The following is a 57,671-nucleotide window of genomic DNA, read 5'->3' on the forward strand; positions in this document are numbered from 1 at the left end:
GGTAAAGTCTTTGGTGCCAGATACACCGCCGAGATCTCGAGTTAGTGAATCTCCTTTTTTAAGGGTTTCACGGATGGCGTTACGTAAGCGAGCTGATTTATCTTTTAAGCCCAAATAATCTAACATTTGTGCCCCGGCCAGCATGGCTGAGGTTGGATTGGCGAGATCTTTACCTGTTAAGTCAGGGGCGCTACCGTGTAGAGTTTCAAATATTGCGCAGTCGTTACCTAAGTTTGCACCTGATGCAAGCCCTAATCCGCCGACTAAACCAGCGCAAAGATCTGAGATAATGTCGCCAAATAAATTCGTTGTGACAATCACATCAAAAATTTCAGGCTGCATGACAAGGTGCATACAGGTATGATCAATAATTAGCTCGTTGCTTTGAATATCTGGATATTCAGCAGCCACTGCCTGAGCTGTTTTTAAAAATAGACCAGAAGTGGATTTTAGGATATTGGCTTTATGAACTATTGTTACCCGCTTACGATTTTCTTTGCGTGCAAATTCAAACGCAAATCGCACGATTTTTTCACAGCCTGCACGGGTAATTTGACTGGTCACTTGTGCGGTTTCACCATCGTCTGAAATAAATTGGTTAATGCCAGAATACAAACCTTCAGTATTTTCTCGGATGGTCACTATATCAATATTTTGAAAACGTGAGCGAGTGCCTGGAAACGAAATCGCAGGCCTCTGGTTAGCATAAAGTTTAAAGTGTTTTCGGAGCGTTACGTTAATTGATGTATGGCCACAACCAACAGGGGTAGCCAGTGGACCTTTGATAACAACGCGATTTTTTTCAATTAGATCTAACGTACGTTGAGGCAAAATATTGCCCGTCTTTTTAAACGCTGTTTGCCCGGCATCGGCATAATCAAATTCAAAACCACAGTTTAATTTAGTTAAAACTTGTATAACGGATTCGATTACGCTGGGGCCTATGCCATCGCCAGGGATCACGGTTATATGTTGTTGTGCCATTAAGTCACCTTAAACAGATTAATGTGGTGTTTACCAATTTATCGGTTGATTGTCATAACTTAAAAATTGACCACTATTTTTTAATGACAAGTTCTGAATAATTTTTTTCATCCCAGAGACTGACTGATTCGTAGTGATAAGTGCATTTGGACCACCCATGTCCGTTTGAACCCAACCAGGATGTAATATAACCACTTTGATACCATCAGGTTTAAGGTCAATGCTTAGGCTCTTGCAGGCTGCGTTTAGTGCTGCTTTACTAGAACGGTAGATATAAGAGCCACCGGAAGTATTATCATCCAAACTGCCCATTTTACTGCTCAAAACAGCAATTTTTTTATCTTTTCCTAACATCAAATTGTTTGTTAATATCTCTAGCAGTTTTAGCTGTGCAATACAATTTATGGTCAATGTTTTTTGCCATTCTACCGCGTCTAATGAAGCAAACTGACTGCGCTCATCTTTGGGACCATAATATCCGGCGTTGCAAATAACGATGTCGATAGCCGTGTCTTTTAATAAACTTTTTAAGCCAATGATTTGCATTTCGTCACTGATATCTAGCGAAATGAGTTGCAGCTTCTGAGGATACTTAGTTAATAAAGCTTGTAATTCGGTCGCTTGCAAGGGATTTCGGGCACAAGCGATAACAAAGGCACCTTCGGATAAGTATTGTTTGGTAAATTCTAAACCTATCCCTCGGTTAGCACCGCTAATAAAAATTGTTTTCATCTGCTTATTCCACAATTTATTTTTCTTTAATTATATAACAAGGTGTGTATACAGAGCCGGGTAATTTCATTCGGCCTTGTTCTACAAATGCACTCAGCAAATTGTCTATCATTTGCATCAAGCTTGCATCTCCGTATATTTCGAACGGCCCATGTTTTTTAATTTCGTTAATACCTTGTTCTTTAACATTACCAGCCACGATAGCTGAAAAAGCTCGGCGTAAATTTGCTGCTAGACTCCGAGTCTCTTGATGCAAACTTAAATCAAGCTCAGCGATATTTTTATGAGTAGTCTCAAACGGCTTTTGAAAATCATGCGGGATTTTTAGTGACCAGTTAAAGTGATAGGCATCGCCAGTATTCCTGCGACAATTTTTAACTTCGCCCATATATGATTTTATGTGGTGAGCGACTGCAGCCGGCTCATCAATGATAATTTTATATAAGTTCGCCGCTTCATCACCTAAGGTGGCACGGACAAATTTATCCAATTCATCAAAGTAAGGAGCACTTTCGCTCGGGCCTGTTAAAACAATAGGCAGGCATTGAGTCTGGTTATCTGGATGCAGCATAATACCTAGCAGGTATAAAAGTTCTTCGGCAGTACCAGGCCCACCTGGGAAGATCACAACACCATGAGCAACTCGTAAAAAGGCTTCTAAACGTTTTTCAATATCGGGCAAAATCACTAATTCGTTTACAATCGGGTTAGGTGGCTCTGCTGCAATAATTGATGGTTCGGTTAATCCTAAATAGCGTGGTGCGTCACTGCGCTGTTTTAAATGGCCAATCGTAGCGCCTTTCATTGGACCTTTCATCGCGCCTGGGCCACAGCCTGTGCAGATGTTGAGACCGCGTAAACCCATTTGATAACCGACATCCTTGGTGTATTGATATTCGTGCTCACGAATGGAGTGCCCCCCCCAACAAACAATCATATTGGGATCTTTACGGGTGTGGAGAGCGCCCGCGTTGCGCAATATATCAAACACATAGTTGGTGATATGACTCGGATCATCTAAGTCGATTTTGCACTGAGTTTCAAGTCGCACACCAGTGAATAAAATATCGCGTAAAACATCAAATAAAAGCTCTTGAATACCTCGAATAAGCTCACCGTCAACTAATGCATGACATGGCGGATTGATTAAGCGCAGTTTAACACCACGCTCACGACGGATTACATCAACTTCAAAGTCACGGTACTGGTTATATATTTCAGCACTACTGTCGGTATGACTGCCAACATTTAAAACGGCTAACGTGCAATTGCGATACAAGCGATAAAGTGGACTGGTCGAAGATTGTTTTAATTTGTCGACTTCTAATTGGGATAACAGGTCCATACTGCCAAGCGGGTTAACTTCAACGATCATGTTAGGCTCCTTTTTATTTGCAAGGGGTTAGGTTTTGGCAATAACTTGATTTCGCCCCTGCTTTTTTGCTTGATAGAGCGCAGCATCAGCTCGATCAAAAGCGGTTTTTACGTCATCAACTGCTTTAAACTGGGTAATGCCAGCTGAAACTGTCACTGTCAGTTGCTCGTTTTTAATTTTGAATGGGATCTGGCTTATTTTTACTCGAATGTGATTCAGTCTACGTTCAATCTCAGCTATCTGACTTTCAGGAAATATTAAAACAAACTCTTCACCACCATAACGGGCGACAAAGTCTGTATCTCTTAACAGCTTAGCCAAAGTTTTTGCAATTACAGTCAGCACTTTATCACCGATTGAATGGCCATATTGATCGTTTACCTGCTTAAAGTGATCTATATCTAACATGGCTATGCATAAATGATGACTGTAACGAACCCAGCGTTTATATTCTAAATCAAGCCTTGCGTCTAATGACGCCCGGTTAGGCAACTGGGTCAATGCATCTTGCAAAGATTTGTATTTTTGCTCAGCTAATCTTTGTTGAAAAACTTGGCTCTCTTTTTCTAATTCCTCGATTCGTGAATCTAGTGAAATGAGCTGATCAGCCAAAAATTTATGCTCTAAGCGCTCTAATATTTCTTTTTCATTGAGTACATTAACCAACTCATTGATGCGAGCATTAATTTGGCTTTTTAGATTTGAAAGTGATTGAGCGGACGTTATATCTGCATTCATTTGATCTAGATTATTGTGCATTTTTTTATTTAGTTGCTCGCGTTCGTTGGACGTACGTTGGTGATTTTCAAGTGAGCAACTTATGGCGGTGTGCACAGTAGAAAGCGCGTCATTTAAATTGAATAAAAACTTTTCAGCAGAGGTGCGTTCTTCACCTATTCCTTCAACAATTATACGAATCACTTCAATGCAGCTAGTGACAAGACTCTGACTGTCATTTTGTGAAATCAGATCCTGCTGAATACTTTTTATCTTTTGGCTGGTTTTTTCAGGTAAATCAAGATGGCTCAAAATGGTTTCAAGTTCTTGACAGACAAGTGCACAGGTATCTCCATTATTTTGCATTGGTGTGGCACCGTCTTTGATTTTAGTATTGTCAGCGAGCGCAACACTGTATAAAGCCACTAATCGCTCTAAAGCTGGGACAAAATATCGTACAGACGGGCTGGCATCTGACAATTCCTGAATAAAGGAACGAAGATCGCGCCGAAGTTCGGCCGGCAGATTGCGAGCTTGCTGTAATTGTTTACTGGCATTGAGTAAGGTATCTTGAGTATTTTTTAAGTTTTGATTCAGGCGAGCTGATTGCTGATTAAGTAAGTTTTCTATCTCTTTTATTAACGGGAGGATCTTTTCAAGATCTGAATTATCAACTAATAATGCCCGCAAGCGCGCCAATCGGTTATCTAACTCAGTGTCTATGCCTGTACACAAATGACTTAGGCGAATAATAAACCTTGATAGCAGATTAAATTGGTTTTGATATGTTTTTTCCAAATTTTGTCTAGCTTGCACCGAGACAAATAACTTTTTTTTAAGCGCTTCTATTGCTTGCTCAGACACACTCAACCTCTAAAATCAGCCATCAAATTTATGTTAGATGTTATCTATAATAGCGTACATTGTGCCAATTAACTGTTTTTATTACTAAGTTTTTAAAATTTATTGTCTTGGCGTGCGCTCTGTTAATCTTTCACTAATGAGTGCTTGATGGGAGGCCCTGATTGGGTTTATGTCTAGCCCACCACGGCGGGTAAAACGAGCATAAACCCGAAGCTTTTGCGGTTTTAAGCGACTTTTAATATCACAGTATATTCGCTCAACACAATGTTCGTGGAATTCATTATGGCCACGAAAACTAATTAAATAACGTAATAACGCAGCGTGATCAATCGCTTTGCCTTGGTAATATATTTGCACACTTGCCCAATCTGGTTGTCCTGTCACTAAGCAGTTTGATTTTAATAAATCAGAGCTTAGCGTTTCTTCCACTAGCTCGTCGTCATGTATATCAGCTTGGTGTTTTAGCAGCTCGGGGGCATAATTGTATTCGCTTACATTGATGTCTAAATCATCAATACAAGTGCCAGCTAACGCGGACAGAGGGCGTTTGCCAAACTCAGCTAATGAGTACAAAATAACAGAGACCTCGCCACCACTGGCTTTTTTCAAGTCTCGCTGCATGATCTTTTGTAATTCATCCTGGTTAGCCAGTTTGGTTTGATTAAAGCTATTCAAATATAGTTTAAACGACTTAGACTCCACTAAATTGGGCGAATTTACTGCAAAATAAAATTCAGCAATTGCCACCTGAGGTTTGCCTTTTTTTGTCAACCAAGAGAGTTCAAAGGCGGTCCAAATGTCGTGGCCAACAAATGCATCATCCGAAAGTGATAGAGTATCTCGCATTAAACTTCTTGGCACTGACTGCAATAGACTTGCGTCATATTGGTCATTATACTCGGTTGCCTGACCTAGCTTTAACTGGCTCAACAGAACATCTGATTGTTTGGCTGACGTCATACACTTAAATTCTCTTGGTTTAAAAGGTTATTCTACAACATGCAAGAAACAATAAAAGACGCTTTAAAAGAATTTTTCAACCGCGCTCGGCAAACAAATCAACGCCAAATAGACATTGATCCGGACTGGTTGAGCCCTTGTTTAATCGATTTAGATAAAGGCACATGGCAGCCTGTGTGGCGGGATGCAGATCTGTCAAATATAGAAACAGCGTTAGCACTAACGTTAAATGACACAGTAAAACAATTTTACACTTCATGTTATGCCCCGTCATTAGATGCTTCGTTTAAAGAACATCAACTCACTTTACTGCAAGTTTGGAATGACGAGGATTTTGAGATTTTGCAGGAAAATATCATTGGCCATCTAATGATGAAAAAGCGGCTGAAACAGACGGCAACAATTTTTATTGCCAGTACATCAGATGATAATTTTTTAATTTCTGTTAAAAATACAAGTGGCGAAGTTGTCCTTGAGCCTGTGGGCAAAGAACCTGTCGTCGTTTTGGCTGATTCTTTGCCCGAGTTTATTAATCGTTTAACGCCAAGCGCTGAATAATTGCTTCTAACTCACCAATGCGAGTTTCTAATTTAGCGACCCTTTGCTCAAGTGTTTTTTCATTTTTTGCGTTTGGGGGTGATTGTTTGGGTTCTGTTTGGGATTTATTTGCTTCATGTTTGAGCCAGCTTTGATAATACTTGTCTGGCTCAGCTTTAAAGGCACTCACCGCTCGGGTTAATGCAGGTAATGGTGGAACAATCTCCATGCGATGTTTTACATTAGCAATTGAAATAGTTTTGCCTTCATGATGTAACTCACACAAATGATGCAAGACATGTTGAATGGCTTGTTCTTGTTTTGACATCAAATCATTCTTAGCTGAAAAAAGGTGGCAAAATATTAAGCAAACTGCGATGTCTGTCAATAGGTCATGCGACTTTTATTTGGTTTTTTCCAGCAAATTTTGCCGCATATAAAGCATTATCAACGCGCCTAAATATTTCTTCTGAAGTGTCTTGTTGCCACTTAGCACAGCCTATCGACACTGAAATATTTGCGGCTTTTAATCGCTCAGATTGCCTGATGTAAGAGTGGATTCGCTGAGCAATAATTTCTGTGGTTTTTAAATTTTCCTGGTCTATTAAGATAGCAAACTCATCCCCGCCAAAGCGAAATAAAAAATCTGTCTTGCGAGTCGCATGACCTAAAATTTCTGCGAAATTTTTCAGTACCTGATCACCAACTGCATGCCCATATTGATCATTTGCAAATTTAAAGTTGTCTAAATCAAAAAGCATGACGGCGAAGCTACTTTGATGGCGCCGACTCTGTTCTATCATGCGTGTCAACTGCTCATCAAAAAATGCTCTATTGCCTAATCCAGTGAGGTAGTCGGTGCGGTTGTTTTTTTCTAACTTGTATACTTTTACTGAGTTCAATATAGGTTGATACAATTTTTTCTGAAGGGCCAACAAAGTCGCCGTTTGACTTGCAGTTAAAGATTGCGAGCAACTGTAGCTTAATTGAGCAACAGAAGAATGCTGGCTGTCTAACGGCAAGCTAAGTGTTTTTTCATCGTCGACAAAGTTACTTGTATTAAGCGTTACCTCGGGATGCAAAAAGCGCACTCCTGTTATCGGTAAACGATACTGGACTTCGTTAATATAAAAAGCCAGTACTTGATTAATGTCAAGAGTGCTATGGAGACGATCACTTAGGTACTGATAGTCGGCAGGCTCAGTGCGCTTTAAAAAAAAGTGCTTTTTTAATCGGCTAAAAATATCCGACGATAAAGTATGTGTGTTTAAGATATCCATGGCAACCCAACAATAAAATACTCATATAGAGTATCCCTAGCTATTTTTGTGCCATGATGTTTTTTATCTTATAAGTCATAAATTTAGGACATTAACGCTGAACTATTGACAGCCATTGAGGCAATTCTAAAGAGCAGCGTCAAAGTTTTTACTCATCTGTCCCTTGAGCTTCTGCACGCAGAGGATCAAAACGTCTAACCTGCAAAATAATACCCATATCAGGGTGATCAAAATAATGGATCTCGGTCGAACGGATACGTCTATTTTGTTTAAATTTATATGGGTATAAAAAAGTTTGCTCGTGAGTTAAACCAGCAATTGAATCTCGTTGGTTGAGTTGTGTTTGAGTCGCTAAGTATTCTGGATGAGGGCCAGGCTTTCGAATTTGAAATTCACTTTGAATATATAAATAGTGCTCAAGATAAATTTTAAAAAGTCCATCTAGCAGCCAAACATCTGCTGATGTTTCACTGGTTTTATGATCTGTTTGGCGTTCACGTAAGTTTTGGTTTTTTATTGCCGCCGATAAATCAATTTCGCCCTGCGTAATTTGTTGCGTTAATTGTGTGACTTGTTGCATCATTTTTTCATGTTCTGATTCAGCAGTCAGTGTTTCGGCATTATTATCAATAACGCTTGAAGCTTGCATTTTATTATCATTTTTTATCGGTTGGCCTGCGGGTGTATATAAGCGCTGGTAGTTTCTACCTGCCAATATCCGCCAAGGTAACTCCGCTTTTTCGGCACCAATCGGCTGACGCCACGCAATGTGTAACAGGGGTTGCATATCTTTTCGCCAGCGTAGTTTGGCATACATATCTTTTAGTTCTAAATGTTCTGGATCTAGTAAATAGGCACCATTTTCTAAAACTAAACCTTTTTGATATGGATGGGTGGGTATTTTATCTATAAAAATCGATTGCTCTAATGCCAGCCAGTTTTCACGTTCAGGATTAAACATACTTGGTTCTGGCATCTGGCAAAAAGTTGCATAACTCCACGCAGGTTGGTCGCTATAAAATAAAATAGATTGCCAATAAAAGTCGTTTTCTGATTCGCTGTTTGTATTGCAAGCGGGCAAGAGCTTTCGGGTCTGCGCCGGATCTAAAACAATGGCTGGTGTAATAAGATCATTAAAAGCTTGTTTGGTGAAGTCGCTGGCCGTGACAGCAAAAAGCTCTTGCTGAGCTTCTTGTTGGGCTGTGTGTTTGAATATAAGCAATTCTATTTCGAACCAGCGCTGATCGCTGATCACCTCAGCAGACAGAGATAAAAGTATAACAGTTACAAAAGCTTGCAAAGTTTTTTTCATAATGATCCTAAGCGGACTGTTTTTGTTCAAATTGGCTGATCATAGATTCTACCAGTTTGAAACGCTCTCTGGTATCTTCCACTGACAGGTTAAACCTTAGTTTATCAGCACCACCCATGCTGTAGACCCTAGGTTGACTCTGAATCAAACCGATAATAAAAGCGGGATCAACTTTAGTTGCTGGCGAAAATTCTATATACCCACCTTTTGGACCAGCTTCGATTTTATTAATTCCGAGTCTAGCGGCTTTTAGCTTAAGTGATGCTATTTTTATTAAATTTTTTGCAGCATCTGGCAATAAACCAAAACGGTCTATCAATTCCACTTGAAAATCATCCAGCTCATTTTCATTTTTGCAACTCGCTAATTTTTTGTAGAGAGATAAACGGGTATTTACATCAAATATATAATCGTCTGGAAATAGGGCTGGAGCTCTCAGCTCAATATCCGTTTGTTTCTGTAACATACTATCTAAAGATGGTTCTTTTCCTTGTTTTAATGACTCAACTGCTTGCTCGAGCATTTCCATATATAAACTAAAGCCGATTGAGCTAATTTGTCCACTTTGATCTTCGCCCAACAATTCACCGGCCCCCCTTATCTCCAGATCGTGAGTAGCCAGCGTAAAACCTGCACCTAAATCTTCTAACTGAGCAATAGCGTCTAATCGTTTTACGGCATCTTTAGTCATGCGTTTAGGGTGTGGTGTCATTAAATAAGCATATGCTTGGTGATGGGAGCGTCCAACTCGGCCACGTAACTGGTGGAGCTGAGCCAGACCAAAATTATCAGCCCTGTCTATAATGATAGTATTTGCGCTTGGTACATCAATACCTGTTTCTATAATTGTGGTGCAAACAAGCACGTTAAATCTTTGATGATAAAAATCGCCCATCACACGTTCCAGTTCTCGCTCTCGCATTTGTCCATGGGCAACAATAACATTGGCTTCTGGCACTATCGCCTGAATTTCCGCTGCCGTTTTATCTATGGTTTCAACCGAGTTATGTAAAAAATAAACTTGGCCACCCCGCATGATCTCACGAGTAACAGCTTCTTTGATTAATTCATCATCTTTTTGACGGACAAAAGTTTTAACCGCCAATCGCTTTTTCGGTGGCGTCGCAATAATAGATAAATCTCTCATTCCGCTCATAGCCATATTTAAAGTACGCGGTATCGGCGTTGCTGTGAGGGTTAAAATATCAACATCGGCACGACGTGATTTAATAAGCTCTTTTTGTTTAACACCAAATCTATGCTCTTCGTCTACAATCAGAAGACCGAGGTCGTTAAATTTGATGTTTTTTGATAAGAGTTTGTGGGTGCCAATGACTAAGTCCACTTGTCCGGCCGCGAGTGCTTCTAAAACCTTGTTTTCTTGCTTGCTGCTATTAAAACGAGACAGAACTTCGACTCGAACAGGCCAATCGGCAAACCTGTCTTTAAAGTTTTCAAAATGTTGTTGAGCAAGCAGAGTGGTGGGAACCAATACAGCCACCTGTTTGCCTGAGTTAATCGCAATAAAAGCTGCCCGCATGGCGACTTCTGTTTTACCAAAACCCACATCACCACATACTAATCTGTCCATAGCGTTATCCGATTGCATATCAGCAATCACATTGGTAATGGCGTCTTTTTGATCCTGAGTTTCTTCAAAAGGAAAGCCGGCACAAAATTGCTGGTAGTCTTTTTTATCTAAGGAAAATTTAAAACCGGGTTTTGCACTGCGACGCGCATAAACATCCAACAGGTCTGCTGCCACATCACGAACTTTTTCTAAAGCTTTGCGTTTTGCTTTATCCCAACTATCACTGCTGAGTTTATGTAAAGGTGCATGTTCGGCATCACCACCAGAGTAGCGAGAAATTAAATGCAATGAGGCAACAGGTACATATAGTTTAGAATCAGCATATGCTATGGTGACAAATTCGGTTTTAAGGCCACCGGCATCTAAGCTTTGCAATCCGATGTAGCGCCCAACACCATGATCTATATGAACTACAGGTTGATTCTCTTTTAACTCCGCGAGGTTCTTTATCACGGATTCGCTTGAGGCACTTTGACTGCGACTGCTCGAACGCCTGCGTCTTTGACTAATTTGTTGGCCTAATAATTCCGCTTCACATATGACTGCAATCGTTTTGTCGTGGCTGCGGCATACAAAACTATGCTCTAGTTCACTGACCGTTATCGCTGGCTTGCTGGTGGGCTTACGTAAAAAAGATAATAGATCTGGGCTGGCTGTCACTTTGATCTTGGCTTGTTTTAATAGCTCAATCACACTTTCTCGGCGACCTTGTGACTCGCAACTAAAAATCACTGAATCCGCGGATTTTAAAAAATCTTGCAGCTTTTTATAGGGGGTCGAAAGTTGTGCTTGAACCGCAATGTCTGGTATCGCTTGACAGGCAAATTTAACCCCGTGGTTGGTGTTTTCGTTCGAAGTAGTTATGTTAAGCTCTATGCGGGCAAATTTTTTTAACTCTGCAAAAGCTTCTTCTACACGTAAAAATAAATCATGTACTGGCAGGATAGGGCGCTGTTTATCATAGCGTCGGCTTTCGTATCGTTTGCGCACATCGTCAATAAAACGTTCGACTGAATCATGCAATTGATGGTTAAACAAGATTTGGCAGTTCGCTGGCAAATAATCAAATAAGCTGGACGTCTTCGTAAAAAATAGCGGTTGGTAATATTCTATGCCTGCGGGCATAATTTTTTTACTGACCTGATAATATATAGAGTCTTTATCTGTGCTAGGTTCAAACTTAGCACGCCAATTCACTCGAAAGGTTTCAATACCAGCATTATCCGTTGGAAATTCGTGGGCTGGTAATAGATTGATTGCTGTGATAGGTGCTGAACTGCGTTGGGTATCTGGGTCAAATGTCCTAATTGAATCAATTTCGTCATCGAATAAATCTATTCGATATGGTTGTTGACTACCCATAGGATATAAATCTAATAAACTACCTCGAACACTAAATTCACCATGCTCCATCACTTGATCAACTAAGCGGTAGCCGGCTTGAACAAGGCGTTCGCGCATTTTTTCCAGCGCAATTGAGTCGCCTTGATTTAACAATAAACTGTGCTGATTAATAAAATCAACGGGTGCCATGCGCATCATAAGCGTATTGGCCGATACAATAAAAATACCTTTTTTTTGAGTCAGTTTATGTAGAGCTTGCAGGCGTTGTGAAATAATATCTTGATGGGGCGAAAAGTTGTCGTAAGGGAGTGTTTCCCAATCAGGAAAATAATGCGCGTTTAGCTGGTGAGGTTTTAATAAGCTATTAATTTCTGCAGCCAAACGTAACGCGCTAGCGGTATCTTTTTCAACCACCAAAATAGGTGCATCTGCGGTTAAACTCAACTCGCTGATTGCAACAGCCAAACTGCTGCCAGGAAAATTTTGCCAATTGCTTAATTGGCCTGATTTTAACGTCGGTTGTGGTTCAAGAATGCTAGTTAATTTCATGCACAGATCTAATTGTTAAATAGTATTCGCAAGTTTAATCAAGTTTTTAGTGAAACCCAAGTCTAGGTTTTAACTGCGCTAGCGAAAGAGTCAGCTCAGGGATCAAAATACAGTTTTGCGAGGGCAGCTTATGGTTTATATTACTCACTCATGGTTTTCCCTAATAGCAAAGGAGATAGGCATTTATGTCTGATATATATGAAGTAAATCGAGAGACTTTTGATGAAGTCATGTTACCTAATTATGCCCCATTGGCAGAGATTCCTGTACGTGGCGATGGCTCACGTGTTTGGGATCAGCATGGGCGCGAATATATCGACTTTGCTGGTGGTATTGCTGTGAACTGTTTAGGTCATTGTCATCCAGCGCTGAATAAAGCGTTAAGAGAACAAAGCGAGCGCCTTTGGCATGTAAGTAACATATGGACGAATGAACCCGCACTGCGTTTAGCTAAAAAGCTGGTGGAGGCAACATTTGCCGATAAAGTTTTTTTCTGTAATTCAGGCGCCGAGGCGAATGAAGCCGCACTGAAACTTGCACGCCGCTATGCGTTTGAAAAGTTTTCGGCGGATAAAGATCAAATTATTGCATTTAAAAAATCCTTTCATGGACGTACTTTTTTTACGGTTACCGCTGGCGGTCAGCCTGCATACTCTGATGGTTTTGGTCCAAAACCAAGCGGCATTGAGCATGCAGAGTACAATGATTTAGCTTCGTTAGCAGCCCTTATTTCGGATAAAACCTGTGCAGTGATTTTAGAGCCCATGTTAGGCGAGGGTGGAGTGTTACCCGCTGAAAAAGCGTTTTTAGAGGGCGTGCAAGCTTTATGTAAAAAACATCAAGCCTTGTTAATATTTGACGAGGTGCAAACAGGGTTTGGCCGTACTGGTGATCTCTATATGTACCAAGGCTTAGGGGTAACACCTGATATTTTATCAACGGCAAAATCGTTAGGTGGTGGGTTTCCAATCGGCGCTATTTTAACCTCAGACGAGGTCGGGAAGTATTTAAAATTTGGTAGTCATGGCACTACATACGGTGGTAATCCACTTGCTTGTGCGGTTGCCGAAGCGGCATTTGATATCGTTAACCAAGCAGATGTTTTAGCGGGTGTTAAAACGCGCGAGTTAGAATTTCGTCAAGCGCTGGACGAAATCAACCAAAAACACCAAGTATTTTCCGAAATAAGGGGTGCAGGATTGTTATTAGGGGCTGTGCTTAAAGAAAAATATCAAGGGCAGGCACGAGAGTTTGTTATGGCAGCCGGTGAGCAGGGATTAATGTGTTTAGTTGCTGGCGCGAATGTGGTGCGCTTTGCGCCTTCGTTGATAGTGGAATCACAGGATATTGCTGAAGGTATGAAACGCTTTGAAAAAGCAGTGGCAAGAGTATTAGCCGCTGATAAAGTTTGATTAACCATAGGTAAAGCTGGTTAAGCGGCTCGCTAACCAGCTTGTTTAACTGTAGGGCTTAATCTTTACTAACGCCTAACAGTTCATGATATTCTTTACGTATCTGGCCCAGCTCTTTTAACTGAGGTTTGATATTATCCACATTACCTTGTGATAACTGTAGTTTAATTGCTGTGATTGCAACTTTCAGTTTTTCCATACCTTTATCGAAGTTTTCTTGATCTTCAGGGGCAACCTTTTGCTGAGCAGCAACATTGATATGTTTCTCTAGCTCTGCCAGCAACATCTTTTTATCTTCGATGCTTTCAGCTTTACGCAATTCTTTAAAAGCACCACCCATGCCCTCCATTGCGTGATGTAACGGATCTGGTTCACTACAAGCAGTAGCTAATGCAGCAATCAGTGCAGCGCTAAATAACATTTTTAATTTCATAATTTCCCTCTCTCGTGGATATAACTTATGGTTATTGAGTTAATTTTGTTAGTTGACTTCAGTTTCACAGATTTTTAAGTACAGGGTCAAGCATCAATATATAAAAATCACATTTTATTTTACATAGGTGTCAAACAGCAGCTAAAATTTGCCAACTTTTATTTTTGAGATAGACACATGCCTGTTAATTTACCTGCAATTGAAAGTTTGACCTTACATCCGGTTAAAGGTGTCCGCTTAGGTTGGGCCGAAGCTGGCATTAAAAAAGCAAATCGTAAAGATATTGTTGTTATGGAGCTCGCTGCTGGCAGCCAAGTTGCTGGCATATTCACACTTAATCGTTTTTGTGCTGCGCCTGTAACCATATGCCGCCAGCATTTAGCCGCGACATCAAATATGCGTGCTCTAGTAATAAATACAGGTAACGCAAACGCTGGGACAGGTGAACAGGGCATGCAAGACGCCATACGAACCTGTCATGCGGTCGCTGAATTATTAGAGATTGATGCTGAACAAGTATTACCTTTTTCAACTGGTGTTATTTTAGAACATCTACCAATGGACAAGCTGTTAGCCGGTTTACCACAAGCAGTCAAACAGTTAGATGAGGCTAACTGGCTTGCTGCTGCATACGGGATTATGACAACAGATACTGCCGCCAAAGCTTATTCAACTCAGCTCAAGTTTGACAGCCAAACAGTTAATATCACAGGTATATCTAAAGGTTCAGGCATGATACATCCCAATATGGCGACCATGCTAAGTTATTTAGCGACCGATGCTGAACTCTCAACGGAGTTATTAAACGAAATAACCAAAGAAATAGGTGACCGATCATTTAATTGTATTAGTGTCGATGGGGATACATCGACCAATGACTCTTTCATCATAATGGCGACAGGCCAATCAGGTGTTCGTTTTGAGTCGCGCTCGGATGCTGGTTTTGAGCGCTTTTATCAAACACTGCTAACAGCCGCCCAAGTTTTAGCACAAGCCATAGTGCGTGATGGAGAAGGCGCTAGCAAATTTATTGAAGTTTCGGTTCATGGAGCAAAAAGTCTAGCCGAAGCTAAAGCAGTAGGTTTTGCTATTAGCAAAAGCCCGCTGGTAAAAACGGCATTTTTTGCTTCTGACCCCAATTTAGGCCGTATTTTAGCGGCGATTGGTTACGCTGGACGAGAGTGTTCCAGTTTAGACGACTTACAAACGGAGGCAATAAAACTTTATTTAGGCGATGTATTGGTCTCGGAAAATGGCGGCAGGGCTGTCTCTTACCAAGAAGCTGATGGCCAGGCCGTAATGGATCAGGACGAAATTAAGATCAGAGTTGAATTAAATCGAGGCCAAGTGCAAACGTCAGTTTGGAGCTGTGATTTAAGTTACGAGTATGTTCGTATTAACGCTGATTATCGAACATAAGTTTTGCTTATTTCGTTGAATCAGAACATCGGCAAATGGGGCGCTAATAAATCCCCATTTCCGGTGGGCACACAATATTAAAAATGCTAAATGCGCCTATGCTGGCCCAATCTCTAGCATCATCTATATCGTCGGCTTGTATACGGGCTTCTTGAACCGTTTGCATTGGGGCCAATTCATCTGCTGTATATAAATGGGCGTAGCCATTTAATAAAGATAAACGGCATGATATAAACATTAATTTTTGCAATTGGCTGTCACCGGGCCTGTGCTGACTTGCGACCAGTTGTGTCATATACGACGGTAATTGCCAATGTCTAAATAGTGCGGCCGTTAGGTCAGCATAAGTAAAACCTAAAACTTCAAGTTGACGCTCGTAAGGTAAAACATTTTCTTCTAATTGATCGCAGGCGATCGCTTTATCAGGGCTTACTTGAGCAACAACTAGCTCACCTATATTATGCAATAATCCGCAGACGAATAAGCCCTCGCCATTTTTTTGGCGGGTTTTTTTTGCCAAATATTTAAAAATAAGTCCTGCATAAATGCTGCAGCGCCAGTGGCGATCAATGTCGATGGCAGAAGTATCCAACGAGCGCAAAGTTTCGGCGGTGCTACTGGCTAGTAATAAACTATAAACGGCGTCCATCCCTAATACATTGACAGCTTTAGGGACAGTATCTACTGAAAATGAGAGGTTGTATAAAGCGCTGTTAGCCAATTTAAGCATGTGGCCTGTGACCATAGGGTCGTAAGCCAAAACCTCTGATATTTCATCTATGGTGGATTTTTCATCATCCATCATTTCTTGTATCCGCACACAAGTGTCCGGTAAGGCACAAGCAGAGCTGGCTTTTTTGAGATAATCGTTAATGGTCATTTTGTTTCCTCTACCAGTGTTATTGGGTTACTTGAACTACAGTCACTGGCGGTCGTAAACTGAATCTGTACAGGGGGTGCTAAATTACCCTGCAGATCGTAAATATTAGTCACTTCCAATCTGTAATTTGCATCGTCCATTAACACAGTTTGAGGATAAAAATATATGCTTTTGCCGTAAGATTCAATCTCTAGTCTTACCCTTTGTTTATCGCTTTTTTGTGTAATTAAATAAAACTCTTTATTTGACAAATACCTGCGGTCAATTTCCTCGTTAAAACTAAATTGTATATTATTTTGAACACAGACTTTTTGCTGGCCGTTTTCGGGCCAACTTGAAATAATTGAAGGAGCCATAGTATCACCATGGCGAGGCGCAGTACCGGCTTGATATTCGTCTAAATCACTGATGCCATCATTATCGGTATCTGCAAGTGTTGCATCTGTGAATAAAATGGCTTCTTCGCGATCGGATAAACCATCTGCGTCAGAGTCTGTACTACTGGTCGAACTCTGCAACTGGCTAATTTCGTATAAATCGGAAACGCCGTCACCATCAGAATCATCTAATGCATTGGCGGAAAAATTGATGATATGTTTTTCTCCATCTACCGATACTAACTCAGCAGTTAGCGCCTGGTCGGCGAGAGGGTAAGCAATAATCTCATAGGGTGCGGTTGAATCTTGGCCAATGAAAGTATCACCTTGATAAAACTCAACATGAGTAGGTTTTTGGCTGCTGACCTGAGCTTGATAGCTGATCCGGACATTGAATGGACTATTTTGTGTCACACTAAAATTGACAGGGTCAGTTAACTGTACATTTGCTAAATCACTTGCGTTGCTCGGCAAAGGTATTAATACCTGATATTGTGCCATTAACAAGGAGTCCGAAGACAATAAATATAGCTGATCTGCGTCCAAACTTATTGCGGAAATCTTACCTTTAGTTTGTTTTGAAATATCTAAAGTTTGTGTGTTCGCTAAATCGGATGCAGGTTTAAAAATTAACTGCTGGGGTTGATTTGCCGAAACTATGACGAGCTGCCCAGTTTGAGCGTATATTTTTTCGCCTTGCAGCGAATAGTCTTCATAAATAACTTTAAAGTTGAACCCTAAAGGTAAATCAGCGTTTGTTGCAGTGCCAGCTAAAGCGGGTTCTATGGCAACAGCTTGGTAACCGGAAAACTCAGATAAAATATGCAAAACATTATTCTCGTCAATCAGCATATCTTTAACGCCGTAGGCTGGATATATGGCGGCTTGATCTAAGTTGGTTACATTTTCGCTGCCCACGATTTGTATGCCTAATTCTGAATACAACGCCAGATAGCGGTTATTGGTTGCCAACTTGGTATACACTTGGTTATTAAACGCGCGAACGATCGGGTAAAAACGTTTTGTTTTATCGTCAAATAAAACAAAATCCAAACCACCATATTTGTTATTTAATAACAGGTGACTGCCAGAGAGCACAAAATCTGTGATTTCACCTTGCAGTTGAATTTCATCAATTAAGTTCAGCGTTTGCTGTTTTACATTAAATGCTTTCAACCTGGCTGGTTTTTCTAACACAAAAAGGTGATTGCCTTGCAAAATCATTTTACCCATCGGGGCCGCACTGTTATATTCCGCTTTTGTTCTAAAACTGTCAAAAGCATCTAGTATCCGGATCCCCAAGTCATCAGTAACATAAAGCATATTCGCATTATGTAACAAGTCATTGGCTGGCGTTGGCAACAGGGTTTCGAGTTTGACGGTAGTGTTAAATTCATCGCTTGTTTTAATAACAAACTCCAGTTTTATTTCACTGCTTGCACCCTGTTTATCAGTGACTTTAAATATTGCGCTGTCACGACCACTAAAACCGGTATTGGCGTAATAACTAAACGTATTATTCACTAACTTAAATAGACCATTGGCTGGTTTGTCTAATAATTCTATTTGCAAGTCGGTATCGGTATCGTCTTTGAATATTTGACTTAGATCTATGTTGCCATATTGGTAAAAGGTTAATTCGGTGGTTTCGCTGTACGGTGGACTATTGATAGCCGAGAGTGTTAAATAAACTCTTGTGCTGGCAGACAGCCCTTGTTTGTCTGTTATCTTATAGTCAAAACTATCATTTCCTTTTTCTGTGTAGCTTCTGGTGAAGCTGAAAGCACCATCCGCATCCAAAGTAACAGTGCCGAGTTTGGCTGGATTCACTAAAGAGACAGTTAACTCGTCACCATCCGGATCCAAGTCATTGATTAATACACCTTGAGCGCTCGTTATATGGTTAGTTATTGCCGTGAATGTATAATAATCAGGTTTCGCTAGCGGGCTATCATTGACGGCAGTGAGATCAATTTGAACCGTGGCACTACTTTTTAAATCATCTGCCATTAGCCAATAACTAAAACTATCGGAACCAAAATAATTTGCACTTGGAGTGTACTGGAAGCTGCCGTCCTCGTTTAATATCAAAGCGCCGTGTACAGGGCCCTGCTTCAGGTTCACCGAATAGCTCAAACTTTCGTCGATGATATCATTCTCGGTTAGTTGGCCATTGATGGCGGTATCTTCTTTGCCGCTGAAAGCATCGTTAACGGCTGTTAGCTCTGGAACTGCTTGGGCAAAGTTGATTGTAATAATTGCATTGTCTGTCGCGCCTTGTGGGTCTTTAACTTGGTATTCGAGCTGATATTGACCCGTAGCTAATTGCTTGTCGGCTGAGATCAAAACAGAACTTTGCAGTAGCTCGGCTTTCAAATCCGGGGTGCCTAAAACGGTGATTTGGCTGATAGTTAATGGTTCCAGATCCGGATCACTATCATTTGCGAGCAGTTCTGCCCAAGTTAACTCCAGTTCCGAGTTTAAATGCTTGTCAAAATTGAACTGATCATCGCTTGCAATAGGCGCATCATTTTGCGCAGCGATCATAAATTTTAAACTGCCGTTCGCTGTGGCCTGATAGGTATCATGTAAACTAATTTGCACTTGATCTTCGCCGCTAAAATTTGCGGCTGGCTGATATTCAAAATCGCCATTTTTAAAGACTTTTAGCTGTCCATTGTGTGCAGTCTGATAAGTTTGTTCATTAAAGTGTACCGACTGTTGCTCTGGGTCGGTTGCATACCCTGCAAGCTGGCCTGTTAAAAGTTTATCTTCGTCACCATAAAAGGTTTCGGTTTGTAAGCTGGGAGGGTGATTGCCAATAAATAGAAGATCTGAAAAGGCATCTTCACCGTGGCTACTGATCCCGGTTACTTTAATTTCATAATCGGCAAATTCATCGGTTAATAAAAATTGGGTCTCCGAAAGCGCTAATTTTTGTGACCAAAGCTCACTGCCGGCTTGACGCCAATAGACGTTAAATCTCTGATAAGCATTATTAGGCGCTTGCCAATCCAACTGTATGCCTTGGCTGCGCTGGTAATTTAATTGCTCAATTTTAACCGTTTGCCAGTTAATTGAGGCAGAGGTCAACAGTGCGATTTGCTGGTTATTGATGTCAGCTTCACTCTGTAGCCATAACTCTAAAGTAATGGGTCCTTGTTTTAATCCAAAAGATAGTGGGTTGATACCGGTTATCGTTGTATTTAAGTCGTTTATCGTGCAGGGTTCACATATTAGTATGGCAACCTCGGTTTCAGCAAAAGATAACCATAAACGCGCTGGCACAATGTCAATAAACTGGGTATTTAATTGAACGAAAAAATTTCCACTCATCCGCTCTTCTAAGTGGTTAAGCTCGCTCGTTAATTGAGTTTGCACAAGTGATAAATCATTGGGCAGGTCAGCCATGTCTGTAGCGAGTTTGCCCGATGTTGGAGGTATTATTTGATAGGTTTGTGGTTGACCATCAACAAAAAGGGACGGTTTAGCCAACGTTGTAGGTGTTGTTTGTGATAAATCAATCTCTGTAGACTTAAAGTCTGGGCTCGCGGTGGGAGATTGATTATCACAACTTACGAGCAAACTACTTAGCGAAAGCAGAAGCGTTAATTTTTTTAACTGTGTAACCACACCCATTATTCCACCACATCTACGGTTGTTATTTAGTTCTGTTAATTGGCTTTAGTATAAACTGAGTTTATTAATAAGTTTAATTTAAAAACCATTTTTGCTGTGGAAATTGCCTATCTAACACCCATAAGGTAAACTGCAGCCCCTTCATATTCACTGCTGTGCGCCTCATTTAACGCTTATTTCGGGGCTGCAAGCACATTTATTGTATAATTTGTAGGATACTTGTGGACACCTTCTTAACTTCAACATTAAGTGTAGCGGTTGCCGAAATTGGCGACAAAACCCAGCTTCTGACGCTTTTTTTAGTCGCCCGTTATCACCGGCCGCTTGCAATAATTGCTGGTATTACAGTGGCCACTTTGTTTAACCACGGCCTGTCTGCTTGGTTGGGTGACTCTATTATTGATTTTATTCCGCAAGCTTGGGTATCTTTGATTTTAGCGATTAGCTTTATTTTGCTTGGACTATGGCTGCTAATTCCGGACAAAGAGGAAAGTGAAGACTCCAACTGGTTTAAATATAATGCTTTTATAGCCAGTTGTGGGCTCTTTTTCATTGCTGAAATTGGCGATAAAACCCAGCTTGCCACCGTATTGTTGGCCGCAAAATACCAAGATTTATGGTTAGTTACTGCTGGCACTACGTTAGGCATGTTAGTGGCAAACGTTCCAGTAGCCTATACCGGGCAGTGGTTGTTGCAAAAAATCAATATGCAATGGGTGCATTTTTTTGCCAGTGCTATTTTTATCATTACCGGCATTGCCACATTAGTTTTTAGTTGAGGCATTTGACGATGCGAACCGTATTATTTGGGCTAATTGTATCGCTTTTTTTAGGGCTGAAAAACTCTGCGTGGGCATACCAGCTTGGAAAAATGACAGCGTTTAAAGGCTCTGAACTCTGTCAGCTGGCCGACAATACCAATGAGTATCTCGCGCTGGGTGTTGAATTTGATCAAAAAGCCATTCATGGTGGTAGCCTCAACAGCCGGCAATTTTCGTTAGATCAGGTTAAAAAGACACTGGAATTTATTTGTCACACCTATCGACAAGATGTGCGGGCCAAACGCCAAAGTCGTTTGCATGACGCTGCTTTCATTGAGCAGAATTTTGAACTGGTTCCATGGTACCCTGAGCTTGAGCGTGCGCGTCAAATTGCTGCTAAAACCGATAATCAAGGGCGCAAAAGCCTGCTCAATCGTATTCCCGAAAACAAAATATTATTGACTAAATATTATGCCAAAAAGATAACGGGAAAAGCTCAGCCAGTCGAGCCATATGTACATGCTTTATATAGTTTGCCGTATGACGAAGTAGGCTTGACTGAAGATCAGGCACAGATACAAAAAAACAAACTAACAAGGTTTAAATATAGCCGCCAGCAAGTCATGCGCGGAGTGATAGATACACAAAAGCTTGCTCCGCCGCTAATTTATGTTACCGAAGCAGCTTTGCATGACATCTTGTTGCAAGGGACAGCGGTCGTGAAGCAAGGTGACAGCACCCGTTATTTTAATGTCGATAGAAATAACGGTATAGATTATGATTATGCCGCTGAAAAGGACCAGCAAGCAAGATATTGGTATTTTCGTGAAGTACCGGGTGTGATGGGGTACGGGAAAACAGCGAAGCGCAAAATTCAAATCTATCCACAAGTGACAGTTGCTGGAGATGTCCAGCAACTTGGACTGGGTAAATTAATTGCGCTAACTTACAAACAAGATCAACAAACAGTTACTCGCTTAACACTATTAGCAGATGAGGGCGGCGCGTTTAAAAATAACCTGTTTCAATTAGATCTTATGGTCGGTTTTTATCAAGGTTGGCGTGACTACCACGCCGCGAATCAGCATTTGCCTGATTTTGTGCAAGCACATATTTTATTGCTGAAAGACAGTGATGAATAGCCAGAATATACAGCCAGCGGTCCGCTCGTTAAGTGAGATATTGAAGCGCCATCAGAGTTGCTGGAATTTTGTGCCGTTTGCCCAACGTCAAATACCTTGGGGTAATAAAAAAATTGATGAAATTGTCGCTCAGTTCAGCACGGAAGCAGATAGTATTGTGCAACAAGGTTTGTTAAATGCTGTATTCACAGATTTAAAATCTTGGTTAGATGCATATCAGGCGAGTTTAGAATCAGTGCTGCACTCACCGTCAAATATATTACCTGAAATACCTTTTTGGTTAAAAAATGGCATCCATGGCCGTAAAATCGAGCAGATAAAAGCACTTTCTAGTCAACTGCAAGGGTCTGACAAGATCATTGAGTGGTGTTCAGGTAAAGGCCATCTTGGTCGTATTTTGGCCTACCAGCATAATATTTCAGTGACAAGTTTAGAATGGCAAGCTCATTTATGTCAGCAGGGCGAAGCACTGGCACAAAAATATCAACTTGCACAGAAATTCTATCATACGGATGTTCTGCAAGATGATTTAAGTTTTTTAAATAGCAAATATCCACTGGTGGCCTTGCATGCCTGCGGTGATTTGCATTTAAAATTACTGCGTCAGGTTCAACTTTTAAAATCACCACAAGTTTATCTTGCCCCCTGCTGTTATCATTTAATCAATGATGAGCTTTACACTGGAGTGTCTGAGTTTGTTAAAAGCAAGGGGTTAGCTGTAACTAAAGCCAAGTTAAAGTTGGCAGTGCAGGCACAGGTGACGAGTGGAGAGCGCATTAAACGATTACGCAAAACCGAAGTCGTCTGGCGGTTGGCCTATCAGGCGCTTCGGGAAGCAATCACGGGTGATGACAGCTACAAATCTTTGCCGTCTGTGCAAAAAAGTTATTTTAGCGGAGCGTTTAAAGACTTTGCACTATGGGGTTTAGCTCATCAGGGGCTCTCTTATGATCGGCCAATCCAAGAGTCATTGTGGTTGCAAAAAGGTTTAGAACGGCATAAGTTTATTCAAATGTTAGAACGTGTGCGGCATGTTTTTCAACGGCCGCTTGAATATTGGTTGGTATTGGATAGAGCATTGTTTTTAGTGGAGCAAGGTTATCAGGTTCAGGTGAACGCTTTTTGTGATTACGCCATCACCCCAAGAAACCTATTTATTCGTGCCTCACTTTAGTTAAGGAAACCTTGCATGAAACAAGTGTTACCGCCAGATTGGTTGAACTGGTTACAAGAGAATCTCCAGCGTGGTTGCGCGCTCGCTGAGCTAATTGATATTTTGAGGAAAAATCAATTTTCTGAGATCGCAATAAAACAGGCTTTAGTCTCAGCAAAAGGCCAAAAAAAACCCACAATCACCCTTCACAAACAGTTGCAAGCGGTTTCAAATGTTTTAGATGCAAGTTTAGCCGAGCGGCTTTCCGCACAAAATCTTCAGTTATATTGTCAGGACCAGTTTTTAGCGAAAAATGATTGTGCGCATTTAATTGAGCTCATCAAACGCAATTCGCACCCCTCCCAATTGGCTTCGGAAACCTCTGACACTGCTTTTAGGACGAGTCGAACCTGTGATTTGGGCATTTTAGACGATGCCGTAGTCGCTAAGGTAGATCAAAAAATCAGTCGCTTTTTAGGTCTACCAACAGGTTATGGAGAGGTCATGCAAGGGCAACATTATCGGGTAGGCGAGGAGTTTAAAGCTCATACCGATTATTTTGATGCAGACGAACTGATTTATCATGGCGGCCAAATGGGTCAGCGTACTTTCACTGTGATGATTTATTTAAATGATGTCATCGACGGTGGTGAAACTTATTTTGTCCATTCAAAACTTGCGCTAAAACCTGTGCAAGGACGGGCGCTCATCTGGAATAATTTAACCCTGGATGGGGCTCTCAATGGTGCCAGTCTGCACCAAGGAAAACCCGTGCTTTGTGGCGAAAAATTTATTATTACAAAGTGGTTTAGAACTCGAACAAGTGCCTAGATTTGGCCGTTTAGACGTCTAGACGTAAAGCAATTGACAAAAGCAGCCGATCGCGAGACAATTTGCGCCCTTTATCAGTGTTTTGGAGCCATTGTAATGCCTATCAAAATTCCCGATCTGTTGCCTGCTATCAAAGTTTTGAATCAGGAAAACATCTTTGTGATGTCTGACAGTCGAGCGATGAGTCAGGATATCCGACCATTAGAATTGGCAATTTTAAACCTGATGCCGAATAAAATCGAAACCGAAATACAGTTGATGAGGTTGTTAGCGAATACACCGTTGCAAGTTAACATCGACTTATTACGGATAGATATGCATGTGTCTAAAAACACCCCGTCATCGCATATGAACACTTTTTATCACTTATTTGATGATGTTAAAAACAAAAAAAATTACGACGGTTTGATCGTGACTGGCGCGCCTTTAGGTCTGATTGATTATCATCAAGTTAAGTATTGGGATAAAATGTGCGAAATTATGGATTGGGCAAAAAAGCATGTGCAATCAACCGTCTATCTTTGTTGGGCTGCACACGCTGCTTTATATCACCAATACGGTTTGCAGCGTGGTATTCGTGAAAAAAAACTGTCAGGTATCTACAAACATAAAACTCTCGATTTGTTAGAACCGCTAACGCAAGGATTTGATGACTATTTTTACATGCCTCACTCGCGTTATGCCGAAGTGCCGTTAGACGCTATGCTGGCACATCCAGAACTTAATGTGCTGGCAACATGTGAAGAGGGCGGAGCCTTTTTATTGGCGAGTAAAGATAGGCGTAGTGTATTTATTACCGGACATGCGGAATATAATGCGGATACACTGGCTGAAGAATATTGGCGGGATAGTAAAAAAGGTTTAAATCCTGCACTACCCGAAAACTATTTTCCACAAGATGATCCGGAACAGACACCGATCAACCTATGGCGTAGCCATGGCAATCTTTTGTATTGCAATTGGTTAAATCATTATGTTTATCAGGCGACGCCGTTTGATTTGGCAAAATTATCAGATGCCTAAACGGACCCTTGGTTTAGGTGTGCAACAAAATTTTTAAGAAGGTTTATGAATGAGCAAGTTAAGTGAAGTTGGCCAACAGATCCAAAACTTATTAAAAGAGCGAATTTTAGTTTTGGATGGCGGCATGGGTACTATGATCCAAAATGCTAAGCTGACGGAACAGGATTATCGGGGGGAACGCTTTGCCGACTGGCCAAGCGATTTAAAAGGCAACAATGATTTATTATCACTAACCAAACCTGATTTAATTGCCGAAATATATCGTGGCTATTTAGGTGCGGGGGCTGATATTATTGAAACCAACACCTTTAATGCCACCACTCATTCTATGGCCGACTATGACATGCAGTCATTGGCAAAAGAGATCAACATAGAGTCTGCTCGTTTGGCGCGGAAAGTTGCAGATGAGTTTACTGATCAAAACCCAGCAAAACCAAGGTTTGTTGCCGGGGTTTTAGGTCCAACCAGTAAAACAGCCTCTATCTCGCCAGATGTAAATGATCCTGGCTTTCGCAATATTAATTTTGATCAGTTAGTTGAAGCTTATATAGAGTCCACTGAAGCACTAATCGATGGTGGTGTTGATTTAATTTTAATCGAAACCATTTTTGATACGCTAAATGCTAAAGCGGCAGGTTTTGCAGTATTACGAGCATTTCAAAATAAAAATGTACGTTTGCCAATCATGATCTCCGGGACTATCACTGATGCCTCAGGTCGCACCTTATCAGGCCAAACGACAGAAGCTTTTTACAACTCATTAAGGCATTTACAACCACTTTCTATCGGTTTGAACTGTGCGTTAGGACCAGCGGAATTACGACAATATGTAGAAGAAATGGCGCGGGTTTCTGACTATGCAGTATCAGTCCATCCGAATGCGGGTTTACCGAACGCATTTGGTGAATACGATTTGTCGCCAGAAGATATGGCCATACACATTAAAGAGTGGGCAGAATCGGGCTTTTTTAACATTGTAGGTGGCTGTTGTGGAACCACACCTGAACATATTGCTGCGATTGCTGGTGCGGTCGACGGTGTGAAGCCGCGTGACATAGTTGCACGCGAACGCGCTTGCCGTTTATCTGGTTTAGAACCTTTAACGATAGATGCCGATTCATTATTTGTTAATGTTGGTGAGCGAACCAATGTGACTGGCTCAGCAAAATTTAAGCGATTGATTAAAGAAGAGCAGTTTGATGAAGCGTTAGAAGTGGCTCGGCAGCAAGTTGAAAATGGCGCACAGATCATTGATATCAACATGGATGAAGGCATGTTGGACTCACAAGCTGCTATGGTCAAGTTTTTGAATCTGATTGCCTCTGAGCCAGATATTGCACGTGTGCCTATTATGATCGACTCTTCTAAATGGGAAATTTTAGAAGCCGGTCTTAAATGTATTCAGGGTAAGGGTATTGTCAACTCTATCAGTTTGAAAGAAGGTGAAGAAAACTTTATTCAACAAGCACAGTTGATTCGTGATTATGGTGCAGCGGTCATTGTTATGGCGTTTGATGAGACAGGGCAGGCTGATACGCGGGCACGCAAATATGAGATTTGTAAGCGCTCGTACGATATTTTGGTCGATCAGCTCGATTTTCCACCAGAAGACATTATTTTTGACCCGAATATTTTTGCAGTGGCGACGGGTATAGAAGAGCATAATAACTATGCTGTTGATTTTATTGAAGCTTGTAAAGACATTACCGACAACCTGCCGCACGCAATGATTTCAGGTGGGGTTTCTAATGTATCCTTTTCGTTTCGAGGTAATAACCCGGTGCGCGAAGCCATTCATGCCGTATTTTTATATTATGCGATTAAAAATGGCCTCACTATGGGCATAGTCAACGCTGGACAATTAGCAATTTATGATGATATCCCAAGCGAATTAAAAAATGCAGTTGAAGATGTTGTTTTAAATAAAACCCCCAACGCAACTGAAAACTTATTAGAAATAGCTGAAAAATATCGTGATAGCGGTGAAAAAGAAAAAGACATCAGTGCGCAAGAGTGGCGGGGCTGGGATGTCAAAAAGCGTCTAGAGTATGCGCTTGTAAAAGGCATTACTGATTATATCGAAGAAGATACAGAACAGGCTAGGCAGCAGGCAGAGCGTCCATTGCATGTAATTGAAGGCCCCTTGATGGACGGCATGAATGTTGTGGGTGATTTGTTCGGTGAAGGTAAAATGTTTTTACCTCAAGTGGTTAAATCGGCTCGGGTGATGAAGCGGGCTGTCGCTTATTTAGAGCCCTATATCGAAGCAGAAAAAGCCGAAGGTCAGACTAACGGAAAAATTTTGCTGGCCACGGTTAAAGGTGATGTTCACGATATTGGTAAAAATATCGTTGGGGTTGTTCTCCAATGTAACAACTATGAAATTGTTGATTTAGGTGTCATGGTGCCAGCCGACAAAATTTTGCAAACTGCGATTGATGAAAAGTGCGATATCATTGGTTTATCTGGCCTAATTACTCCATCATTAGATGAGATGGTGCATGTGGCTAAAGAAATGCAGCGCCGTGGATTTGAACTCCCTCTGCTTATTGGTGGTGCAACCACGTCTAAAGCGCATACAGCCGTTAAGATAGAACAAAATTATGATCACCCAGTCGTTTATGTTCCTAATGCCTCTCGTAGTGTTTCGGTTGCGTCGGCATTATTAAGTGACGAGCTGCGACCTGCTTTTATGGATCGAGTAGTTTTAGAATACGAGCGTGTTCGTAAACAGCACGCTAACCGTGGCCCTAGAACAAAATTAGTTAGCTTAGAAGAGGCTCGTAAAAACCCATTTCCACTTTCGTTTGATACTTATCAACCGGTTAAACCTAAGCAGCTTGGGATCACCGAGTTAAATAATGTGTCTATTAATACATTAAGAGATTATATTGACTGGACACCGTTTTTTTTAACTTGGCAATTATCTGGCAAATATCCTGCTATTTTAAAACACGAAGTTGTTGGTGAAGAAGCGCAAAAACTGTTTGCCGATGCTAACAACTTGTTAGATCGTATTGAACAAGAAGGCACTATTACCGCAAAAGGAGTGTTTGGCTTATTTGCGGCTGGTAGTGAAGATGATGATATTTTAGTGTATAGCGATGATTCGCGTCAGCATGTGCTGACTCGCCTGCATCATTTGCGTCAGCAAAGTGAGAAAAAAGCGGCCAATTATAATCGTTGTTTAAGCGATTATATTGCGGCTGCAGACTCAGAAGTTGCCGATTATATCGGCGCATTTGCGGTGACTGCTGGTTTTGGAGCAGACGAGTGGGCAGATACTTTTTTAGCGCAGCATGATGACTACAACAGCATTATGGTAAAAGCAATTGCTGACCGATTGGCTGAGGCGTTTGCGGAATATCTACATGAGCGTATTCGTAAAGATTATTGGGGCTATGCGGCCGATGAAAAACTTACAAATGACGATCTTATACGAGAAAAATATCAAGGTATCCGCCCTGCGCCCGGTTACGCTGCATGCCCTGAACATACTGAAAAGCAACGATTATGGGCGCTTTTACAGGTCGAGCAAAAAATTGGTATGCAATTAACCGAGAGTTATGCCATGTGGCCTGGTGCGTCAGTGAGTGGTTGGTATTTTGCTCATCCAGACAGCAAATATTTTGCGGTTGGGAAAATTCAAAAGGATCAGGTGGAAAGTTACGCAGAGCGCACTGGCATGACAGTAACTGAAGCTGAAAAATGGCTGGCGCCGAATTTAGATTATGACCCGGATGCTTAAACCCTTTACCGATTGTTAAGTTATTACCGCGAAGGGCTTTTAATCCTTCGCGGTACTTTATTTGCTTTCTGGCCAACATTAAGCGGTTTTGTTTTGTTTACGATGGGCAAGTAATAATAACGATAACAAGATTGCAATGCCAATTGGTTCGTTCACCGGTGTTGGTGCGCTACTAAAGCTCACTGTAACAGGGGTAGTAAAGTTGACTGGGTCGCCAAATAAAGCCAATGCATTTGGGAGGTTGCTCAAGCAGGGGGGCATGCTCAAACCTGCGGCAATATCCAGTTGACCTTCTACGAGTGTATTTGCCGTTGTTGTTTGTGTGGCCAAGCCTCCACCCAGGCCAGCGTCTACTTCAACGAGCGTGCAATCTAGATCTAGGTTAATGTCGGCGTAGGTACTTACCTCATATTCGAGTAATTTTTGTTGGTTATTATTAAATTGACCGAGATCTAGGCTATGGTTATATTCCCCCCAGCCAAATAGGCCGGTACTTAAACTCCCCCCTGTTTCTGTATTTAAATTAATACCAGCTAAGTTAGTTGAGTATCCGCTTTGGCTATAGCTTAAAGCGACGTCCGAACTCCAAAGTACGACACTGTCTAATAGTATTTGTGCGTTTAGGCCAGCTTCAATTGAAGAGCTTCCAGTGAACAAGCCCGCACCTTCGATTTCAGCAATAATGTCTGCAAAAATATCCAGCTTGCCTTGGTGTACCGTAAAATCGAATGTTACATCTTGCATCAGCCCTGTATCATTTGTGATGTCGAAACTTTGTGATGCTTTTGCTTCAGCATTCACATCTAAACCAGCAACTTGAGCAGTCGCCTGAAGATCTCCAGTGACCGTACTGCCTGAGCTTGCTAGTGCGGCACCCGGATCATTCCCAATATCGTTTGTAAGCGTTACAAAAGATGTCGAATCCACACTTACCCCTGAATTTGCATCAGCCGATATTTGTGCATTGACGGCTGCGTTTGACTCAGCCGAAGTTGAAGTTTCAATGAGCAATGCATGGGCTGGTTGAAGCGCTTGAGTTGAAATCAGAAGTGACAATATTACAGAAGGTTTAAGCAGTTTATTAGTGTTCATTTTTGATACCTCTACATCTTATACGTGTAAACCATTATTGGCATTGGGTTCAAATCATATTTTGTGCCATATTTTATAACCCTATGATTTTAAATACATTAATTATGATGCGAATGTAAGGCTAGAAAGTTATGTAATAAAATTGTAAATTATGTTGACTTTTTGGGTTAACGTTTCCATTTTTAACCTATTGATATTAAATATTTTTTTAAATTTGATGCGTCTTATTTGTTTTTAATATGTTTATTTTTTGTTTGCTTTTTATTGTGTAAAGAACTGATATTTAGCTTATTTTACACCAAGAGTCTAATTTATTTTACCTGTCAGATTTTTTACCAGTTTGAATGAAGTTGTTTTGAAACCTAGTGATTATGATCCTTTAAGAGGGATAAGCCGTTAAAAATTTATCATTTAGGAGATCGTTAAAATGAATTCGAATGCTATAGAGCAACAATTGATCGCTGAATATGAGCTAGTGCAACAAGCCTTAACTCGGGCGGAGTTAGATCAAAATATTGAACTTTATGAAACGCTCAAAAACAAAGCGCAGATACTGCGTGAGCAAATCGATCATTTAGAGTTAGAACAACAGAAATTTGAAGATAGTTAAATGTTAGGTTCTCAGATATTAAAACTAACGGTAATGTAGAGGGGTTGACTAGTGTTTTTACCCGAATATCAAGTTGCACTGGCAAGCCTAGCTGCTCTAATTTTTTTAACTATTGTGCAATGGATGGTTGCGTCTATTGCGAAAGCAAGTCAACCAGGTGCAATACCAGGTAAAATTAGTGAGGATTTGAGTCACCATAGTTTTGTTTTTCGCGCTCATAGAACTTTTATGAACACACTCGAAAATCTGCCAGCTATGTTAGCGACTTTTATGCTTGCTATTTTTGTGGGTGTGGAGCCCTTGTTCCTTGGCATTTATACCCTAGCCTATGTGGGATTTAGAGTCATCCATATGCTTTTATACTATCTGATTGCAACCGAAAAAAACCCAAGTCCTAGAAGTTATTTTTTCATACTTGGTTTTTTAAGTAACCTGTCCTTGCTCGTTCATTCAATCGTCCAAATAGCGCATTAGGCGAATTTATGCGTGATTAACCCTCTTTTTATGCCATAATTCATTTAAACCCCTTACATAAAAACTAATACAGGTGAGAACAATGAGATTTTTATTGGCATTATTGCTTCCTTGGTTAAGCTTTTTTTTCATCGGTCGACCTTTTGCTGGCATTATATGTCTGATTTTACAGATCACTTTGATCGGTTGGTTACCAGCCGCAATTTGGGCTGTGTATGCACTAAGTCAATATAATACTGATAAAAAAATCAATGAAGCTTTAGGTCGACGCGACTAACCAGCTCGAACATAGGTAGGACTAATATATTCATCGTTAGTCCTTTTTTGCTAGCTTTTTAACTTAGTTTCGTTTCAAGTTTTCCGCCAGTATTAAATTTCCCAAAAGATAATTAGTTTAATGTATAGACATCAAATGCAGTTGATATTGATTATCACTTGCATTATTTTTACTTTTTGATAGTCTAGTGTTGCATATTGATCTGACCTTTAAAATTTTTATCTTATATGAAAAATCACAAACTCATACTCCTTTGTTTTAGTTTTTTATCTTGCTCTTTGTTCTCTGCAGAGCCTGAAAGTCTGGACGAACTGACACGACAGTGGTTGGCCCTTGAACATCAACAAACTGAATTGAAAGTACATTGGCAGCGACAAAAACCCGTCTTAAAACAGCGAATGCAACTATTGAACGCAGAGTTAAGCAGCTTAAATAAACTTCTGGCGGCAAGTCGAACTACTAAAAATGAAGTAGACTTAAAACGAAATAGCCTGTTAGCTAAACAAAATGAACTAGAAAAACAGCATCAGGAATTGCAAAATGCGATGGCCGGATTATTGGCTAAAACAAATAGTTTATACCCTTTGTTACCACCAGTGTTAAAAGCACAGTGGGACAAAGAAACGCTTTCTTCAACTCAGTCCCAAAATGTTTCATCTCAATTACAGTTGGTGTTAGCAAAATTATCAAAATTGGCTAGTCTGCAGCAGCAAATTTCGATCAGCGAAGACATCATTAAGACGCCAAATAATAAAGAAGTTTTGGTGAAACGTTTGTATTTGGGTGCCGCACTTGCTTGGTTTAGTTCCGCTGATGGAAATGTAAAAGGCATAGGCAAAGTTATTGATGATCAATGGCGCTGGAAATTTGATGATCAAATGGACGCGAAGCCGATTTTGGATGCAGTTGCTGTATACGAAAAGCGTCAACAGCCAGAGTTCTCACTAGTGCCAGTAAACTTAAGTGAGGTCAACAGATGAAATTTTGGGGAGCATTTTGGGGCTTAGTATTCACAGCCTCTGTAAACGCGACGATCGAAGCTGATTTTACACAAAAAATTGAACACGCTGAAAAACGCTTGCAAGTGACACAAGCCGAGATATCAGCGGAAAAAGCTAAGTTAGCGGACGAACTGAGAAAGTTAGAGCAGAAAGTGCTTGGTCTTCGCGAGCAAACCTCAGTTGCGCGCCGCCAAGCAGATGAAAAAACCTTATCATTGCAACAATTGGAAAACAGGCTAACAGATTGGGTTAAACAAGCTGAGTTCCAACAAAATCTATTAGATAGATTTTTACAGCGGCAAGGGTTCAGCTATGAACAACTTTCTGTCTTACAGAATGCTGAAAAGATAGCAGCCGTTAAAAACTATGCTGAACAAGCAGGTTATTTTTTACGTCCTAACTGGCAACCGAATAAAGTTATTTTGCCCACTGGTCAGCTGGTAAATGCACAAACCTTATCTATTGGTCCCATTACTTGGTTTGTCGGCCCGCAAACACAAGTTGGTTTGGCCGATCAAACAGAGCAAGGTTTTCAAGCTCAAGCTCTATTACCAGACGAGCTGGCTGATACGGTTATTGATCTACAAACTAAGGGATCGGGGCATTTGCCGGTGGATGCTAGTTTAGGCCGCGCCTTTACACGCCAACAAAGTGACGAGTCAACCATTGAACATCTTGTAAAAGGCGGTATTTGGGTTGTACCCATTGTATTTTTTGCCTGTTTGGCCGTTTTAATTGGTTTATTTAAAGTGATTCAAATGTCCAGGTTAGCTAAGTTCGTTGACCTGACACCTGCTCAAACAGAGCAATTATTGCACATGAAGTCAGATGTGTATAACCAGATTAAAGGCATGCAACAAAAGCTCGTTGAGGTAGCAAATTCTGTATCTAACCAACAAGCACGTGAAGATCATTTATTTATTCAATTACAGAAAGATAAAACCCATTTAGAAAAATGGTTGAATGTGATAGCGGTGACCGCCGCGGTCGCGCCTCTGTTAGGTTTATTAGGTACAGTAAGTGGCATGATTGAAACTTTTAAAATGATGACAGCTTTTGGATCGAGTGACCCAGAGGTCATTTCAGGGGGGATTGCAAAAGCCCTCATTACTACTGAACTTGGGCTGGTGGTTGCCATCCCAGCGTTAATTTTGAATGCCGTTTTGTCGCGTTGGGCACGCAAATACTACAGTCAATTAGAAAGTTTTGCGATTCAATTAAGCGCAAACGATGCGCCCAAACATGCTCAATCAATGGGGTGATTTATGTGGCAGCTGATGTTAGATAATCCCTTATGTTGGGCCATGCTATTGGTGGCCTGGCTTGCTTATGTGCTCGCGGTGTTGCAAAAATTAGAAGGCTCAGATAAACCCATGATTGCGCAAGTGCTTATTAATGCGTTGCCATTAATGGGGCTGTTAGGCACCATTTTAGGTTTACAAACTAGCTTTGTTGGCATGATGACGCAAGGGGTTGATAGTCAAATAGTGACGGCAGGTATTGCGGATGCATTATTAACCACTCAATTTGGTCTGGTATTAGCGATCCCTGGATGGCTGTTATTGAGTTTTTTCACTAAATTACAATCGGAGAATAACTAATGGCCAGCCGTTTAGTGCAAAAACTAGAAAATCAAACGATGCAAACCATTGATATGTCACCGTTATTAGATGTGGTATTTATTTTGTTGATATTTTTTATTGTTTCAACTGTGTTTGTAAAAGAAACAGGCGTTGAGGTCGACAAACCACAAGCGATTTCAGCCCAAAAATTAGATCAAATGTCTATTTTAATTGCGTTAACCGCTGACGGTAGAGTGGTTTATGACGGTAAAAATATCGGTATAGCAGGTATTCGAAATACGCTTTCTCAAGTTCAAAGCAGTGAGCAAAAACCCGTAGTTTTACAAGTCGATAAGCAGGTGCCGAGTGAACGTTTGGTTGCCGCCATTGACGAAGTAAAAATGGCCGGTACCAAAGCGGTTAATATTGCAACACTAACCCCATAAAGCGGTGAACTTTAACATAAACTGTATCGCTAAGGAGCTATCACAGTGCAAAAATATATGATTGCTTTTTTTGCAGGAACTTGTTTGTTCATTTTGGCAATCGGTAGTTTTTGGTTGACCCAACTGGTTGGGCAAACAGCAAACGCCGAAATACAAGTGAGACAAATTGAGTTAGCTGCCACTCCGCCACCTCCACCGCCGCCTCAAAGTCAACGAGTGCATCAGCAAGCTGATGTAAATATGCAAATTGCAGGGCAGGGCGCTGTAATTGAGATGACTGAGTTAGAACTGGACGTTGAAGTTGAAATTGATAGCCCAGAGACTCCACAAATCACACTGACAAAACAACAGTGGAAAATGCCAGAGGTTGATTGGGATGCGTTTGATTTAAACGACCTAGATGGACAGCCGAAACTGTTAACACCGATTAAAATTCATTTTCCTAAACGCCTAAAGCGCCGAGGTATTAAAAAAGTTGTGGTTAAGTTAGATGTTATGATTGATGAACAGGGCGATGTTACCCTGATTGAAATTTTAGAAAATCCTCATCATGAATTGGACAAAGAAATTCAGAGATTTGTCCGAGGAAGCAAATTTACAGCACCGTCCAAAGAAAACGAAGCGGTCCGAGCACGTTTTATTTGGCCTGTGCAAATTGAAGCCTAGTGGATTTCACAATGAATAACTTTAAAATAAAACAATTTTTGCCGATTCAACTGCTGTTTTTATTATTAACCCCTTTGTTCGCTCGAGCAGATGTAAGTATCTTAATTGCAGAGCCTAATTGGCTGTTCGAGCTGGACAATCCTTATATTTATTCACGCCAAGGCAAAATATCAACGACCGAGCGGCAGTTTATTGAAGACATTCAGCAGCCATTAAAACGCGGACAGTATGACCAAGTCCTAGCTGCATTTGCTAAGTTATCACCAGACGACTTGAGCCCAGCTCTGAGAGAGATAAAAGGCCAGGTATTAATGGGTCAACAGCAATATTCGTTAGCTAAAACTGAATTTTTATCTGTTCTACAAATAATGCCAGCGTCTGTGTTAAGCCATCGTAATTTGAGCTTGATATATTTAAAACAAGGGGACTTAGCGCAAGCACAAAAACATTTAGTGAAAACGTTAACGTTAGTTCAACCCGATGCTCAAATTTATGGTCAATTGGGGTACGTAAATTTACAACAGCATGATTCGGCCAGTGCGATTGCCGCTTACGAAAATGCATTGATGTTAGAGCCGAGCAATGAGCAATGGCAACAAGGTTTGTTGTATGCATTGATAGATAGCCATGCAACAAATAGAGCACAGCGGTTGTTAGAACAAATGATAAAACAAAACCCTAATGACGCAAAACTCTGGCTACAGCGCGGTCAGTTAGCACTTAAACGCGGAGATAGACTAGTGGCCATTAGCAGTTTAGAAACGGCTAATTTGATTTCTCCATTGACGAATGAGAATTTGTCTCTGTTAGTTAAGTTGCATATTCAAAGTGGTAGCGCCCACCAAGCTGTTGCTCTATTGGTCGAGGGAAAACAAGCATTGATTAATGCAAACAAGAGTCATTTTTCAAGCTTAATCTCTATCATGCACTGGCTTTCATCTAATCAGAGGTGGCAGGCGTTAACTCAATTATTATCGGCCGCAGTTGCTAAAAAAGCAGAGTTTGGCAAATCTCAACAAGCACAAATCTCACTAATACAGGCAAAGCTCGCAATGGCGAACGGAGATACGGCACAAAGTCTAGATTTTTATCGTGAGGCTGTAGCCGAGGACCCAGCTAACGGGCAAATTGTGTTAGGTTTAGCTAACTTATATTATCAGTTAAATAATCATAACCAAGCCGATCTTTATTATTTACGCGCACAAGCTATGCCTGCTTATAAAGAAGCCGCTTTACTCGGTCGAGCCCAACTGTTGATCGATCAAAAAGATTATTCGCATGCATTGGACCTGCTACGCCAAGTTTACCAGCAGAACCCAGACCGCAGCGATTTAATAAAAAATATTCGTTCGTTAGAAAGTTTATTGAACAACCGCTTATAAGTTAGCGGTATGGATCTGTTTTTAATTTTTCAACTCGCCAGCCTTCTGGTTGGCGTTTTAACAGAACAAATTTAAGATCTTTGTACCTGTTGCCGGCATAACTGCCATCTAATAAGACAGTGACAGTGGTTTGCTCAGCCTGAGGCGAAATACCCTCTTTAAATCTAACATCTTTGCTGAGTTGGATATCAACCTTATCGTATCTGCGGTTAAATAAAACAGACTGGACCCGTTTAGTATTGCCGTAGTGCTGCAAAATTCGAGCATATTTAGGCGTTGCCAATTTAACTGCTTTCTCAATATCGTTATGATTATAAATGTTGTCAAAAAACTCTAACGCAACTGTTTCTGGCGATAAGTCCTCATTAGCTGACCAGTTACAGGCATTTAACAACAAAAGGCAAAACCCTAAAATGCTGATTTTTGATTGAGTAGACTTATTCATCGTTTGCCTTATTTTACATCCTAGATAAGAACTATAAATGTTATTGTGTAACTATTAAGGGGCAAAGTAAAGTCATTGGGCGGTTGAAGGCCAAAAATGATCAGGGTCTCAAAAACCCTGATCATCTGTGTTGGTTTATTGAACTAATTCAGCTTCGCTGAAAACGTCTGCAAATAATGGGCTGCTTAAATAGCGCTCAGCAGAGCTTGGCAGTATCACAACGATATTTTTATCTTTATTTTCTGGCTTGGCTGCTAAACGTTCTGCAGCAACGACAGCGGCACCTGAAGAAATACCAGCTAAAATACCTTCCTCTTTCATTAAGCGATGAGCCATGGCCATAGATTCTTCATTAGAGACACATTCAACTGAGTCGACTAAGTCTAAATCTAAGTTACCTGGGATGAACCCTGCACCAATACCTTGAATTTTATGCGGTCCAGGCGTTAAGTCTTGACCAGCTTTTGCTTGAGTGATCACTGGAGAATCAGTTGGCTCAACTGCAACAGATTGAATGGCTTTACCTTGGGTGTTTTTAATATAACGGCTCACCCCAGTTATCGTACCGCCAGTGCCAACACCGGCAACAAAGATGTCGATTTTACCATCAGTGGCTTGCCAAATTTCTGGGCCTGTTGTTTTTTCGTGTATTTCAGGATTAGCAGGATTCTCAAATTGTTGTAATAAAACATATTTTTCAGGGTTTTGAGCAACAATTTCTTCCGCTTTAGCCACGGCACCTTTCATGCCTTTTGGGCCTTCGGTGAGCACAATATTAGCACCTAAGGCTTTTAACAACTTACGTCGCTCTAGGCTCATCGTGGCGGGCATTGTTAACGTTAACTTATAACCACGAGAGGCAGCAACAAACGCTAAAGCGATCCCTGTATTACCACTGGTTGGTTCAACAATCTCTTTGCCATCCCCTAAGATACCTTTTTTTTCAGCGTCCCAGATCATATTTGCACCGATCCGACATTTAACACTAAAGCTTGGGTTACGAGCTTCGATTTTTGCAAAAACATTGCCAGACGTGACACGTTTAAGTTTTACCAAAGGTGTATTACCAATAGATAAAGAGTTATCTTCAAAGTAGTTCATTGCAAGAGTTCCTTAATTATATTTATGTCAGTGTAAGAATAACTAAAAAATTAATAAACAGAAGTGACATTTAGTTATAACAAATAGCAGATAATAAAAAAGAGGAGAAGTGAATTTTTTTTAAAAAAGTCGTGGCTGGCGCCAATGCGCCAGTACCTGAACAAATGATGATGAGCGAAAATTAAGCGTTGCAATCAACGACAGAGTTATCACCTGATCCGACTGGAGAAGGCGCGTAGTTGTCAGCATCCCAGTCATTTTCCCAAGTTTCACCGTTGAGCAGATATTTAAACTGATAGCTTTGCCCAGCTTCTAAATTTAAATTTAAGCTAAAGTCACCACTTTTTAATTTTTTCATTGGGTTAGCCGTTTGTTCCCAGTCATTAAAATCGCCGACTAAAAATACTTCGTCAGCCTGCTGAGCTTGCTCTGCGGTTAATCGGAAGGTCACTTTGCAAACGGGTTTAGATTTTAAAAATTGTTTTTTCAGGCTCATACTCGGTCCCTATAGTTTCATTATGTAAAAGAATAAATCTTCCTACACTGGTTAGAATACAATCTGATACAAATTGTATACCAGAAAATCAGTAAGCTACCACCGCGTGTCATTGGAATTTGGCTAAACAGTCAGTTTAGCCGTGTCGCATGTGTACTTTTTTAATTGTTCGTTTGAACCCTGATCTTTCCCGACACGTAAAAATATTTTAAAAAGCGCAGTAGATACCTTAACTTATGTAAAGTTAGTCGCGCTTTTTATAACTTGTCTAGGATCATACCTGCAAGGCTAATTATTATACAGCTATTATCTAAATTCAATATTTTGCCTGCTCAATGTTACCTTGTGATTAAACTTATCTTGGCAGCAAATAATTATTGGGTTTGCTTTCAATGCCATTTAAGATATCACGAGTGCACATTTTTGAAGCACAGTGTAACGACGGACATAACCTTTAAAGCGCTATCTAATGCTCGAAGTTAGCTGATAACAATACGGAATCGCTCAATGAAAACCAAAGCTCATTATTTGCTCCCGCCACTGATTTTAATAGGTGCAATTGGATTGGCCTACATGTTAGTTCAATCAAAAGAAACGCCGGCTAAAAAACCGATAGAACATCAACCTCCTTTGGTGGAGGTCGAAAGTGTGAGTTGGCAAAATTGGCCTATTGAACTGTTCAGCCAAGGTTTTGTGCAAGCGACACAAAGCAGTCAACTAAGTGCACAAATCACAGGTCAGGTGAATGATATCAGTGAACAGTTTAAAGTTGGTATGCGGGTAACAAAAGGCACTCGTTTGTTAACCATGGATGATTCAGATTACCGCGCCCAGTTGGCGTCTGCTAAAGCCAATCGTTCGGCAGCCGACGCAGCTTTAAGTGAAGAAAAAGCACGCGGCCGAGTGGCTGAGGCTGAATGGCAGAATATTTCTGACCAGCCAACAGATTTAGCCTTGCGTAAGCCACAATTGGCAGCGGCTGAAGCTGATTTAGCATTTGCGAAGGCGCAATTAGAGGACGCTGAATTGCAGCTTTTGCGTACGCGTATTTTTGCACCATACAACGCTATTATTGTTTCTCGCGACGCGCAGCTGGGCGATTATCTAAGTCCAGGGAAACCCGTCGCCACTTTGCATGCAACCGACAGTGCAGAAGTTCGTTTGCCTGTCACTACAAAACAGCTAGGCATGATTTTAGGCGATCATAATCAAGTTGACTTTGAACCTATCGCTATCCGGTTAACCAGTTTAGAAGAACCCCATGTATTTTGGTCTGCGCAATTGGTGCGCAGTGAAAAAATAGTGACCAGCGATAGCCAAGTAATTTATTTAATTGCTGATATCCAAGACCCTTATAATATTAAAGGCCAACATGCCAAACCGTTATTTTTTGGTCAATATGTGCAAGCCCAAATCCCAGTCGCTGAGGTGGGTAAAACAGCACGCATAGAACGCAGTTTATTGACACCCAGAGAAACCTTGTTAGTTGAAAATAGCGGTGTATTACACATTCGCTCGTTAGATATTCGATACAAGGACAAAAATTATGTCTATTTAGCTTCGGGTTTAAAACCAGGTGATAGGGTGATCACTTCAGCGCTAAGTACGCCTGTAACCGGCATGAAAATCAGGGTGCAATCACAGGCAGATGGAGCTGAATAAATGAAAGAGAATAAACAAGGGGGCTTGATAGCGTGGTTTGTTTATAACCCAGTTGCTGCTAATTTGTTAATGGTTCTGATAGTGATTGCAGGCATATACGCCAGCTTTAGTATACGCAAGCAGTCTTTCCCGACCATAGAAGTTGATGTAGTGCATGTTCAGGTCCCTTATTTGGGGGCGGCGCCAAAAGAAGTTGAAGAAGGCGTGGTATTGAAGCTGGAAGAAGCAGTTAAAAAGATAGAAGGCATAAAATCGCTCGAGTCAGTCGCGCAGGAGGGATTGGGACGCGTAATGATCGAGGTACAAGAAGGGTATGATGTCATTGAATTGATGAACGAAGTTAAAGTTCAGGTCGATGCCATCCCGAGTTTTCCCGAGAATACAGAAAATCCGGTAGTATATCGCGTTAAACCGGAACAAGCCGTTTTATGGGTTCAAGTGTTTGGCGATTTGAGCGAGCGAAAAATGAAAGACTATGCTCGTCAAATTCGGGATGAAATCGTTCAATTACCAGGTGTTACTACGGCTGATGTGCAAGGGGCTCGGGCATACGAAATCGCGATTGAGATAGATGAGCAAACCCTACGCAAACATAATATTACTTTGGCTTTTGTGGCTGAGCGTATTCGTCAGTTTTCGCTTGACCTGCCGGGTGGCACTATAAAAACCCGCAACGGGGATATTTTATTGCGGGCGATAGGGCAAGCTTATCACAAAGCTGATTTTGAGCAGATTAGTATTTTAACTCAAGCCGATGGTAGTGAGTTGTTGTTGAGAGATATTGCTCAAATTACAGATGCATTTGTTGAAACACGTTGGTATTCAAAATTTGATCAAAAAAACAGTATAGGTATTCAGGTAAAATCGGTTGGTACACAAAACGATTTAGAGATATCTCGTGTTGTAAACGAATACATCGAAGAAAAAAAACAAAGCTGGCCGGATGAAATTGGGCTCTCGATATGGGGTGACTCATCTTATTATTTGCAGGGACGTTTAGATTTAATGCTCAATAATATGCTGATGGGCGCATTATTGGTGTTTTTAATTCTATCTATATTTTTACAGTTACGTTTGGCCGTTTGGGTTATCATAGGCCTTTTTGTTAGCTTTCTCGGCGCCCTCGCTATGATGCCAATTGCAGGGGTCAGTATCAATATGATTAGCCTGTTTGCTTTTATTTTAGTGCTGGGCATAGTGGTTGATGATGCTATTATTATTGGTGAAAGTGTGCATGCGTCAGTTGAAGTACATGGGCCAGGGCGAGATATTGTGGTGCGGGGTGCTAATCAGGTTGCAATGCCAGCAACTTTTGGGGTTTTAACCACTATTGTTGCGTTTTTACCTATGTTGTTTGTTTCCGGCCCCTCGTCACCAATTTGGTCTTCGATCGGAATGGTAGTTGTATTGTGTCTAGCTTTTTCTTTAATCGAGTCTAAATGGATTTTGCCCTCTCATTTAACCTCAATCGCCAAACATAAACCCCCTCAGACAAGCCAGTTAAAACAATCTATCTTAGGGCGCATTCGACGTGGCGTCGATCGAGCATTGCAAAGCGTTATTGATAGCTTGTATTTACCGCTTCTTGCCAGGTGTGTTCGCTTTAGATATACAACCTTAGCAAGTTTTATTGCCATTTTGATATTAGCAATCGCTTTGATGGCGTCAGGTGCAGTACGTTTTGTATTTTTTCCTAATTTACCGAGTGATTATGTGCAAGCGACATTGACGATGGAAGATGGCACGCCAGATGCGCGTACGCAAATGGCCGTTGATCAATTGCAAGCGGCTTTATATCGAGTGAAAGCGGAGCATTTTCCCGATTTAGAAGAGGATGTTGTTGCGCACAGCATTGCTTTTATTGATGGACAAATTACCGGAATGGCGTGGGCCGAATTAAATAAAAAATATAGTGAGCAAATTAATGGAATGCAGGTGGCCAATTTATGGCGTGAAGAATTTGGTGAGGTTGCAGGGGTACGCTCTGTCAGTTTTAACGGCTCTATCTCTGGGGGGGCCGGGGCGGATTTAGAGTTTTTATTTCGTAGCGATAATATCGAACAAATTGCGGCGGCCGCCAAAACATTAAAAGACCAACTGTCAGAGTTTACCGGTGTATATGATATTGATGACAGTTACAGCGGTGGTAAAGATGAGTTAAAGTTAGCGCTAAAACCTGCTGCTACAGGTTTCGGTTTGACGTTAGCAGATATAGCGCAGCAAGTTAGAGCGGCATTCTATGGGGTTGAAGTGCAGCGTATCCAGCGTGATGACGAAGAGATCCGAGTAATGGTGCGCTACCCGCTGCAGCAGCGAAGTTCCATTGCTGATATAGACAATATGTGGCTAACCACGGCAGACGGTCGTCGGGTGCCGTTTTCTATGGTCGCTGATTATAGCCTAGGTGAAGGTTATGCCACTATACAGAGGATTAATCATCAGCGCTCAGTTAGTGTGACAGCAAAGGTGGATAAAGCGATTGCCGAACCTGGCACGCTGGCAAATGAAGTTCAAACTAAGCTGATCCCTAAAATTTTAGCGCAATATCCAGACGTGAAATTCGAGCTATATGGGTCATCCAAAGATGAACAAGAAGCGTTAGACTCGCTTAAAGTAGGATTTTTATTTGCGCTCATTGCGATTTTTGCGTTAATGGCGATCCCACTTAAATCGTATAGTAAGCCACTGATTATTATGGCTGTTATTCCATTCGGTATCGTTGGGGCTGTGCTTGGTCATTATTTGCTCGGGCTTGCAATGAGTGTTCTGTCAATGTTTGGTGTGATTGCGTTAGCTGGCGTTGTGGTGAATGATTCATTGATTTTTGTTGATTATGTCAATCATACTATAGAGCGAGGAAAAGGTCTGCTGGATGCAGTTCAGGCTGCGGGCGCGCGTCGTTTTAGAGCCATCTTATTGACTTCTTTAACGACTTTTTTTGGTTTAATTCCAATTGTCTCTGAAACCAGCTTACAAGCAAAAATAGTGGTGCCCATGGCAGTTTCGCTTGCATTTGGTATTTTGTTTTCTACAATTATGACACTTTTATTACTGCCAACTTTATATGTGATATTAAATGATATACGCGCTATCTTCGGACGCGCTGAACAAATTAATAAGCAGTAATTATCGACCGGTTTAGCCTAGCAATGAGCTAGGCTAAGTTAACAGGAATCAAGTCATACATATGTTACAATTCAAACCTGCATTCTGGTGCGCGGTATTAGTTTTGCCGCTATCAGTTTTGGCGGAATCAACCAGCGGTCAATTTTATGCCAGAATTGATTTAGATGCGCAGCTGACTGATAAACAAAAAGAAACTTTTAGCGAGCTAAAGAGCAATAACTCAGTGATTGGTTTACGGGGCTCGCATGTATTAAATCAAGGGATAACATTTTTTTATAATTTAGAATGGCGAACAAATATTACCGCTGATCAAGGACAGGATACATTTTCAGAACGACCTCAATTTATTGGATTACGCGGGGACTTTGGTCGTTTTACGTTCGGACGTGATTACACAGCGTTGCGTAATACACTGGTGGCTGGTGATCTTTTTAATCATTATGAAGCAGATATTGGGCGCTTGTGGCAAGGCGAAAACCGTTTTTCAGAGATAATTACTTATCTCAGTCCGAGTTGGCATGGTGTCGCTATTAACTTCAGCTATAAGGCAGAAGAATCGCCGGAAGGCGAGAGCCAAAACTCTTTGCGGATTTTTTATGGTGACGAAGGTTTAAGAACATCCAATTGGTATGCTGGCCTTGCACATGATTTTGATGTTGCCGGTTATACAACGACCAGATCACAAATTCGCCACAGAATAAAACAACATTTTTTTAGTTTGGCTTGGCAACAAGAAAAAAATGAAACCTCTGGGGAGATTCAAAAAGGTGCTTTTGCAAGTTATGCATACGACCTTTCACCTTTTACGATAGAGAGTCAGTTGCAAAGTCTCGACGATACTTGGATTGCGACCATTGGGGGTGAGTACGCCGCTTCTAAAAGTACAGATTTTTACACCTGGTTTAGCCACAAACATATTGCAGAGGAAGCTGATGAGTCCTATCTGGCGATCGGTATCCAACATAGAATTTCTGTTGGTTATTAAGTAGGACTGTTTATTTAAATATAAGGTTAAGTACAGCTGCCAGCCGCACACCCGCTTGGGCAAGGCGACGCTCGGCAGCTGGTAAATGTTTTTTTATATAAGGATGTTCAATTGTCCGAGTAGTTGGATATATGGTTTTGCGTAGTTGAATACTTTCTTGCAGCCAAACCAGTGGATCTGTTTGCTGCCATTTTTGTAAGTTATTTTTTTTAATGATGATTTTTAAATCATTTAGCCATTGCGAGCGGCGAACTTTTTTTGCGTATAAAAGTTGGCTGTCCCATATTCTGTGCAGGTTTGTACGTTTGCCTTGAAACCAGAGCGCTATTGTATTTCCACCTTTGTCCTGTCCATTACCGACATGTAGTGGCTGATGCATGTCAGCCACCAGATGCACAACAAAATAGAGCGCTAATCGGCGAGTTTTAGTTGAGAGCTTGCGATTAGCTAATTGCTGATAGTAGTTTTGGTAGGCGGTATAGGCATCACCCCATTTAGGCGCTTGTGACGGCAGATAATGATGATTCGCTGTGACATAGTGCCATCGTGCGGCTTTTTTTTGCCAAAATGGGCTAGGGTGATCACGCATTCGGTCTAAATAAGTTGCTGCCTGAGCAAGTGATTCTCGCCCTAGCAGGTGTTTTATTTGTTGTTTACTTGCGGTGGTTAAATACTCTTCAGCTAGCTCGGCAACCAATTGATGACCAAGCTTACCATATGCTTGCAACTCGGTGCTGAGCAGACAGATGCTGACAGTCAATACCAGTGACAGCTTAGGCTGGAAACAACAATTCGTCATATAGTTTTTTAATCGGAATATTATATTCATCTGCTTGCACACTCGCTTCAATTTCGAGATTGCTCAGCTTACTCAGATCGCATTCTTTAACCTCAGTGTAGTGTCGAGACACCGTGTGGTAAAAGGTTTTTACTTTCGGTTTTATCGGCCATTGGCTATTGTTTTCAACCACCACGGCCAGTCTTTTGTTTGACAACAAAACCAATGAACCGAGCGGGTAGATCCCCATGCAATTGATAAACTGCTTAACGAGTGCTTTATCGAGCGCATCTTCACTCATTTTCAGCATGATTTTATAGGCTTGAGCGGCAGTCATGCCTTTTTTATAAACACGCTCTGAGGTTAAGGCATCATAAATATCTACAATACTCACAATGCGGGCAGCTTGGCAGATTTGCTCACCTTTCAATCCAGCTGGGTAACCACCACCTGATAACTGCTCATGGTGCTGGGCAATAACATTTAATGCATCACTTCCTAAATCTGTATGTTTTTTTAATAAATCAACACCAAACTGAACATGTTGTTTAATAATTTCAAACTCATCTGCGTTTAAACGGCCAGGTTTATCTAGGATCTCAGGCGGGATTTGAACTTTGCCAACATCATGTAAAAAGGCGGCTTGGGCAATCAGCTCTATTTCTTCATCGGTTTTTTTTAAATACCGGCTGAACATAGCCGCCAAAATACATACGTTTAATGAGTGCTGAAATAAATAGCTTTCTTTTTCGCGCAATGCTGTCAAACAAGGAAGGGCGTTAGGATTATAAAACACTGAATCAATCATTTCTAAACAGGTTTTTTTGACCGCTGAAAGGTTGATATTTTGACCTAGTTTTACTTCGTTCAAAATGCGCTTTTGCAGCGACAAAGCCCCTTGATAGAGGCGTTTGGCCCGTCCCATCTCTAACTTGATATCCGTTGTTTTGTATTGATAACGGTTATTTGTTTTTGGCTTGTGCTCAGCAGTTTCTGCGGCGACGTTTGTTTTAATCGGTTGGCTACGATTAGGGTCTACCAAGACTTTCTCAACCCCTTTATCTTTTAGCATTTGAATGGCTTTATTACTTGTCACCCAACCGCTTGAGGTTACATTTAACGAAACTCGTTCACTATAAACCTCAATCACATAACTGCCAGGTTGTAACTCATCAATTAAAACTATTTTATTATTTTTCATAGCTAAATCAGATCTCTATGAGGTACTCCAACGCTTTATTGATATACTCAGCAAAGCGGGTCGGAGACAGCATTAATAGTTGCTCTAAGTCTGAATTCGCCGCCTCATTATGACCTTTTTCAGCCACTCTCATTTGTGCTGCTTGGGCTAAAACCTCACCTAAAACAATGATTTTGTCAGCGGTTTTAGAGGGGTGTTTTTGGCAGAAGCGATAAAAAATCGCCAAGGTTTCTACTAGAGCAGCTTTATAATAAACAGGATGAGCTTTTTGAATAAGGTCATCAACTAAGCGGGCGAAACTTTCTTCGCCTGGGGTCATTGAACTACGGATCAGTTCACTATCCATAGTGAGATTAGCAGTTTCAACATCAGCGAATACTATGGCTTTGCAATGGGCTAAACTTTGCCAGATTGCCGTTAAAAAGTCATCGTCAAAGCGGGTAATAAGTCCACGTTGTGAGCGCCATAATAACCAGTCAGTATCCATGGCCGCAGCTGTTTTACCTAAATACGGGGTCGCGCCATCGTCACGCGAAAAGCTAAATGATACATCAATATCATAAGCTGAGTGTTGGGTTTTTAAGATTTTACAAATCGCTTGTTTTACTTGGAACGGTGATAGAGCCGCTAACATCTCAATGGTATTACATTGATAGAGAGAGTTTTCATTACAGCACATGTTTAATAAGTTATGCAGGTGGATTGAGCGCAGCCCTTCAAACAAACGAGTATTAGTGCGTATTGTATAACTCAAAATCAGTAAAATTTCTTGCACCAAAGTGCGCTCTAGTGGTGTTTTAGTCGCCATGTTGAGCGTAGTGATTAATTCTTCTTGCTGTAGGCTGTTATTGTTACCACTTAAAACGGTAATCCCATCACGGCCAACTAAAATACTTAGGTTGCGGGATGACAACAAGGATAAGTCATCGGCTAAGTCTGGATGTGAATAACCTAAAACCGAAAAACACCAGCGGGCAGTCAGCCAATGGCCATTTATTATGGCATTTTTATATAACCCAGCAATTAAATCAATTAAGCGTATTTCAGCCTCGTCACTGATGATTAAACTAGTATCGTTTTGTTGAGTCCACTGAATCAAGTGACTGTAACACCTATCATCATCAACCATTATTTCGGCTAATACATTTTTAAACTCAGCTTTTAATTGCTCACAATCAAAATCAAAAACATCTTGTTGGCTGTCATTTGCACGGCGGTATTTGTTTTCACGTACTTGGTACTCTGGTAGTTGTAGGTGAGTGACTCGAGAAGCACGGTGAGCCAAGGACGCTGAAGCATAACCAACGTTTGCCATTTCATTGCGTAATTGAAGTTTTTGCAATGTTTTTAAAAGTGCATCAATGTTATCAGCTTCAGACAAACTTTGGGTCACCATGTAGCTAACGACAGCCGCTTCTTTATGGATCCAGTGGTTGCTAATATGCTCTATTTCGTTTTTGAGCACTTCGCTCTCTAGCTCTGCATCCAAGTGACGATAGTTATTTTGAGTTTGAGCCGAAGCAGACAGACATAAATAAGTCGTTTGATTTATTTGATAGCTTTGTGCGGTCGCTAAGCTTTGTAAACGGCGTCGCGGGCGGCCAGTTAAATTGAGCGCCTGATTCGCGCCTAAATGCTGATAAACATCAACAAGCTGATTGGCATTTAATAAACGTAATGGTCGGATTTCCTCCGGTGTTTCGGCAATAATGCCATGGTGAGACAAAAGCTGTTTAATATGTTCATTTTCGGCGAATACCACCAATGCAATTTGGGTATTATTGTTGCGAGATGAGCGGTATCTTAGCTTGAGTTTATCTAAATCATTTGGTTCCAACAGACCTTCATCGAGCATGAAACCAACATAATATAAACTTTGTGCCCATACTAGCGGCAGGTTTTCGTTGGCTGTGCGTGGCTGGCTATGGGGTCGCTCTCGTTCAGCATCAAGGTGTTCCGCTTGTAAATAATAGAGTTCTGGTAAGAGTTTTTTGCCGTCTTTTTCTATCATCAAAGATTCGAGCTTTTGCCGGTAAGCACGTGCTGCTGTTAAGTCATTATCATAAAAAGCTTGAATGTATAAGTAGGTGTAGAATAGTGGCCATTCTGATTCAATGTCTTTAAAGTTGGTTAGCTCTTTATGTTCGTAGTGAATACGGGAATGATCTTCAACCACAGTCTGGTGGCCGTCCCATAAAAAACGTTTGCAACCATATTCGCCAGCAAGCTCAGAAAGAATTTTATTACGGGTTTTTTGCACCAGTTTTTTATCGCCGACGGCAAAAGCTGGAAAGCCAATAATACTTAGCAGTGCACTGTCCACTTCTTTTGATATTGACTCACGCGGCAATAATCGAGATAGCGTATTTCGCGCCCGGGAAATGCCGTCTGGTATTGAGTGTACTATAGCTCTTTTATCAGCATCACGGCCAAATAGGTTAAAACCGTCAAGCGCTTGTAAAGCCGCTTTTGCCATACCGACAGAAGAGGCGTTAATTTCAACCTTGCCATTATTAATTTTATTCCCACGCTCCCAAATACCGTAATCCGGGATACGGTAAGCATACGCAATGTAATAAATAAGATTCTGGACAAAGTCGACTTCATCAAATGTATTGACTATACGTAAGCCGGATGCGCCCATTTGTGCCAGCATCAGCAAAAAAATTGAGGTTGCATCGATCTGCAAATGACCCCATTCATTATCACCCACTACGGTTAAACCGCTTGCGGTATCGTACTTAGCGTGTAATGCGTCTTGAAATGCTTGGGTGTGTTTAAAACGTTCAACCTTATCCGCCTGACGCATCATGGACTGTAACAACCCCCGCATGAGTTTGATCGTAGCTTGTGCGAGTTCGTCGTAGCGCTGGTTATCACCATGACGGCGATAAGCTAATGAAAGGGCCCAAACTGACATAATAGAATAGACGTTATCACGCACCCAGGCGTCGGTATAATTGCCATGAGTTGTAATGGCTGTACTGGCAGGGAGTAAACCAGTTACCGGATGCTGACGGGACAATATAATATCGTGAATGTCCTCATATAGGGTTTCTAATAGTTGTTTGTTCTTCATAATGTCGGCCTGAATGATCAACGGGTTTGAGATGAGCGCACTTCAGAGTGCTTAGGTATGTTTTAACAGTAGTTGCTAAATGTTACAACTGAATTGAACGACTTTAATTTAAATTATATGAAAAACTAGGCGCGGATGCGCCTAGTGAGAAGAGGGCGGGTTAGGCAAGCCATTTAGGCAGTTTGTTTTCGTATGCCTGAATGTCGTCTACAAATTGTAATGTCCAGCCGATTGAGTCTAAGCCATTGACCAAACAATGTTTATGAAAATCATTGATATCAAAACGATATACTTGGCCATTGACAGTTAGTATTTGCTCAGGTAAATCAATGTTAAAAACAACGTCTGCATCACTATTAACCGCTTGAAATAAGCTTTCAATTTCAGTTTCTGACAGCTTTATCGGTAAAATCTGGTTATTCATGCAGTTGCCATAAAAGATATCAGCAAAGCTGCTTGCAATAACCACATCAAAACCATAATCTTTAATTGCCCAAGGCGCATGTTCTCGACTTGAACCACAGCCAAAGTTATCGCGTGATAAAAGCACATTTGCACCTTGATATTGAGGTTTATTTAATTCAAAATCAGGGTTAGGTTGATCACCTGCTTCGTCTAGATAGCGCCAGTCATGGAATAAATGAATGCCAAAACCTGTACGATCCACTTTCTGTAAAAACTGTTTAGGAATAATTTGATCGGTATCGACATTAGATTTGTCTAATGGCGCTACTTTGCCTTTAATTTGGGTTATGCCCGACATTATTTATCTCCCATCAGTTGACGAATATCTACAAAGTGACCACTCACGGCAGCTGCTGCAGCCATTGCTGGGCTGACTAAGTGAGTACGACCGCCACGGCCTTGACGCCCTTCAAAGTTCCGATTTGAAGTGGACGCACAGCGTTCTTCAAAACCAAGTTTATCGTCGTTCATGGCTAAACACATAGAACAACCAGGTAAACGCCATTCAAAACCAGCAGCGATGAAAATCTTATCTAAACCTTCTTCTTCAGCTTGTTTGCGCACTTGACCAGAACCCGGAACCACAAGTGCTTCGATGCCTGTTGGTACTCGACGGCCTTCCGCTACTTTCGCTGCTTCGCGTAAATCTTCAATTCGGCTGTTGGTACAAGAGCCAATAAAAACTTTATCAACTTTTAAATCAGTTAATCTTTGGCCGGCTTTAATGCCCATGTATTTTAATGCTGCAGCGGCTGACGCTTGTTCAACTGGGTTGCCAAAACTTTCGGGTGCAGGTACAGGACTGTCGATACCTATCACTTGGCCTGGGTTGGTGCCCCAAGTGACCTGAGGACTGATCTCTTCAGCTTTTAAGTTAACCACAGTATCAAATTTAGCATCTGGATCAGACTTTAATGTTTTCCAATACGCAACCGCCGCTTCAAAATCTTCACCTTTAGGTGCAAACTCACGATCGCGAACGTATTCAATTGTTGTCTCGTCGGGTGCGACCAAACCGGCTTTAGCACCAGCTTCGATACTCATGTTACAAATGGTCATGCGCGCTTCCATTGATAAGGCCTCAATGGCTTCACCACAGTATTCAATGACATGGCCGGTCGCGCCATCCATGCCGATTTTACCGATAATAGCCAAAATAATGTCTTTGGCTGAAACCCCGAAAGGTAACTGGCCGTTGACTTCAACCTTCATTGTTTTGTAGCGATTTTGTTTTAGCGTTTGTGTCGCTAATACATGTTCTACTTCTGAAGTGCCAATACCAAATGCTAAAGCGCCGAAGGCTCCATGAGTAGCAGTATGAGAGTCACCACAAACAATAGTTGTGCCTGGCAGGGTGATACCCAATTCAGGACCGATCACATGCACTATGCCTTGTTTTAAGTGACCAACACTATATAAACGAACACCAAACTCTTCACAGTTTGATTGCAAGGTTTGCATTTGAATACGTGCCATAGGGGCAGCAGCATCAATCGCAATCGATTGAGTCGATACATTGTGATCCATAGTAGCGAATGTTTTTTCAGGGCAGTGAACCGGGCGATTTTTTTCTCTTAACCCTGCAAACGCTTGCGGAGAGGTTACTTCATGAACCAAATGACGGTCGATATAAATTAGCGGTGTTTCACCTGCTTCAGCACGCACTATATGTGCGTCGTAAATTTTTTCGTATAAAGTTTTAGCCATTACATACGCTCCACTAATTGTGCAATGTAGTCACCGACTTGCGCGGTAGTTTTTGCTTCATCTCGACGCGCTGGTGGTAATAATTCACCTGTTAAAATGCCGTCATTCAGTGTTTGCACGACTGCTTTTTCAATGGCGTCAGCAATGTCGTTTCGGTTAAAGCTAAAGCGGATCATCATTGCTGCAGATAATATTTGTGCTATCGGGTTAGCAATGCCTTGGCCTGCGATATCTGGGGCACTGCCGCCTGCAGGTTCATACATGCCAAAACCCGCTTCATTGATTGAAGCCGAAGGCAATAAGCCCATAGAGCCTGTGATCATGGCACTTTCGTCAGAAATAATATCACCAAATAAGTTAGAGCATAATACAACATCAAATTGGTTTGGATAACGGATCAACTGCATGGTCGCATTATCAATAAACATATGTTCTAACTTGACGTCTGGGTAATCTTTGGCGACTTCTTCAACAATTTCACGCCATAAAACACTGGTTTGTAGAACGTTTGCTTTGTCAATTGAGGTGACTTTACTGCGACGTTTACGCGCGGCTTCAAAGGCGATTTTGCTGATGCGGCGGATCTCTTTTTTGCTATAGCGCATGGTATCATAACCATAAGTCTCTTCACCTTCACCTGCACGGCCTTTAGGTTGACCAAAATAAATGCCAGAAGTGAGTTCGCGAACGACGAGCGTATCAAAACCGCTTTTAGCAATATCTTCACGCAGAGGTGATAAGGCTTCTAAACCAGGGTAGATTCTCGCTGGGCGTAAATTACTAAATAAATCAAAATGGCCTCTAAGACCCAATAACGCGGCTCTCTCAGGCTGCTCTTGTGGTGGCAAGTTTTCCCACTTTGGGCCACCGACTGAACCAAATAAAATGGCATCAGCTTGCTCACAAGCCGTAACGGTTGCAGCTGGTAATGCTTGCCCTTGATTGTCGATAGCAATACCGCCAACGTCTTGTTCGTCAAATTCAAAAGTCACTGCAAACTTTTGTTCTACTACTTTAAGTACTTTAATGGCTTCGGCCATGACTTCCGGACCAATACCATCGCCCGCTAATACCGCGACTTTCATATTATTTTCTGACATTATAAACTTTCCCAATATTTACCACTTATTTTTGTTTGGCTTTTTTCTGCAACTCTATCTCATCGGCTCGATGCGCTAAATTCATTACATTTAATAAAGCTTGAGCTGATGATTCTACGATGTCGGTTGAAAGACCAAATCCGCGGAATTTCTGACCTTTGTATTTTACAATAATATCTGTTTGGGCCTGGGCATCTTCACCGCCCGTTTTAGCAGCGATTGCATAATCAACGACGGTTAAATCCATATCGACTAAATCTAATAAAGCGCGATAGGTTGCATCCACTGGGCCATTCCCAATTGCAGAACCTTTAATTATACCATCGCCAACCTTTAATTTAACCCCCGCAAGTGCAGTTTCGTCGGTTCCAGAGACCGCATTTAAATAAATTAGTTGATAATGTTGTTTATCAAGCTGTTGTTGATTGAAATATAAGAGTGCTTCTAGGTCATAATCAAATACTTGGCCTTTGCGATCTGCGAGTTTCAAAAAGCTGGCATACAGTTCGTCTAAATCATAGCTGAGCTCACTATATCCCATAGTTTGCATTCTATGTTTAATGACATGGCGGCCGCTGCGTGAGGTCATATTTAAATCGTTAGTGCTTTTACCAATGCTTTCAGGGGTGATGATTTCATAGGTGTTTTTAGCTTTTAAAACACCATCCTGGTGAATGCCAGACGAGTGGCTAAAGGCGTTGGCTCCAACAATGGCTTTATTGGGCTGAACAGGCATATTACAGAGTTGACTAACCAGTCGTGATGTATGATAGATTTCTTTATGATTTATACGACTATTTGCAGCGAATAAGTCACCGCGTGTGTTTAAAATCATGGCGACTTCTTCTAGCGAGCAGTTGCCGGCACGCTCACCAATACCATTGATGGTACATTCAATTTGACGCGCACCTGCTTGCACGGCAGAGATTGAGTTCGCCACGGCCAAACCTAAATCATTATGGCAATGAACCGAAATGACGGCTTGATCAATGTTTGGGACTCGGTTAAATAAATTATCGATAATGCCGCCAAATTCGCTCGGTATCGTATAACCGACAGTATCTGGAATGTTGACTGTCGTCGCCCCGGCTTTTATTGCAGCTTCGACCATGCGGCATAAGTTATCGATCGGTGTACGACCAGCATCTTCACATGAGAATTCAACATCATCTGTGAACTTTCGGGCATATTTAACCGCATTCACGCCCATTTCTAATACTTGGTCAAAGTTGCGTTTTAACTTTTGTTCAACGTGAATGGTTGAGGTAGAAATAAAGGTGTGGATACGAAAACGCTCGGCTACGCTCAACGATTGAGCACAGGCATCTATGTCTTTTTCAACGGCTCTGGCCAGACCACAAACGACAGAGTTTTTAACTTGTTGCGCAATGCTGCGGACAGATTCAAAATCGCCAGGGCTCGAGACCGGAAAGCCGGCTTCCATGACATCCACCCCTAAGCGCTCTAACGCCAGTGCAATTTGCAATTTTTCTCGTACTGATAAGCTTGCAGATAATGCTTGCTCGCCATCGCGTAAAGTCGTGTCAAAAATGATCACATTATCAGTCATACCCGTACTCCTAAATAGCTCATTAATTTTTTACGTTGGCAATAAAAAACCCGTGCATGGCACGGGCTTTTTATTGAGATATCTTGTATGTTGTACTTTTTATAAACGCTCAATATACCGTGCACGAATATGCTGTGGGCTGAATAACAGACTGAGTCGTAACAACATGATAAAATAGCCTTAAAAAATAAGAATATTAAGTTATTTTGGTTATATTCGTGCAATATGTCAACTGCAAAGCCCGGGCAATATTCAAACAAGTGTTTGACGATTTGTCTTTGTGAAAGCATTTTGCCGCTGGGTGGTCTATTAAATGAGAGTTTAAACACATGGTCAGCAAAATAGGGCAGAGCACACCTCAAGTGCCCCCATTATTGGCAAAGCGCCATCAACAAACTGAGCCGGCAGAGGCAAGCATGAAAGCCACTGAAGTTAAGGCTAAAGTGGTGGCTGGCAGCCAAGTGTCGAACCGAGCAGCCGCTGTGATCAAGCAATTAGCAAAAAAATATGTCTCGGATGAAGCTGCGGACAAAAAAGGATTAACTTTAGACGCTAGAGCGCAGCGGCGAAAACGCTTGGAAGATGCGCGTAAACAACAAAACATAGAAGCAATTTTACACCAAGCAGCAGAATATGTTGATGAAAGAGAATGCCAGGACCGCTTAGATGAAGATTGGCTGTATCAATTTTTTAGTTTAGCTGAAAGCATCTTCGCACAACCAATGCAGGCGTTATGGGGTAAAATTTTAGCAATGCAGACGATGCGCCCTGGCAGTTTTTCGTTGCGCGCACTAAATGCGCTAAAACAAATGACACATAGAGAAGCCCTTATTTTTCAGCGCGCTTGCGCGTTATCATTAAAAGACGGCAAACATACAGGGGGCAGAATTATCAGTGGCTGTTATCGCCTGCCGCCTTGGTATCAGGTTTTTAGCGACCGCAGCAGTAAAAAGCTAAATTTAAGCCAATACCAATTAAACTACCCTGATTTGCTCACTTTAATTGATTTAAACTTACTCTACTCTAGTGAAATTGAAAGTGTGTTATCTGTTGCTAAACCTTTGGTCCTGCAAGCGGGCAGTGAGCAATGCATTTTGCGCCCACATAGTAGTCAAACTATTGTTACTTATTACCGTTTTACACAAGCAGGCGCAGAGCTAGCGACATTATTGCCTAGCCAGCTCAACGAACAATATAAACTCCAACTAGGTGAGTCATTTGGTGGTCTATTATCGGTTGAATTTAGCGCTCGTTCTGCAAATAATTAACAAAAGCGTTAGTTGTTTGGTTGTGACTACTTTGATACCAATTTAATTTTGGATGAAGTTTAACTACCTCACCGATAATAAGTAAGGTAGGACTCCCTTTTTTATGTTGTTCAAAGTCCGCCAACTGATTTAATTTGCAGCAAAAAACTTTTTGTTCGGCGGTGGTGCCGTTTTCGATGATGGCGACCGGCGTATCGGGTGACATTCCATGTTTGATTAACTCGTCTTCAATGAGGGCAGCACGGGCTAAACCCATATAAATGACCAAGGTTTGATAAGGACGCACTAACGCTTGCCAATCAGGTTGCTCACCGGCTTTGCTATTCTGGCCTGTTACAAAGACAACTTTGCGCGCATAATCACGGTGCGTTAAAGGGATGCCTGCATAACTTGCGCAGCCGGCAGCTGCGGTAACCGCAGGCACGACTTCAAATGGAATTTGCTGTTCGACTAATGTTTCTAATTCTTCACCTCCGCGGCCAAAGATAAAAGGATCACCGCCTTTTAATCGACACACTTTTTTGCCTGATGCGGCTTGTTCGACCAATAGCTGATTGATTTCAGTTTGCTGCTTTAAGTGTTTATTTTTTTGTTTTCCAACACAAATAAATTCTGCATCTTTTCGCGCTAAATCGAGAATTTGGGAAGATACTAAACGATCATGCACAATCACGTCAGCCATTTGCATTTTTTGCACAGCTTTTAATGTTAACAGTTCTGGGTCGCCAGGCCCAGCCCCGACCAACCAGACTTCACCTTGGGCTTGTTGGCCAGTGATCATATCGTCTACTAATTGTTCTTTTTGGTGCTCTGTTAAGCTGTCATATCGAGTCATTATGGCACTGGTAAAAAACTTTTCCCAAAATTGTCGGCGTTCGCCAATCGAATTAAAGGCCTTTTTTATTTTATCGCGCAAGCCGCCAGCATATTCGGCAATGGCAGAAAGATTTTGCGGTAGCATGGTTTCTAACATGGCGCGAATTCGCCGTGCCAGTACTGGGCTCATACCTGCCGATGAAATAGCAATAATTAATGGCGAGCGATTAACAATAGAAGGCGTGGTATAGCGACAGATATCTGGTTGATCGACAGCATTGACGAGGATTTTATGGGTCTCGCAATAGTGATAAATTTGTTGATTAATAGCGTTATCGTCGGTCGCTGCAACGACTAAACGCATGTCCTTGATAAGCTCAGCTGCCCACGGTGATTGCCGATAGGTAAATTGTTTCTGATCGGCTAACTCTGCCAACTCAGGACTCAATTTAGGCGCAATCACAGTCAGTTCTGCTCCGGCTTTAAGTAATGCCGAGACTTTACGACTGGCGACTTCGCCACCCCCCACCACGGCACAAGGGAAACCACTTAAATTTAAAAATATTGGAAATTGCTGCATTTTTTATCCTGCATAACGGCTAAACAAAAAACGCCCCGAAGGGCGTTTTAACATGACTCATAGGCATTTTTATATGCCGCTGCCACCTTCGTGTAAACCACATTCTCTTTTTAGGCCAAAAAAACGGGTTTCTTCTTCGCTCATGCCTAATTCAAGTGGACGTGAAGTGTGCCAGTCCCCAACTGAAACATAACCTTGGTCCCATAGTGGATGATACGGAAGGTTGTGCTCTTTTAGGTAATAGTGCACGTCTTTGTTGGTCCAATCAATGATCGGATAAAACTTATAACGGCCACTACTAATTTGCAATACAGGTAAAGATGCACGAGAACTCGCTTGGTCACGTCGTAATCCGGTGAACCAAACTTTTGCTTGCAGTTCTTCTAATGCGCGTTTCATTGGCTCAACTTTATTAATTTGATTGTATTTTTCAATACCTTCAATGCCTTGTTCCCAAAGTTTGCCCCAGCGCTGTTCTTGCCATGCAGATGACCAAGGCGCTTGGTATACTTTTAGGTTTAAATTTAGGCGTTCTGTCAGTTGGTCAATAAAATCATAGGTTTCTGGAAATAAATAACCAGTATCCGTTAAAACCACAGGGATTTGTTCAATTTCGCTATTGACCAAATTTAACATGACTGCAGCTTGAATACCGAAGCTAGACGACAGAATTTGGCCGTCCGGCAAATTGTTTTTTGCCCAGATAACCCTTTCTTGAG

The 57,671-nt window shown here is 41.4% G+C and carries 47 protein-coding genes (1 of these 47 running past the window's edge); 22 read left to right on the forward strand and 25 right to left on the reverse strand.

All coding sequences use genetic code 11. The features are described 5' to 3' along the window. The 5 genes from C727_RS0106775 to queF all read right to left on the reverse strand — a co-directional run. The coding region (locus C727_RS0106775) for an isocitrate dehydrogenase (RefSeq protein ID WP_017444872.1) at positions 1–984 on the reverse strand (984 nt) is incomplete at its 3' end. 30 nt (positions 985–1,014) lie between these two features. Next, on the reverse strand, positions 1,015–1,716 hold the full coding sequence (locus C727_RS0106780; protein ID WP_017444873.1) for an SDR family oxidoreductase: 702 nt from the start codon (positions 1,714–1,716) through the stop codon (positions 1,015–1,017). Between the two features lie 16 nt (positions 1,717–1,732). Further along, positions 1,733–3,091 (reverse strand): nucleotide 5'-monophosphate nucleosidase PpnN, encoded by a 1,359-nt coding sequence (ppnN, locus tag C727_RS0106785; protein ID WP_017444874.1) that lies wholly within the window; start codon positions 3,089–3,091, stop codon positions 1,733–1,735. Positions 3,092–3,118: 27 nt separating this feature from the next. Further along, on the reverse strand, positions 3,119–4,672 hold the full coding sequence (locus tag C727_RS0106790) for a GGDEF domain-containing protein (RefSeq protein ID WP_017444875.1): 1,554 nt from the start codon (positions 4,670–4,672) through the stop codon (positions 3,119–3,121). 99 nt (positions 4,673–4,771) lie between these two features. Beyond that, positions 4,772–5,632 carry an NADPH-dependent 7-cyano-7-deazaguanine reductase QueF gene (queF, locus tag C727_RS0106795; RefSeq protein WP_017444876.1) on the reverse strand — a complete coding sequence of 287 codons (861 nt, stop codon included), beginning with the start codon at positions 5,630–5,632 and terminating at the stop codon, positions 4,772–4,774. Positions 5,633–5,671: 39 nt separating this feature from the next. On the opposite strand from queF, the gene syd reads away from it, so the two are divergent. Then, on the forward strand, positions 5,672–6,190 hold the full coding sequence (gene syd / locus C727_RS0106800; protein ID WP_017444877.1) for a SecY-interacting protein: 519 nt from the start codon (positions 5,672–5,674) through the stop codon (positions 6,188–6,190). Here the strand turns inward: syd and C727_RS0106805 are convergent. The 4 genes from C727_RS0106805 to mfd form a co-directional block, all read right to left on the reverse strand. Continuing rightward, a complete protein-coding gene (locus C727_RS0106805) occupies positions 6,162–6,497 on the reverse strand; it encodes a hypothetical protein (protein ID WP_017444878.1) in 336 nt (111 codons plus the stop codon). The genes syd and C727_RS0106805 overlap by 29 nt on opposite strands. A gap of 64 nt (positions 6,498–6,561) precedes the next feature. Continuing rightward, positions 6,562–7,449, reverse strand: a complete 888-nt coding sequence (locus C727_RS0106810; RefSeq protein ID WP_017444879.1) for a GGDEF domain-containing protein — start codon at positions 7,447–7,449, stop codon at positions 6,562–6,564. 148 nt (positions 7,450–7,597) lie between these two features. Further along, positions 7,598–8,761, reverse strand: a complete 1,164-nt coding sequence (locus tag C727_RS0106815; protein ID WP_017444880.1) for a CsiV family protein — start codon at positions 8,759–8,761, stop codon at positions 7,598–7,600. A 7-nt stretch (positions 8,762–8,768) separates the two neighbouring features. Beyond that, positions 8,769–12,245 carry a transcription-repair coupling factor gene (gene mfd / locus C727_RS0106820; RefSeq protein ID WP_017444881.1) on the reverse strand — a complete coding sequence of 1,159 codons (3,477 nt, stop codon included), beginning with the start codon at positions 12,243–12,245 and terminating at the stop codon, positions 8,769–8,771. Between the two features lie 185 nt (positions 12,246–12,430). Here mfd and C727_RS0106825 point away from each other — a divergent pair, with 185 nt between their 5' ends. Continuing rightward, positions 12,431–13,657, forward strand: a complete 1,227-nt coding sequence (locus C727_RS0106825) for an aspartate aminotransferase family protein (RefSeq protein ID WP_017444882.1) — start codon at positions 12,431–12,433, stop codon at positions 13,655–13,657. Positions 13,658–13,715: 58 nt separating this feature from the next. Here C727_RS0106825 and C727_RS0106830 read toward each other — a convergent pair whose 3' ends face one another. After that, complete coding sequence (locus tag C727_RS0106830) at positions 13,716–14,090, reverse strand: cytochrome b562 (RefSeq protein WP_017444883.1); 375 nt, start codon at positions 14,088–14,090, stop codon at positions 13,716–13,718. 177 nt (positions 14,091–14,267) lie between these two features. Here C727_RS0106830 and argJ point away from each other — a divergent pair, with 177 nt between their 5' ends. Continuing rightward, positions 14,268–15,509 carry a bifunctional glutamate N-acetyltransferase/amino-acid acetyltransferase ArgJ gene (gene argJ / locus C727_RS0106835; protein ID WP_017444884.1) on the forward strand — a complete coding sequence of 414 codons (1,242 nt, stop codon included), beginning with the start codon at positions 14,268–14,270 and terminating at the stop codon, positions 15,507–15,509. A 43-nt stretch (positions 15,510–15,552) separates the two neighbouring features. Here argJ and C727_RS0106840 read toward each other — a convergent pair whose 3' ends face one another. Together C727_RS0106840 and C727_RS0106845 are read right to left on the reverse strand one after the other, a co-directional pair. Then, entirely contained in the window at positions 15,553–16,389 is an 837-nt protein-coding gene (locus C727_RS0106840) for an HDOD domain-containing protein (RefSeq protein ID WP_017444885.1), read from the reverse strand. Further along, positions 16,386–20,405: an Ig-like domain-containing protein gene (locus C727_RS0106845; protein WP_017444886.1), complete on the reverse strand. Its 4,020-nt coding sequence runs from the start codon at positions 20,403–20,405 to the stop codon at positions 16,386–16,388. Before C727_RS0106845 ends, C727_RS0106840 begins: the two co-directional genes overlap by 4 nt. A 221-nt stretch (positions 20,406–20,626) precedes the next feature. Here C727_RS0106845 and C727_RS0106850 point away from each other — a divergent pair, with 221 nt between their 5' ends. From C727_RS0106850 to metH, 6 genes are all read left to right on the forward strand, one after another. Next, the gene (locus C727_RS0106850; protein WP_017444887.1) at positions 20,627–21,184 is read left to right on the forward strand and encodes a TMEM165/GDT1 family protein; all 558 of its coding nucleotides are present in this window, start codon (positions 20,627–20,629) and stop codon (positions 21,182–21,184) included. 92 nt (positions 21,185–21,276) lie between these two features. Beyond that, entirely contained in the window at positions 21,277–22,308 is a 1,032-nt protein-coding gene (locus C727_RS0106855; protein WP_155949187.1) for an acetate--CoA ligase, read from the forward strand. Further along, positions 22,301–23,482 carry a methyltransferase gene (locus C727_RS0106860; protein WP_017444889.1) on the forward strand — a complete coding sequence of 394 codons (1,182 nt, stop codon included), beginning with the start codon at positions 22,301–22,303 and terminating at the stop codon, positions 23,480–23,482. Before C727_RS0106855 ends, C727_RS0106860 begins: the two co-directional genes overlap by 8 nt. A 15-nt stretch (positions 23,483–23,497) precedes the next feature. After that, the gene (locus C727_RS0106865) at positions 23,498–24,292 is read left to right on the forward strand and encodes a prolyl hydroxylase family protein (protein WP_017444890.1); all 795 of its coding nucleotides are present in this window, start codon (positions 23,498–23,500) and stop codon (positions 24,290–24,292) included. Positions 24,293–24,388: 96 nt separating this feature from the next. Continuing rightward, a complete protein-coding gene (locus C727_RS0106870; RefSeq protein ID WP_017444891.1) occupies positions 24,389–25,315 on the forward strand; it encodes a homoserine O-succinyltransferase in 927 nt (308 codons plus the stop codon). Between the two features lie 49 nt (positions 25,316–25,364). Further along, entirely contained in the window at positions 25,365–29,063 is a 3,699-nt protein-coding gene (gene metH, locus C727_RS0106875) for a methionine synthase (RefSeq protein ID WP_017444892.1), read from the forward strand. A 78-nt stretch (positions 29,064–29,141) separates the two neighbouring features. Here the strand turns inward: metH and C727_RS0106880 are convergent, their stop codons facing one another. Then, positions 29,142–30,155, reverse strand: a complete 1,014-nt coding sequence (locus C727_RS0106880; RefSeq protein ID WP_017444893.1) for a hypothetical protein — start codon at positions 30,153–30,155, stop codon at positions 29,142–29,144. A gap of 427 nt (positions 30,156–30,582) precedes the next feature. Here C727_RS0106880 and C727_RS0106885 point away from each other — a divergent pair, with 427 nt between their 5' ends. The 9 genes from C727_RS0106885 (at position 30,583) to C727_RS0106925 (ending at position 36,573) form a co-directional block, all read left to right on the forward strand. After that, positions 30,583–30,765 (forward strand): hypothetical protein, encoded by a 183-nt coding sequence (locus C727_RS0106885; protein WP_017444894.1) that lies wholly within the window; start codon positions 30,583–30,585, stop codon positions 30,763–30,765. Positions 30,766–30,888: 123 nt separating this feature from the next. Next, the gene (locus C727_RS0106890; protein ID WP_237742324.1) at positions 30,889–31,239 is read left to right on the forward strand and encodes an MAPEG family protein; all 351 of its coding nucleotides are present in this window, start codon (positions 30,889–30,891) and stop codon (positions 31,237–31,239) included. 82 nt (positions 31,240–31,321) lie between these two features. After that, on the forward strand, positions 31,322–31,516 hold the full coding sequence (locus tag C727_RS0106895; RefSeq protein ID WP_017444896.1) for a YqaE/Pmp3 family membrane protein: 195 nt from the start codon (positions 31,322–31,324) through the stop codon (positions 31,514–31,516). A gap of 227 nt (positions 31,517–31,743) precedes the next feature. Next, a complete protein-coding gene (locus C727_RS0106900; RefSeq protein WP_017444897.1) occupies positions 31,744–32,496 on the forward strand; it encodes a DUF3450 family protein in 753 nt (250 codons plus the stop codon). After that, positions 32,493–33,779 (forward strand): MotA/TolQ/ExbB proton channel family protein, encoded by a 1,287-nt coding sequence (locus C727_RS0106905; protein ID WP_017444898.1) that lies wholly within the window; start codon positions 32,493–32,495, stop codon positions 33,777–33,779. The genes C727_RS0106900 and C727_RS0106905 overlap by 4 nt, the downstream gene beginning before the upstream one ends. A 3-nt stretch (positions 33,780–33,782) precedes the next feature. After that, positions 33,783–34,118, forward strand: a complete 336-nt coding sequence (locus tag C727_RS0106910) for a MotA/TolQ/ExbB proton channel family protein (protein ID WP_017444899.1) — start codon at positions 33,783–33,785, stop codon at positions 34,116–34,118. Then, the gene (locus C727_RS0106915) at positions 34,118–34,525 is read left to right on the forward strand and encodes an ExbD/TolR family protein (RefSeq protein WP_017444900.1); all 408 of its coding nucleotides are present in this window, start codon (positions 34,118–34,120) and stop codon (positions 34,523–34,525) included. Before C727_RS0106910 ends, C727_RS0106915 begins: the two co-directional genes overlap by 1 nt. 45 nt (positions 34,526–34,570) lie before the next feature. Then, positions 34,571–35,191, forward strand: coding sequence for an energy transducer TonB (locus tag C727_RS0106920; protein ID WP_017444901.1), 621 nt, complete (start codon positions 34,571–34,573; stop codon positions 35,189–35,191). 11 nt (positions 35,192–35,202) lie between these two features. Continuing rightward, positions 35,203–36,573: a tetratricopeptide repeat protein gene (locus tag C727_RS0106925; protein WP_017444902.1), complete on the forward strand. Its 1,371-nt coding sequence runs from the start codon at positions 35,203–35,205 to the stop codon at positions 36,571–36,573. Between the two features lies 1 nt (position 36,574). Here C727_RS0106925 and C727_RS0106930 read toward each other — a convergent pair whose 3' ends face one another. From C727_RS0106930 to C727_RS0106940, 3 genes are all read right to left on the reverse strand, one after another. Continuing rightward, the gene (locus C727_RS0106930) at positions 36,575–37,018 is read right to left on the reverse strand and encodes a hypothetical protein (RefSeq protein ID WP_017444903.1); all 444 of its coding nucleotides are present in this window, start codon (positions 37,016–37,018) and stop codon (positions 36,575–36,577) included. Between the two features lie 135 nt (positions 37,019–37,153). Next, positions 37,154–38,119: a cysteine synthase A gene (gene cysK / locus C727_RS0106935; RefSeq protein WP_017444904.1), complete on the reverse strand. Its 966-nt coding sequence runs from the start codon at positions 38,117–38,119 to the stop codon at positions 37,154–37,156. 181 nt (positions 38,120–38,300) lie between these two features. Further along, the gene (locus C727_RS0106940; protein ID WP_017444905.1) at positions 38,301–38,615 is read right to left on the reverse strand and encodes an isoamylase early set domain-containing protein; all 315 of its coding nucleotides are present in this window, start codon (positions 38,613–38,615) and stop codon (positions 38,301–38,303) included. Positions 38,616–39,122: 507 nt separating this feature from the next. Here C727_RS0106940 and C727_RS0106945 point away from each other — a divergent pair. The 3 genes from C727_RS0106945 (at position 39,123) to C727_RS0106955 (ending at position 44,388) form a co-directional block, all read left to right on the forward strand. Next, positions 39,123–40,277: an efflux RND transporter periplasmic adaptor subunit gene (locus C727_RS0106945; protein ID WP_017444906.1), complete on the forward strand. Its 1,155-nt coding sequence runs from the start codon at positions 39,123–39,125 to the stop codon at positions 40,275–40,277. Then, positions 40,278–43,403 carry an efflux RND transporter permease subunit gene (locus C727_RS0106950; protein ID WP_017444907.1) on the forward strand — a complete coding sequence of 1,042 codons (3,126 nt, stop codon included), beginning with the start codon at positions 40,278–40,280 and terminating at the stop codon, positions 43,401–43,403. A gap of 61 nt (positions 43,404–43,464) precedes the next feature. Continuing rightward, positions 43,465–44,388: a porin gene (locus C727_RS0106955; protein WP_017444908.1), complete on the forward strand. Its 924-nt coding sequence runs from the start codon at positions 43,465–43,467 to the stop codon at positions 44,386–44,388. A gap of 10 nt (positions 44,389–44,398) precedes the next feature. Here C727_RS0106955 and C727_RS0106960 read toward each other — a convergent pair whose 3' ends face one another. The 7 genes from C727_RS0106960 to leuA all read right to left on the reverse strand — a co-directional run bounded on the left by C727_RS0106960 (position 44,399) and on the right by leuA (position 54,288). Next, positions 44,399–45,187 (reverse strand): S1/P1 nuclease, encoded by a 789-nt coding sequence (locus tag C727_RS0106960; protein WP_017444909.1) that lies wholly within the window; start codon positions 45,185–45,187, stop codon positions 44,399–44,401. Beyond that, positions 45,162–46,367, reverse strand: a complete 1,206-nt coding sequence (locus tag C727_RS0106965) for a cyclic di-GMP phosphodiesterase (protein WP_017444910.1) — start codon at positions 46,365–46,367, stop codon at positions 45,162–45,164. The genes C727_RS0106960 and C727_RS0106965 overlap by 26 nt, the downstream gene beginning before the upstream one ends. 7 nt (positions 46,368–46,374) lie before the next feature. Beyond that, entirely contained in the window at positions 46,375–49,446 is a 3,072-nt protein-coding gene (locus tag C727_RS0106970; RefSeq protein ID WP_017444911.1) for a phosphorylase b kinase regulatory subunit alpha/beta, read from the reverse strand. Positions 49,447–49,606: 160 nt separating this feature from the next. Beyond that, positions 49,607–50,209, reverse strand: coding sequence for a 3-isopropylmalate dehydratase small subunit (gene leuD, locus C727_RS0106975; RefSeq protein ID WP_017444912.1), 603 nt, complete (start codon positions 50,207–50,209; stop codon positions 49,607–49,609). Beyond that, complete coding sequence (gene leuC, locus C727_RS0106980) at positions 50,209–51,618, reverse strand: 3-isopropylmalate dehydratase large subunit (RefSeq protein ID WP_017444913.1); 1,410 nt, start codon at positions 51,616–51,618, stop codon at positions 50,209–50,211. The genes leuD and leuC overlap by 1 nt, the downstream gene beginning before the upstream one ends. Next, on the reverse strand, positions 51,618–52,718 hold the full coding sequence (gene leuB / locus C727_RS0106985) for a 3-isopropylmalate dehydrogenase (protein WP_017444914.1): 1,101 nt from the start codon (positions 52,716–52,718) through the stop codon (positions 51,618–51,620). The genes leuC and leuB overlap by 1 nt, the downstream gene beginning before the upstream one ends. A 25-nt stretch (positions 52,719–52,743) precedes the next feature. Beyond that, positions 52,744–54,288, reverse strand: a complete 1,545-nt coding sequence (leuA, locus tag C727_RS0106990) for a 2-isopropylmalate synthase (RefSeq protein WP_017444915.1) — start codon at positions 54,286–54,288, stop codon at positions 52,744–52,746. Positions 54,289–54,617: 329 nt separating this feature from the next. On the opposite strand from leuA, the gene C727_RS18145 reads away from it, so the two are divergent. Next, positions 54,618–55,556, forward strand: coding sequence for a TIGR03899 family protein (locus C727_RS18145; RefSeq protein ID WP_017444916.1), 939 nt, complete (start codon positions 54,618–54,620; stop codon positions 55,554–55,556). On the opposite strand, the gene cysG is transcribed toward C727_RS18145, so the two are convergent. Both cysG and C727_RS0107005 read right to left on the reverse strand, forming a co-directional pair. Next, positions 55,531–56,952: a siroheme synthase CysG gene (gene cysG, locus C727_RS0107000; RefSeq protein WP_017444917.1), complete on the reverse strand. Its 1,422-nt coding sequence runs from the start codon at positions 56,950–56,952 to the stop codon at positions 55,531–55,533. The genes C727_RS18145 and cysG overlap by 26 nt on opposite strands. Before the next feature lie 69 nt (positions 56,953–57,021). After that, on the reverse strand, positions 57,022–57,671 hold the 3' portion of the coding sequence (locus C727_RS0107005) for a phosphoadenylyl-sulfate reductase (RefSeq protein ID WP_017444918.1). 97 nt of this gene lie beyond the right edge of the window; 650 of the gene's 747 nt are visible here — the last part of the coding sequence; its start codon lies off the right edge, out of view; the stop codon is at positions 57,022–57,024.

It is taken from the genome of Gayadomonas joobiniege G7 (assembly GCF_000300815.1).
GTDB lineage: Bacteria > Pseudomonadota > Gammaproteobacteria > Enterobacterales > Alteromonadaceae > Catenovulum > Catenovulum joobiniege.

Coding starts and splice junctions, on each gene's coding strand:
- C727_RS0106780 (WP_017444873.1), bottom strand. CDS start 1,716: ATGAAAACAATTTTTATTAGCGGTGCTAACCGAGGGATAGGTTTAGAA.
- ppnN (WP_017444874.1), bottom strand. CDS start 3,091: ATGATCGTTGAAGTTAACCCGCTTGGCAGTATGGACCTGTTATCCCAA.
- queF (WP_017444876.1), bottom strand. CDS start 5,632: ATGACGTCAGCCAAACAATCAGATGTTCTGTTGAGCCAGTTAAAGCTA.
- syd (WP_017444877.1), top strand. CDS start 5,672: ATGCAAGAAACAATAAAAGACGCTTTAAAAGAATTTTTCAACCGCGCT.
- C727_RS0106805 (WP_017444878.1), bottom strand. CDS start 6,497: ATGTCAAAACAAGAACAAGCCATTCAACATGTCTTGCATCATTTGTGT.
- C727_RS0106810 (WP_017444879.1), bottom strand. CDS start 7,449: ATGGATATCTTAAACACACATACTTTATCGTCGGATATTTTTAGCCGA.
- C727_RS0106815 (WP_017444880.1), bottom strand. CDS start 8,761: ATGAAAAAAACTTTGCAAGCTTTTGTAACTGTTATACTTTTATCTCTG.
- mfd (WP_017444881.1), bottom strand. CDS start 12,245: ATGAAATTAACTAGCATTCTTGAACCACAACCGACGTTAAAATCAGGC.
- C727_RS0106825 (WP_017444882.1), top strand. CDS start 12,431: ATGTCTGATATATATGAAGTAAATCGAGAGACTTTTGATGAAGTCATG.
- C727_RS0106830 (WP_017444883.1), bottom strand. CDS start 14,090: ATGAAATTAAAAATGTTATTTAGCGCTGCACTGATTGCTGCATTAGCT.
- argJ (WP_017444884.1), top strand. CDS start 14,268: ATGCCTGTTAATTTACCTGCAATTGAAAGTTTGACCTTACATCCGGTT.
- C727_RS0106840 (WP_017444885.1), bottom strand. CDS start 16,389: ATGACCATTAACGATTATCTCAAAAAAGCCAGCTCTGCTTGTGCCTTA.
- C727_RS0106845 (WP_017444886.1), bottom strand. CDS start 20,405: ATGGGTGTGGTTACACAGTTAAAAAAATTAACGCTTCTGCTTTCGCTA.
- C727_RS0106855 (WP_155949187.1), top strand. CDS start 21,277: ATGACAGCGTTTAAAGGCTCTGAACTCTGTCAGCTGGCCGACAATACC.
- C727_RS0106860 (WP_017444889.1), top strand. CDS start 22,301: ATGAATAGCCAGAATATACAGCCAGCGGTCCGCTCGTTAAGTGAGATA.
- C727_RS0106865 (WP_017444890.1), top strand. CDS start 23,498: ATGAAACAAGTGTTACCGCCAGATTGGTTGAACTGGTTACAAGAGAAT.
- C727_RS0106870 (WP_017444891.1), top strand. CDS start 24,389: ATGCCTATCAAAATTCCCGATCTGTTGCCTGCTATCAAAGTTTTGAAT.
- metH (WP_017444892.1), top strand. CDS start 25,365: ATGAGCAAGTTAAGTGAAGTTGGCCAACAGATCCAAAACTTATTAAAA.
- C727_RS0106880 (WP_017444893.1), bottom strand. CDS start 30,155: ATGAACACTAATAAACTGCTTAAACCTTCTGTAATATTGTCACTTCTG.
- C727_RS0106885 (WP_017444894.1), top strand. CDS start 30,583: ATGAATTCGAATGCTATAGAGCAACAATTGATCGCTGAATATGAGCTA.
- C727_RS0106890 (WP_237742324.1), top strand. CDS start 30,889: ATGGTTGCGTCTATTGCGAAAGCAAGTCAACCAGGTGCAATACCAGGT.
- C727_RS0106895 (WP_017444896.1), top strand. CDS start 31,322: ATGAGATTTTTATTGGCATTATTGCTTCCTTGGTTAAGCTTTTTTTTC.
- C727_RS0106900 (WP_017444897.1), top strand. CDS start 31,744: ATGAAAAATCACAAACTCATACTCCTTTGTTTTAGTTTTTTATCTTGC.
- C727_RS0106905 (WP_017444898.1), top strand. CDS start 32,493: ATGAAATTTTGGGGAGCATTTTGGGGCTTAGTATTCACAGCCTCTGTA.
- C727_RS0106910 (WP_017444899.1), top strand. CDS start 33,783: ATGTGGCAGCTGATGTTAGATAATCCCTTATGTTGGGCCATGCTATTG.
- C727_RS0106915 (WP_017444900.1), top strand. CDS start 34,118: ATGGCCAGCCGTTTAGTGCAAAAACTAGAAAATCAAACGATGCAAACC.
- C727_RS0106925 (WP_017444902.1), top strand. CDS start 35,203: ATGAATAACTTTAAAATAAAACAATTTTTGCCGATTCAACTGCTGTTT.
- C727_RS0106930 (WP_017444903.1), bottom strand. CDS start 37,018: ATGAATAAGTCTACTCAATCAAAAATCAGCATTTTAGGGTTTTGCCTT.
- cysK (WP_017444904.1), bottom strand. CDS start 38,119: ATGAACTACTTTGAAGATAACTCTTTATCTATTGGTAATACACCTTTG.
- C727_RS0106940 (WP_017444905.1), bottom strand. CDS start 38,615: ATGAGCCTGAAAAAACAATTTTTAAAATCTAAACCCGTTTGCAAAGTG.
- C727_RS0106945 (WP_017444906.1), top strand. CDS start 39,123: ATGAAAACCAAAGCTCATTATTTGCTCCCGCCACTGATTTTAATAGGT.
- C727_RS0106950 (WP_017444907.1), top strand. CDS start 40,278: ATGAAAGAGAATAAACAAGGGGGCTTGATAGCGTGGTTTGTTTATAAC.
- C727_RS0106955 (WP_017444908.1), top strand. CDS start 43,465: ATGTTACAATTCAAACCTGCATTCTGGTGCGCGGTATTAGTTTTGCCG.
- C727_RS0106960 (WP_017444909.1), bottom strand. CDS start 45,187: ATGACGAATTGTTGTTTCCAGCCTAAGCTGTCACTGGTATTGACTGTC.
- C727_RS0106965 (WP_017444910.1), bottom strand. CDS start 46,367: ATGAAAAATAATAAAATAGTTTTAATTGATGAGTTACAACCTGGCAGT.
- C727_RS0106970 (WP_017444911.1), bottom strand. CDS start 49,446: ATGAAGAACAAACAACTATTAGAAACCCTATATGAGGACATTCACGAT.
- leuD (WP_017444912.1), bottom strand. CDS start 50,209: ATGTCGGGCATAACCCAAATTAAAGGCAAAGTAGCGCCATTAGACAAA.
- leuC (WP_017444913.1), bottom strand. CDS start 51,618: ATGGCTAAAACTTTATACGAAAAAATTTACGACGCACATATAGTGCGT.
- leuB (WP_017444914.1), bottom strand. CDS start 52,718: ATGTCAGAAAATAATATGAAAGTCGCGGTATTAGCGGGCGATGGTATT.
- leuA (WP_017444915.1), bottom strand. CDS start 54,288: ATGACTGATAATGTGATCATTTTTGACACGACTTTACGCGATGGCGAG.
- C727_RS18145 (WP_017444916.1), top strand. CDS start 54,618: ATGGTCAGCAAAATAGGGCAGAGCACACCTCAAGTGCCCCCATTATTG.
- cysG (WP_017444917.1), bottom strand. CDS start 56,952: ATGCAGCAATTTCCAATATTTTTAAATTTAAGTGGTTTCCCTTGTGCC.